Source organism: Vibrio hepatarius, assembly GCF_001274785.1.
In the GTDB taxonomy this organism is placed as follows: domain Bacteria; phylum Pseudomonadota; class Gammaproteobacteria; order Enterobacterales; family Vibrionaceae; genus Vibrio; species Vibrio hepatarius.
This window is the reverse complement of record NZ_LHPI01000001.1, coordinates 922,744-980,414: the sequence shown is the minus strand read 5'-3', so window position 1 is coordinate 980,414 and position 57,671 is coordinate 922,744. Positions and strand designations below refer to the sequence as shown.

The 57,671-nt window shown below is 46.0% G+C and carries 47 protein-coding genes and 1 tRNA gene (2 of these 48 only partly in view); 22 read left to right on the top strand and 26 right to left on the bottom strand.

Features of this window, described 5'->3' with window-relative positions; all coding sequences use genetic code 11:
- From AKJ31_RS04410 to arsB, 5 genes are all read left to right on the top strand, one after another.
- Nucleotides 1-89: the final stretch of a glutathione S-transferase family protein gene (locus tag AKJ31_RS04410; protein ID WP_053407863.1), read on the top strand. Its footprint begins 559 nt before the window's first position; the window shows 89 of its 648 coding nt (coding positions 560-648); its start codon lies beyond the left edge, outside the window; the stop codon is at nt 87-89.
- A gap of 78 nt (nt 90-167) precedes the next feature.
- The gene (locus AKJ31_RS04405; RefSeq protein WP_053407862.1) at nt 168-590 is read left to right on the top strand and encodes a GNAT family N-acetyltransferase; all 423 of its coding nucleotides are present in this window, start codon (nt 168-170) and stop codon (nt 588-590) included.
- Between the two features lie 38 nt (nt 591-628).
- The gene (locus tag AKJ31_RS04400; RefSeq protein ID WP_053407861.1) at nt 629-1,291 is read left to right on the top strand and encodes a DUF3047 domain-containing protein; all 663 of its coding nucleotides are present in this window, start codon (nt 629-631) and stop codon (nt 1,289-1,291) included.
- A gap of 131 nt (nt 1,292-1,422) precedes the next feature.
- Nucleotides 1,423-1,755: a metalloregulator ArsR/SmtB family transcription factor gene (locus tag AKJ31_RS04395; RefSeq protein ID WP_053407860.1), complete on the top strand. Its 333-nt coding sequence runs from the start codon at nt 1,423-1,425 to the stop codon at nt 1,753-1,755.
- Nucleotides 1,756-1,768: 13 nt separating this feature from the next.
- Nucleotides 1,769-2,836, top strand: coding sequence for an ACR3 family arsenite efflux transporter (arsB, locus tag AKJ31_RS04390; RefSeq protein ID WP_053407859.1), 1,068 nt, complete (start codon nt 1,769-1,771; stop codon nt 2,834-2,836).
- Nucleotides 2,837-2,939: 103 nt separating this feature from the next.
- On the opposite strand, the gene AKJ31_RS04385 is transcribed toward arsB, so the two are convergent.
- Nucleotides 2,940-3,647 carry a GntR family transcriptional regulator gene (locus AKJ31_RS04385; protein WP_053407858.1) on the bottom strand — a complete coding sequence of 236 codons (708 nt, stop codon included), beginning with the start codon at nt 3,645-3,647 and terminating at the stop codon, nt 2,940-2,942.
- A gap of 183 nt (nt 3,648-3,830) precedes the next feature.
- Here AKJ31_RS04385 and AKJ31_RS04380 point away from each other — a divergent pair, with 183 nt between their 5' ends.
- Both AKJ31_RS04380 and AKJ31_RS04375 read left to right on the top strand, forming a co-directional pair.
- Nucleotides 3,831-5,159: a 6-phospho-alpha-glucosidase gene (locus AKJ31_RS04380; RefSeq protein WP_053407857.1), complete on the top strand. Its 1,329-nt coding sequence runs from the start codon at nt 3,831-3,833 to the stop codon at nt 5,157-5,159.
- Between the two features lie 55 nt (nt 5,160-5,214).
- Nucleotides 5,215-6,765 (top strand): alpha-glucoside-specific PTS transporter subunit IIBC, encoded by a 1,551-nt coding sequence (locus AKJ31_RS04375; protein ID WP_053407856.1) that lies wholly within the window; start codon nt 5,215-5,217, stop codon nt 6,763-6,765.
- Between the two features lie 101 nt (nt 6,766-6,866).
- Here AKJ31_RS04375 and AKJ31_RS04370 read toward each other — a convergent pair whose 3' ends face one another.
- From AKJ31_RS04370 to AKJ31_RS04355, 4 genes are all read right to left on the bottom strand, one after another.
- A complete protein-coding gene (locus tag AKJ31_RS04370) occupies nt 6,867-7,376 on the bottom strand; it encodes a glycine zipper 2TM domain-containing protein (RefSeq protein WP_053407855.1) in 510 nt (169 codons plus the stop codon).
- A 117-nt stretch (nt 7,377-7,493) separates the two neighbouring features.
- A complete protein-coding gene (locus AKJ31_RS04365; RefSeq protein ID WP_053407854.1) occupies nt 7,494-7,814 on the bottom strand; it encodes a c-type cytochrome in 321 nt (106 codons plus the stop codon).
- Between the two features lie 94 nt (nt 7,815-7,908).
- Nucleotides 7,909-8,913, bottom strand: coding sequence for a low-specificity L-threonine aldolase (gene ltaE / locus AKJ31_RS04360; protein ID WP_053407853.1), 1,005 nt, complete (start codon nt 8,911-8,913; stop codon nt 7,909-7,911).
- A gap of 12 nt (nt 8,914-8,925) precedes the next feature.
- The gene (locus AKJ31_RS04355) at nt 8,926-9,456 is read right to left on the bottom strand and encodes an NUDIX hydrolase (protein ID WP_053407852.1); all 531 of its coding nucleotides are present in this window, start codon (nt 9,454-9,456) and stop codon (nt 8,926-8,928) included.
- A 291-nt stretch (nt 9,457-9,747) separates the two neighbouring features.
- On the opposite strand from AKJ31_RS04355, the gene AKJ31_RS04350 reads away from it, so the two are divergent.
- Nucleotides 9,748-11,412, top strand: a complete 1,665-nt coding sequence (locus tag AKJ31_RS04350; RefSeq protein WP_053407851.1) for an ATPase RavA domain-containing protein — start codon at nt 9,748-9,750, stop codon at nt 11,410-11,412.
- A gap of 10 nt (nt 11,413-11,422) precedes the next feature.
- Complete coding sequence (gene viaA, locus AKJ31_RS04345; protein WP_053407850.1) at nt 11,423-12,868, top strand: ATPase RavA stimulator ViaA; 1,446 nt, start codon at nt 11,423-11,425, stop codon at nt 12,866-12,868.
- A 57-nt stretch (nt 12,869-12,925) separates the two neighbouring features.
- Here viaA and AKJ31_RS04340 read toward each other — a convergent pair whose 3' ends face one another.
- The 3 genes from AKJ31_RS04340 to AKJ31_RS22450 all read right to left on the bottom strand — a co-directional run bounded on the left by AKJ31_RS04340 (nt 12,926) and on the right by AKJ31_RS22450 (nt 15,964).
- The gene (locus AKJ31_RS04340) at nt 12,926-13,972 is read right to left on the bottom strand and encodes a DUF4382 domain-containing protein (protein WP_053407849.1); all 1,047 of its coding nucleotides are present in this window, start codon (nt 13,970-13,972) and stop codon (nt 12,926-12,928) included.
- A gap of 265 nt (nt 13,973-14,237) precedes the next feature.
- Nucleotides 14,238-15,443 (bottom strand): multidrug efflux MFS transporter EmrD, encoded by a 1,206-nt coding sequence (emrD, locus tag AKJ31_RS04335; protein WP_053407848.1) that lies wholly within the window; start codon nt 15,441-15,443, stop codon nt 14,238-14,240.
- Between the two features lie 212 nt (nt 15,444-15,655).
- A complete protein-coding gene (locus tag AKJ31_RS22450; protein WP_072161213.1) occupies nt 15,656-15,964 on the bottom strand; it encodes a DUF1289 domain-containing protein in 309 nt (102 codons plus the stop codon).
- A gap of 150 nt (nt 15,965-16,114) precedes the next feature.
- Here AKJ31_RS22450 and AKJ31_RS04330 point away from each other — a divergent pair, with 150 nt between their 5' ends.
- Complete coding sequence (locus tag AKJ31_RS04330; protein WP_053407847.1) at nt 16,115-16,390, top strand: hypothetical protein; 276 nt, start codon at nt 16,115-16,117, stop codon at nt 16,388-16,390.
- Here the strand turns inward: AKJ31_RS04330 and AKJ31_RS04325 are convergent.
- Nucleotides 16,369-17,292: a DMT family transporter gene (locus AKJ31_RS04325; protein ID WP_211263030.1), complete on the bottom strand. Its 924-nt coding sequence runs from the start codon at nt 17,290-17,292 to the stop codon at nt 16,369-16,371. The genes AKJ31_RS04330 and AKJ31_RS04325 overlap by 22 nt on opposite strands.
- 147 nt (nt 17,293-17,439) lie before the next feature.
- Here AKJ31_RS04325 and AKJ31_RS04320 point away from each other — a divergent pair, with 147 nt between their 5' ends.
- The gene (locus AKJ31_RS04320) at nt 17,440-17,895 is read left to right on the top strand and encodes an Lrp/AsnC family transcriptional regulator (protein WP_053407845.1); all 456 of its coding nucleotides are present in this window, start codon (nt 17,440-17,442) and stop codon (nt 17,893-17,895) included.
- A 72-nt stretch (nt 17,896-17,967) separates the two neighbouring features.
- Here AKJ31_RS04320 and AKJ31_RS04315 read toward each other — a convergent pair whose 3' ends face one another.
- Nucleotides 17,968-18,447, bottom strand: a complete 480-nt coding sequence (locus AKJ31_RS04315) for a MarR family winged helix-turn-helix transcriptional regulator (RefSeq protein ID WP_053407844.1) — start codon at nt 18,445-18,447, stop codon at nt 17,968-17,970.
- A gap of 390 nt (nt 18,448-18,837) precedes the next feature.
- Between AKJ31_RS04315 and AKJ31_RS04310 the strand changes: the two genes are divergently transcribed.
- Entirely contained in the window at nt 18,838-20,415 is a 1,578-nt protein-coding gene (locus tag AKJ31_RS04310) for a BCCT family transporter (RefSeq protein WP_053407843.1), read from the top strand.
- 95 nt (nt 20,416-20,510) lie between these two features.
- Here AKJ31_RS04310 and AKJ31_RS04305 read toward each other — a convergent pair whose 3' ends face one another.
- From AKJ31_RS04305 to AKJ31_RS04285, 5 genes are all read right to left on the bottom strand, one after another.
- Complete coding sequence (locus tag AKJ31_RS04305; RefSeq protein ID WP_053407842.1) at nt 20,511-21,230, bottom strand: 3'-5' exonuclease; 720 nt, start codon at nt 21,228-21,230, stop codon at nt 20,511-20,513.
- A 7-nt stretch (nt 21,231-21,237) separates the two neighbouring features.
- On the bottom strand, nt 21,238-23,127 hold the full coding sequence (locus AKJ31_RS04300; protein ID WP_053407841.1) for a DUF294 nucleotidyltransferase-like domain-containing protein: 1,890 nt from the start codon (nt 23,125-23,127) through the stop codon (nt 21,238-21,240).
- 144 nt (nt 23,128-23,271) lie between these two features.
- The gene (locus AKJ31_RS04295; protein ID WP_053407840.1) at nt 23,272-25,020 is read right to left on the bottom strand and encodes a formate--tetrahydrofolate ligase; all 1,749 of its coding nucleotides are present in this window, start codon (nt 25,018-25,020) and stop codon (nt 23,272-23,274) included.
- Nucleotides 25,021-25,257: 237 nt separating this feature from the next.
- Nucleotides 25,258-26,718, bottom strand: coding sequence for a pyruvate kinase (gene pyk, locus AKJ31_RS04290; protein WP_053407839.1), 1,461 nt, complete (start codon nt 26,716-26,718; stop codon nt 25,258-25,260).
- Between the two features lie 167 nt (nt 26,719-26,885).
- A complete protein-coding gene (locus AKJ31_RS04285; protein WP_053407838.1) occupies nt 26,886-28,262 on the bottom strand; it encodes an MFS transporter in 1,377 nt (458 codons plus the stop codon).
- A gap of 287 nt (nt 28,263-28,549) precedes the next feature.
- Between AKJ31_RS04285 and AKJ31_RS04280 the strand changes: the two genes are divergently transcribed.
- From AKJ31_RS04280 to AKJ31_RS04270, 3 genes are read left to right on the top strand one after another with little or no spacing between them, the layout of a single operon-like run.
- A complete protein-coding gene (locus AKJ31_RS04280; protein ID WP_053407837.1) occupies nt 28,550-29,845 on the top strand; it encodes an ABC transporter substrate-binding protein in 1,296 nt (431 codons plus the stop codon).
- Entirely contained in the window at nt 29,842-32,202 is a 2,361-nt protein-coding gene (locus AKJ31_RS04275) for an ATP-binding protein (RefSeq protein WP_053407836.1), read from the top strand. The genes AKJ31_RS04280 and AKJ31_RS04275 overlap by 4 nt, the downstream gene beginning before the upstream one ends.
- On the top strand, nt 32,189-33,454 hold the full coding sequence (locus AKJ31_RS04270; protein ID WP_053407835.1) for a sigma-54-dependent transcriptional regulator: 1,266 nt from the start codon (nt 32,189-32,191) through the stop codon (nt 33,452-33,454). The genes AKJ31_RS04275 and AKJ31_RS04270 overlap by 14 nt, the downstream gene beginning before the upstream one ends.
- Before the next feature lie 33 nt (nt 33,455-33,487).
- Here the strand turns inward: AKJ31_RS04270 and AKJ31_RS04265 are convergent, their stop codons facing one another.
- The 4 genes from AKJ31_RS04265 to AKJ31_RS04250 form a co-directional block, all read right to left on the bottom strand.
- Nucleotides 33,488-33,676, bottom strand: a complete 189-nt coding sequence (locus AKJ31_RS04265) for a hypothetical protein (RefSeq protein ID WP_053407834.1) — start codon at nt 33,674-33,676, stop codon at nt 33,488-33,490.
- Nucleotides 33,677-33,714: 38 nt separating this feature from the next.
- The gene (locus tag AKJ31_RS04260) at nt 33,715-36,072 is read right to left on the bottom strand and encodes a fatty acid cis/trans isomerase (protein WP_053407833.1); all 2,358 of its coding nucleotides are present in this window, start codon (nt 36,070-36,072) and stop codon (nt 33,715-33,717) included.
- 103 nt (nt 36,073-36,175) lie between these two features.
- On the bottom strand, nt 36,176-37,786 hold the full coding sequence (locus tag AKJ31_RS04255; RefSeq protein WP_053407832.1) for a VRR-NUC domain-containing protein: 1,611 nt from the start codon (nt 37,784-37,786) through the stop codon (nt 36,176-36,178).
- Nucleotides 37,787-37,848: 62 nt separating this feature from the next.
- Nucleotides 37,849-39,081, bottom strand: coding sequence for an L-lactate MFS transporter (locus AKJ31_RS04250; protein WP_053407831.1), 1,233 nt, complete (start codon nt 39,079-39,081; stop codon nt 37,849-37,851).
- Between the two features lie 573 nt (nt 39,082-39,654).
- Between AKJ31_RS04250 and AKJ31_RS04245 the strand changes: the two genes are divergently transcribed.
- Complete coding sequence (locus tag AKJ31_RS04245) at nt 39,655-41,253, top strand: diguanylate cyclase domain-containing protein (RefSeq protein ID WP_053407830.1); 1,599 nt, start codon at nt 39,655-39,657, stop codon at nt 41,251-41,253.
- 26 nt (nt 41,254-41,279) lie between these two features.
- Here the strand turns inward: AKJ31_RS04245 and AKJ31_RS04240 are convergent, their stop codons facing one another.
- Nucleotides 41,280-42,944, bottom strand: coding sequence for an electron transfer flavoprotein-ubiquinone oxidoreductase (locus AKJ31_RS04240; protein ID WP_053407829.1), 1,665 nt, complete (start codon nt 42,942-42,944; stop codon nt 41,280-41,282).
- 119 nt (nt 42,945-43,063) lie between these two features.
- Between AKJ31_RS04240 and AKJ31_RS04235 the strand changes: the two genes are divergently transcribed.
- Nucleotides 43,064-43,816 (top strand): electron transfer flavoprotein subunit beta/FixA family protein, encoded by a 753-nt coding sequence (locus AKJ31_RS04235; protein WP_053407828.1) that lies wholly within the window; start codon nt 43,064-43,066, stop codon nt 43,814-43,816.
- Nucleotides 43,817-43,828: 12 nt separating this feature from the next.
- Nucleotides 43,829-44,791, top strand: a complete 963-nt coding sequence (locus AKJ31_RS04230) for an electron transfer flavoprotein subunit alpha/FixB family protein (RefSeq protein WP_053407827.1) — start codon at nt 43,829-43,831, stop codon at nt 44,789-44,791.
- Between the two features lie 82 nt (nt 44,792-44,873).
- On the opposite strand, the gene AKJ31_RS04225 is transcribed toward AKJ31_RS04230, so the two are convergent.
- The 5 genes from AKJ31_RS04225 to AKJ31_RS04205 all read right to left on the bottom strand — a co-directional run bounded on the left by AKJ31_RS04225 (nt 44,874) and on the right by AKJ31_RS04205 (nt 53,184).
- Nucleotides 44,874-47,732, bottom strand: a complete 2,859-nt coding sequence (locus AKJ31_RS04225) for an HD domain-containing phosphohydrolase (RefSeq protein ID WP_053407826.1) — start codon at nt 47,730-47,732, stop codon at nt 44,874-44,876.
- A 267-nt stretch (nt 47,733-47,999) separates the two neighbouring features.
- Nucleotides 48,000-49,151: a dihydrolipoamide acetyltransferase family protein gene (locus AKJ31_RS04220; RefSeq protein WP_053407825.1), complete on the bottom strand. Its 1,152-nt coding sequence runs from the start codon at nt 49,149-49,151 to the stop codon at nt 48,000-48,002.
- On the bottom strand, nt 49,148-50,131 hold the full coding sequence (locus AKJ31_RS04215; protein ID WP_053407824.1) for an alpha-ketoacid dehydrogenase subunit beta: 984 nt from the start codon (nt 50,129-50,131) through the stop codon (nt 49,148-49,150). Before AKJ31_RS04215 ends, AKJ31_RS04220 begins: the two co-directional genes overlap by 4 nt.
- Nucleotides 50,124-51,215: a pyruvate dehydrogenase (acetyl-transferring) E1 component subunit alpha gene (gene pdhA, locus AKJ31_RS04210; protein WP_053407823.1), complete on the bottom strand. Its 1,092-nt coding sequence runs from the start codon at nt 51,213-51,215 to the stop codon at nt 50,124-50,126. Before pdhA ends, AKJ31_RS04215 begins: the two co-directional genes overlap by 8 nt.
- Nucleotides 51,216-51,624: 409 nt before the next feature.
- Nucleotides 51,625-53,184: an alanine/glycine:cation symporter family protein gene (locus tag AKJ31_RS04205; protein WP_053407822.1), complete on the bottom strand. Its 1,560-nt coding sequence runs from the start codon at nt 53,182-53,184 to the stop codon at nt 51,625-51,627.
- 569 nt (nt 53,185-53,753) lie between these two features.
- Here AKJ31_RS04205 and AKJ31_RS04200 point away from each other — a divergent pair.
- The gene (locus AKJ31_RS04200) at nt 53,754-54,293 is read left to right on the top strand and encodes a DUF3332 domain-containing protein (protein ID WP_053407821.1); all 540 of its coding nucleotides are present in this window, start codon (nt 53,754-53,756) and stop codon (nt 54,291-54,293) included.
- A 207-nt stretch (nt 54,294-54,500) separates the two neighbouring features.
- A tRNA-Gly gene (locus tag AKJ31_RS04195) sits at nt 54,501-54,575 on the top strand.
- A gap of 257 nt (nt 54,576-54,832) precedes the next feature.
- On the opposite strand, the gene AKJ31_RS04190 is transcribed toward AKJ31_RS04195, so the two are convergent.
- Nucleotides 54,833-56,173 carry an aminotransferase-like domain-containing protein gene (locus AKJ31_RS04190; protein WP_053407820.1) on the bottom strand — a complete coding sequence of 447 codons (1,341 nt, stop codon included), beginning with the start codon at nt 56,171-56,173 and terminating at the stop codon, nt 54,833-54,835.
- Between the two features lie 165 nt (nt 56,174-56,338).
- On the opposite strand from AKJ31_RS04190, the gene AKJ31_RS04185 reads away from it, so the two are divergent.
- Nucleotides 56,339-57,355, top strand: a complete 1,017-nt coding sequence (locus AKJ31_RS04185; protein WP_053407819.1) for a TauD/TfdA family dioxygenase — start codon at nt 56,339-56,341, stop codon at nt 57,353-57,355.
- Between the two features lie 10 nt (nt 57,356-57,365).
- Nucleotides 57,366-57,671: the start of an NAD(P)-dependent oxidoreductase gene (locus tag AKJ31_RS04180; RefSeq protein ID WP_053407818.1), read on the top strand. Its footprint extends 564 nt past the window's final position; only the first 306 of its 870 coding nucleotides appear in the window; it begins with the start codon at nt 57,366-57,368; the stop codon falls past the right edge of the window.

Genomic DNA, 57,671 nt, shown 5'->3' with positions numbered 1-57,671 from the left:
ACTTAACGCGCCTAGCCGAACATCCAGTCGTTAAAGAGGTGTGTGAGTTCGAATGCATCGACCTGACGCCTTTTAAACGCAAGATTTAAAACAGAATTTAGATTCATTGCCGGCGACATTACTATCTTCGCCCAACGCTATAACCTCATCAAGGAAGTAGATTTATCGTGATTTCATTTCAAGCTACGACAGATTTGTCAAAATCTGCAGAAATTACTTACGCCAATATGCGGTCTTACTATCAGCACTACTCCGTGGATTGGCAGCAAAGCAATATAGCGCAGCAAATCTCTGAATTGGATAACTGGGATATTCTGTTTGACGGCGAGGTAGTCGGCGCAATTCGTTTGCAGTTTGATGAATCTGGATGTTATCTAAGAGATCTGCAGATAAGCCAAGCGTTTCAAAACCAAGGTATCGGTGCCAAAGCACTTGGTGAAGCAACACGAGTTGCACGTCAATCAGGAGCAAAACAGATCCGTTTGAGGGTATTCAAAATCAGTCCTGCTTATGGGCTGTACAAACGGCTTGGTTTTGAGGTGATTGATGAAGATGACCGCTTCTACAATATGACTAAAGATATTGCTTAAGAACAGCTAACACAAAAAAACACGCTTATGGTGATTGAATGAAACGTTACGCACTGTTGTTACTCGCACTCAGCAGCTCTTACTCTAGCGCTCAAGATAATCTGACTGCATTTGGTACAGATAAAATCGAGCAATGGGAAAAAGAAGTATTTTCAGGCGAGACAGTTTATGAGCAAGTATCTCTAGAAGGAGAACCTGTTCTTAGAGCACTGAGCAATAAGAGTGCGTCTGGACTGGTACTGAAAAAGCGTATCGATTTACAACAAACGCCTTTTATTCAATGGCGTTGGCGGATTTCTAAGCAACTACCCAATCTCAAAGAACAAACCAAAGCCGGTGATGATTATGCGGCGCGGATTTATCTTGTTATCGAAGACGGTTTTATGGGGCTAAAGACAAAAGCCCTCAACTATGTTTGGTCTAGTTCTCAGGTGCAGGGGAGTGTCTGGAACAATGCTTACGTGGGTGAAAACGTAAAGATGCTGGCTATTCAGGGACAAAGCGCGAGTACTCATCAATGGTATAGCGAACAGCGTAATGTTTACCAAGATATGATTCGCTACTTTGGTGATAAAGGATCGTCTGAGGCCAACTTGGAAGCGTATCGATACATTGATGCGGTGGCGATTATGACCGACACCGATAACAGTGGCTTAGCAGCAGAGTCATACTACGGCGATATCGTTTTTAGTGCCGAGTAAGTGCGCAGCCCTGCTTTTAGCTATCTCCTCAATCAAATTCTCTAAACAATTCTAAAGACATCAAAAGTTAACATATATGATTTTCCATATGTGTTATGCTCACTTCAATCATTTGTTATTGAACGATCGCGATGGCTGTATCACTCCTGTTTTACAAAGCACTGGCGGAAGAAACACGCCTAAAATCTCTACTCTTGTTAGAAAGCCAAGGTGAGCTGTGCGTGTGCGACCTAATGAACGCGTTGGCTTTGAGTCAGCCTAAAGTTTCACGCCATCTCGCTGAGTTAAGAAAACAAGCGCTTGTTGTTGGTGAACGTCGTGGAAAATGGATGTATTACCGAATCAATCCAGACTTGCCTAGTTGGATGAAACAAGTGTTGAGCATCACTTTGGAAAGCAATCGAGAACTGATTGCGCCATTGCTGGTCGCGATTGGTGCTGAGTCATCTTCTTGCCGAACATAATTTTGAGGTTTGTATGAGCAATATTGAGAGCTGTGCTGAAACAACAGCGTCGCAAAGAATGAGTTTTCTAGACCGTTACCTAACAGTTTGGATTTTCCTCGCGATGGCGATCGGCGTGGGCATTGGCGTGATGTTTCCCCAAGTCGCACAATGGAACGAGTCTATGTCGGTTGGCTCGACCAATATTCCACTGGCAATTGGCTTGATTTTGATGATGTATCCGCCACTCGCGAAGGTCAATTACAGCCTGCTTGGAGAGGTGACGCGAGACAGAAGGGCAATCACGCTTTCATTGATCATGAACTGGGTGATTGGTCCCATCTTGATGTTTGCGCTCGCCATCATCTTCTTACGCGATCACCCCGGTTACATGGTCGGCCTGATTCTGATTGGTCTGGCGCGCTGTATCGCTATGGTGCTTGTCTGGAATGACATCAGTGGCGGCAATAAAGAGTACGGCGCAACCTTGGTGGCGCTGAATAGTGCGTTTCAGATTGTCACATACAGCTTTATGGCGTGGCTATTCATCACCGTTCTACCGCCTTACTTCGGCTTAGAGAGTTTCGTTGTTGATATCACCATTTTAGATATCGCAGAAAGCGTGCTGATCTACTTAGGTATTCCATTTCTAGCTGGGTTCTTGAGCCGTAAATGGCTAGTGGCTGCGAAAGGCGAGCAATGGTACAACCAAGTGTTTATATCTGCAATTTCGCCAATCACACTCATTGCGTTGTTAGCGACTATCGTGCTTATGTTTAGCCTGAAAGGTGAGATGATCATTGAGTTGCCAATGGACGTGTTGCGCGTGGCCATTCCGTTGGTGATCTATTTCATGGTGATGTTTTTTGCCAGCTTTTACATCGGCAAACGCATGGGGTTACCTTACGATCAAAACGCTTCCATTGCGTTTACGTCATCTGGCAATAACTTCGAGCTAGCGATTGCGGTATCTATCGCGGTATTTGGTCTCAATTCAGATCAAGCGTTCGCAGGTGTTATCGGGCCGCTTGTCGAAGTCCCTGTCTTAATCGCATTGGTTAACGTGGCTTTAAGAATGAAGCGCAAATATTACGCACAGTAATTGCGCGCTAGTTTAGATAATCTGTTCTGCTAAAAAGCGAGCTAACTTAGCTCGCTTTTTGTTTTTTTGGGGGGATATAACCAAACGTTTACGGGCGCGCTTTTTAACTTCGCGTAGAAATAAACTCAAAGCTGTATTGATGAAGTCGAAAATAATTCACGGTGTATTCAAATGCTGTTCCACAGATCAAAAAACCAGTGGACTCAACTTTTAAAATTGCCTGTGCTTCGGGTTCGTCCAAGTGAGAGGCCATGTCAGCATCCAGTATATATGGTTTGACCGATTGACTACTTTTGGCGATTTTTAGGCCCTTATCTTCTTCAATGTAATCATATTTAGACCCGTTCATCACAGAGATACTGAGATCAGGAAATAAACTCGCAGGCATATGTGTTATCTCGTAGATTTCTGGTTCCCCGTTAATACAACGAAGTCTATGTATCTCATAAGTATCATCGTCGGTACTTAGCGCCAACTTATCCGCGACCATACGAGTTGGCTTCTTTAGTTCGAACTTAAGTACGCGCGAGCTGGGTGTCTTACCTTGCCGACTGACTTCTTCTATGAAACCGAGTAGGTGCAGGGCATCATGCTGAGCTTTCGGGTCGTTGATATATGTGCCACTCCCACGAGTACGATTAATTAATCCTTTATCTACAAGGATTTGTAAGCTTTTCCTTATCGTCACACGGCTTACGCCAAATTCAGCTTGCAGGACACTTTCTGCAGGTAACATCGTTCCTGGTGTAAGTAATCCGTCTTTTATCTGGCTTTCAAACGAATCGGCAATCTCAATGTACTTAGGTTTCATAACGCCTCTCTAAAAACTGTTTATATCATAACAACAATGTGATCTAAGAAGTAGTTATTACCGCTTTTCGGCTTTTTTGTGTGAGTGGAAGCACAATGTAATACAAGCACTCTATAAATGTATTATAAAAGTATTAATACTTAAATCATACATTGGGTGCTAAGTCAGAGAGAGGTGAACAGAATGAAACGTCAAAAGTTAACTATTGTCGGTGCGGGCAGTACCTATACGTTAGGTATGATGAATAGCCTGATTGCTGAGAAAGATAACTTTCCATTGGAAAGTGTCGTTTTCTACGACATTGATGAAAAGCGCCAAGAGTCCAATGCGCTTGCTACTGAAATTCTATTGCGCGAGCAATACCCAGAAGTAAAAGAGTTTGTTTATACCACCGATAAAGAGGTTGCCTTTGCTGATTCGGATTTTTATTTTATTCAGATCCGAACCGGTGGTTTGGCGATGCGAGAGCGCGATGAGCAGATCCCATTGTCAAACTCATGTGTAGGACAAGAAACTTGTGGTGCAGGTGGTATGGCATATGGCATGCGTTCGATTGGAGATATGATAGAGCTGGTGCAAGATATTAGAAAAACTTGCCCAGATGCTTGGATCCTTAACTACACAAACCCTGCTGCAATTGTTGCTGAAGCTCTTAACCGAGAGTTTCCGGAAGATAAGAAGATTCTGAACATTTGTGATATGCCTGCCGCGATTATGGTTAGTTATGCCCAACTGCTTGGTTGTGAAATCTGGGACTTTGTACCTGAGTACTTTGGTCTGAATCACTATGGATGGTTTACTAAAATTCGCAACAAACAAGGCGAAGACCTGACATCTAAGATTAAAGACATCATTCTTAAAGAAGGAATCAGCGCGGTTGACGCAGAGATTGCGGACGATCCTTCTTGGCAAGCTACATTTAAAAATATGCAGACTATGCTAGAAGATAATCCGGAGTTTCTACCTAACACCTATCTACAATACTACCTATATCCAGAGAAAATGGTGGCTAAAGAGGATATTAATAATACGCGAGCTAGGCAGGTTATTAACGGTCGTGAGAAACGAGTATTCGAGTTGAATGCGCGTATCATCGAGGCCGGGACCACAAAACATGAGACATTACATGCCGATATTCATGGCCGTTACATGGTTCGCGTTGCTGCCTCGTTGGCATACAACCGCAGCGAGACTTATCTTGTGATCGTGCCAAACAATGGTGCCATTTCTAATCTTCAAGATGATGCCATGGTTGAAGTTCCTGCGGCATTAACCAATGACGGCCCTAAACCGTTTGCGGTTGGCAAAATTCCAACGTTCCAGAAAGCAATGATAGAAAGTCAACTTGGTTACGAGAAACTTGTTGTTGATGCATGGTATGAAGGCGATAAGCAAAAGTTGGTCAACGCCCTGACATTAAACCGAACGGTTGTGAATGTACCTAAAGCGAAAGCGATTACAGAACAAATATTAGAAGAAAATAAACAGTACCTTCCTCAATTTTTCAAATAACGGATTAGCTTAGTGAGCCTGATATCAGGCTCCTAATTAGAATTTAGAGGTTTTTATGAAAGACGTGATTCAACGATTTGGGGCTGCGATGTTTGTCCCTGTCTTATTATTTCCCGCTGCTGGTATGCTGTTGGGGTTCTCGGTAGTTCTGCTTAATCAGGATATCTTTCCTTGGGCAACAGAGGGGAGTGCTTGGGTTAAAGTTTCAACTATCCTTTTGCAAGCATCTCTAGCTGTGTTTAAGAATATGGCGCTTATCTTCGCCGCTGGCCTTCCCATCGCTTTAGCAAAAAGAGCATCGGGTCGAGCTGTTTTGGCGACGTTAGTCTCTTACATCACATTTAACTATGTGATTGGCGGTATTCTCCAGTTTTGGGGACCTGAGTTGGGTGTGAACTATGCTGAAGGAGAGCGTGGCCTGACCGAAGTGGGCGGAATTCTGACGCTCGATACTAACTTGTTGGGCGCGATTATCATTGCCAGTATTTCAGTATGGGTCCATAACCGATACTTCGACAAAAAGCTTCCAGACTGGGCTGCGGTTTTTGGTGGCACACCTCTAGTGGTGATAGTCAGCTTCCCACTCATGGTCATTATGGCGGTCATTACATGCTTTACTTGGCCTAGTATTCAGCATGGAATTAATAACCTTCAGGCTTTTCTAGTCGATGCCGGTTCACTTGGTGTCTGGTTGTTTACCTTCTTAGAACGCATCATGATTCCAACTGGATTACACCACTTCGTATATGGACCAGTATTCTACGGCCCAGTTGCTGTTGATGGTGGTACGGTGGCCTACTGGATTCAAAACATGCAAACTTTTGCTCAGAGTCCAGAAAGCTTAACAACCCAGTTCCCGCAAGGTGGCTTGATGCTCACAGGGATGGGGAAAGTGTTCGGTTGTACGGGAATTGCGCTCGCACTTTACTCTGTCGCTAAGAAAGAGAATAAAAAAATGGTGATGGGTTTAGTTCTTGGTGCGGCTATCACTGCTATTTTAACCGGGATTACAGAACCGATTGAGTTCACCTTTTTGTTCATTGCTCCGGCTCTCTTTGCCTTGCACGCGGTGTTGTCTGCAACGATGGCAACGATTGCGTTCGCTTTTGGTGTCTCAGGAAATTTCCAAACTGGGTTGATTGACTTCGTTTTTCAGAATTGGCTGCCACTGGCGGGTAACCACGCAGGAGTCTATGTCATCCAGATCCTTATCGGCTTAGCATTTACTGGGATTTATTTTATTACATTCCGAACGTTAATTCTTAAGTTCAACATCTTAACTCCAGGGCGTGAAGGTGCGGATACCAAGCTTTATTCAAAAGAAGATTTTAAAGAAGCTCAGAAAGGCACAAATGGTAGTGAGCAGTCCACACAAGCACATGCTTTTATCGAAGGGTTAGGTGGCAAGGAAAACATCGAGCTACTAACGAACTGCGCGACACGTTTACGTATCAAAGTAAAAGATGCTGCGTTGGTCAAAGATAACGCTTTCTTTACTCAGAATGGGGCAGTCAATGTTGTTAGAAACCAAGAGAGCTTACAAATAATCGTTGGTTTAACGGTTCCTCAAGTAAGAGAAGATATGAGCCAACTTATCAAAGCTTAGTCTTCGTATCTTTGTTGCTCTCTAATTAGAAAAAAAAGTCCCTCCAAATTTGGAGGGACTTTTGTTTATGACGTTGTTAGTTTTAATTATTTTGCTGGTCGTTATTCTGGTAGAACAACTTTGCCATCTTGGATTGGGAAGGTTTTGCCTGCCGGCTTCTTATCCAAGCGAACCGTGGTTGGAACCCCTTTGATTTCGTAGGTCACGTCGTAACCGATCACTGTGGTTGAGGTTTTGTATTCAGTGTGACACTGCTTTTCTGTTGTGCTCACAACATTGTTGTCTTGGATGTTGCCTTGAATCTCTCGGCCTGCCAACGCACCTGCAATTGTGCCAGCTGCGGTCGCGATCACTTTACCCGAACCACCACCAATCTGGTTGCCTAGTGCTGCACCTGCTGCTGCGCCACCGACAGTACCGAGAATACGGTTTTCATCTGTTGGTGCCGCTTTCTTAGTGACAACCACATTCAAACATTCTTGATAAGGTGTTTTCACCGTTTTAGTGACAGATTCCACCATGGTGATGTTTGCTACTTTTGGCGCTTCTTCTTTACAAGCAGATAGAGCAGTCGTTGCTACCATAGCCAAAACCAAAGCACGGATTTTCATCGTTCAATTCCTAAACTAGTACTTCAATGGCATTAGCGTAGATTATTGTTCATGCTCGGATATCAGCGTAGGTAAATGGTTCTGTCAGTATTACGTCATTTACGTTAACAAGCGCATTTACTCTTGGCTTGAGTAATAAGCGGCGATATCGCGTAGGTCTTGGTCGTTCAACTTAGACAACTGCGCTTGCATCATTTCAGCGAGTGCGCCAGTGCGGTTTCCTTGTTGGTAGTCTTTCATAGACTGATAGAGGTACTGGGCGTTCTGATTTTTTAGATTGGGGTAGCTAGGGTTTACCGCTTCGCCAGTTGCGCCATGACAGAATACACAGCTTGGCGCTTTCACTTTGCCGAGTTCTGCGTTACCAAACTCAGTAGCATGACTGCTTAATGAAAAAAGAGCAGAGAAAATGGTCAAGGCGATGGATAGCTTTTTCATATTGGAACTCAGTTAGTTACTATGCAGATAGCATAAAGCTTCCCCTAAGGGGAAGCTCAATGTACTGAGATCAATAATTGGTCGAAATTGCGAGCTAGAGAAGTGTTTTTAGCTTTTCAGTGAACGTAAGGATATCTTGTTCAGAGATGTCTTTATGAGTAACAAAACGTACCGGATTACCCGCTGAAATGGTAATGCCATGCTGCTGTAGCTTTTCAGCGATTGCATGAATGTCGACCGAAGCATCAAGTTTAGCAAACACAATATTGGTTTGAACAAACTCTGGGTTAACGCTAAATCCCGGTAACTCGGCAAGTTGGTTTGCCAGTAACTTCGCATTGCTATGGTCTAGTTTGAGCTGTTCGACCTGTTCAGTTAGTGCTAGTTTACCCGCCGCCGCCAAGATACCAGCTTGACGCATACCGCCACCGACCATTTTTCGTATGCGGCGCGCTTTAGCGATGAACTCACGATTACCAAGCAAGAGAGACCCAATAGGGGCTGCCAGTCCTTTAGATAGGCAGATCGTCATCGAATCAAAATATTGTGCGATTTCTTTAACGTCGATATTGAGTGCGACGGCCGCATTGTAAACGCGCGCACCGTCTAAATGCAGAGATAGAGCGTTAGCGTCAACAAACTCGCGTGCCTGTGCAAGGTAGCTAAGCGGTAGGACTTTCCCGTTAATGGTGTTTTCAAGGCTAAGCAATTTAGTGCGAGCAAAATGACAGTCGTCGGGCTTAATCGCTGCTTTGAGCTTGGCAAAATCGATCGTGCCATCAGGGTTATTTTCAATTGGTTGAGGTTGGATAGATCCCAAAACCGCCGCGCCACCGGCTTCAAATTTGTAGTTATGCGCTTGCTGGCCACAAAGATACTCGTCACCTCGTTCACAGTGAGCCATCAGGCCAAGTAAGTTTGCTTGCGTACCAGAGGTCGTAAACAGCGCAGCTTCAAAGCCGTGTCTTTCCGCTGCCCACTGTTCTAAATCATTGACTGTTGGGTCATCACCGTAAACATCATCACCGACAATGGCTTCTGCCATCGCTTTTCGCATTGCTTCTGTCGGTTTGGTTACCGTGTCTGATCGAAAATCCATTTCTATTAACTCCTAAATGTAGCCACATAACTTTGCTTTGCTTAGACAAGCGATTGTCTTTGCATCGGTAATTTCACCACTGATCATCTTTTGTTCGAGTTCTTGAAGTGAAAGTGAGACGACTTCGATGACCTCGTCGTCATCGCATTGGTAGCGACAGGTTTTCTTCAGCCCTTTCGCTACATACAAATACTGAATTTCATCACAAAAGCCCGCAAGGGGAGTGACTTGCCCCAATGAGAAAAATTGCTCAGCACTGTAGCCGGTTTCTTCCTCTAATTCGCGTTTTGCGCACTCTTCAATGGCTTCTGCATCTTCAAGTGTCCCTGCAGGCAGTTCTAACAACCATTTATTTAACGAGGGGCGAAATTGATTCACCATAATGATGTTGCCATCGGTATCGATCGGCAAAATGACTGAGGCGCCTGGGTGCACGATGGTGGTATGCATGATCTCTTTGCCGTTGGGTAAAGTCACAGGCTCTTCGACCAAAGAGATGTTTTTCCACGTGTGGATGGTTTTTCTAGAGGAGGATAATGTCATATTTTTATTACTGTACAACTAACGCTGCGTTTACCTTATCCGCTAATCTACGGCAAGGAAAGAATAAATCCCACTTGTTCACTATTGTCTCATCTATATATAGAAAGTAACTCGTGCTGCACAAAGTGATGTGAATCGCAATTATGCAATCATTGATTTCATTAAGTTTCGCTCATTACCATTTGGTATAACCGTCAGTCTATTCTAAAAAAATGCACTTGTAACAAAGTGATAACAAATGTATAAAATTATACATACACACATTCTGATGGTTATCAGAGGAGCGCGAAAATGATAAACCCTACTCAGGTCGGTCACGCCCAAAAAGCGTTACTCTCTGAACGCATTAATAAATTAGCGCACGCTCTTTCTGATGGCGTTTATGAACGTGAAGATACGATTAAACTTTGCTTACTCGCTGCTCTAGCGGGTGAGAGTGTTTTCTTGCTCGGTCCTCCGGGTATCGCGAAAAGCTTGATTGCAAAACGATTGATTCAGGCGTTTGATAACTCTTCATACTTTGAATACTTGATGACGCGCTTTTCGACGCCAGAAGAGGTGTTTGGTCCGCTCAGCATCCAAGAGTTAAAAGACAACGGTCGTTACTTACGTTTGACCGAAGGTTACTTACCAACCGCACAAGTCGTGTTCCTTGATGAGATCTGGAAAGCTGGTCCTGCGATTTTGAACACGCTACTGACGGTGGTAAACGAAAAGACGTTTAAAAACGGGAGCGACATTGAACGTGTTCCGATGCGTCTGTTGGTTTCAGCTTCCAACGAATTACCCGATGAAGACAGCGGCTTAGAAGCGTTGTACGACCGTATGCTCGTACGTGTATTCGTCAATCGCATTCAGAACAAACAAAACTTCAAGTCGATGCTGACTGTAGGTACTCCGCAAGAGGCAAAAATTCCAGAAGGTTTAGCGATCACCGACGCTGAATATCACCAATGGCAAGCAGAACTCGACAAACTCGAGCTGTCAGATGCGGTATTTGAAAAACTGTTTGAGCTAAAAAGCATGTTGGAGAATGCGGCCAAAGAGACCACAGGTGTGGATATAGCTGACACCGATATGTATGTCTCTGACCGTCGTTGGAAGAAGGCAGTGAAACTGCTAAAAGCCAGCGCATTCTTTAATGGTCGCAGCTCGATTAACCCGTTGGATTTATTACTGCTTCAAGACTGCTTGTGGAACAGCCCTGAATCACGTGAGGTGGTGCTGAAAGTAGTGAAAGAATTCGCGTTGCAACACGCGTTCGACCAACAAGAAGTGGACCAACAGATTGCCTCTTGCCGCGAAGCGTTGGGCGATATTCAAGAAGAGCTCGAAGACAAGTTCGGCATTCTTCTCTCGACCGAATCGACCACTGGTATCCTTAAGAAACAGGTAAACAGCTACGATATTTCGGATGCGAAAAGTTACAAAGTGGGCAATGCGTTTGATTTGGTTAAGCTGGTATTGCTGCAGAGCAACATGTCGGTGTCTGAATCTGAAAAAGGCGACAGTCGCTGGGTCTACGTGCCTAAGAGTGACCTTGAACGCGTGATCAAAGAAGGCAGTGGCGATGTGTACGGTTATGTAAACCAAAATGCCAACATGTGTCGTTTGCGCTTTGATGTTGACGCGGCTAATCACCTTGTGATCAAAGATATTGCCAATCGCGCTGTGATGGTTGCGATTGTCACCAACAAGGGGCTGGAAGAGTCACTCTACCAAGAGTGGTTGAGCAAGTCTGAACAGGCGATGGCGCAGCTTAACGAAGCAGAGCATCATTTGCGTCGAGTTCGTTCCAACTTCCACGGCGCGTTACCGCATAACTTTGTTGACCCTGAACTGCCTCGCACCATGGAAGCGAGCCTGCAAAACATCCAGCAAGTGTTAGAGTCAACGAAGGCCGAGTGTGAACGCACGGTTTTTCGCTTTAAGAACCTCAATCAGTTCTTCTCGTAAGGAGTCGTGAATGTTAGGAGCAGACGGATTAAACCTCGCACTGATGGTCGCTGACTCGGGAATCATTGACTCGGCGGTGAATGACTTGCTTGCGCGCTCTCAAGTGATGGCGATGACGGAAAATCGCGGTGTCAAAACGTCGGTTAAGAATCATCTATTGAAATGGCGTGGCAGCGTGAAAAAGCGTATTACCAAGGTATGCGAGACAGAACGCTTCCAACAAGAATTGGCGCTTTACCAAGAAGTGATTCATTGGGATGAGGAGCAGTTCTTTGCTGAGATCCCCAATATTGTCAGAAAGCTTGAGTGGCACTCCGCGTTTTATCTACAAGCGCGTCGCTTGCTGGAGAAGAACAAAGGACTACACAACCCGATGTTCCCGCATTACTTCTGTGACCAGTGGTATCAAAGCTTATCTGATGCAATCAAACAGGCGCAGCTAACAGAGCTAGAAGCAAACAAAGAGAAAGTGCTTAAAGACCTTTACCAACGCATGGAAACCATGAAAAACATGGACAAAGTCACGGAAGAGGGCGACGAGGGCAGTGTGGGGCGTTTGTGGGATATGGCGTCGGCAAAACTGAGCAAATCTGATTTAACGGTCATGAAACGTCACGCTGAGTTTTTAAAGAAAAATAAAGGCCTGCAAGAGATCGCCGAAAAGCTTGGTCGTATGGCGGGTCAAGTCGATGACCCAGAGCTGAATCGCGCACCTGCAGAAGACCTGCAAATGGTAGAAGAAAAATCGGATGAAGCGACAGACGATATCGTAGGTATTCACGAAAGCGACGACTTAAACAAGCTGTTGCCGAATGAGACCATGTTCCTTGCTTACCCAGAGCTGGAAGTGGTGTTCTACAAACACTTAGTTGACAAACGTTTGATGAACTACAAAATGCAAGGTAAGTCACGTACGCTGCGTAAAGTGAGAGCGCAAAAGCCGGATAACAAATCGGTCGATGTCGAGAAAGGGCCGTTTATTGTTTGTGTTGACGCTTCAGGCTCTATGAGCGGATTCCCAGAGCAGTGCGCGAAAGCGATGGCGTACGCGTTGATGCAAATTGCCTTAGCGGAAGACCGCGACTGTTATGTGATTCTGTTCTCCACAGAACAGATTACCTATGAACTGACCAGACAAGATGGCTTGCGTGAAGCGAGTGACTTCCTGACTTATAGCTTCCATGGTGGCACCGATTTGGAACCCGTGCTAATGAAGTCCATCGACTTGATGACAGGCGATAAGTACAGAAATGCAGACATGGTTGTGATTTCCGACTTTATCGCCCCCAAGCAATCGGAAGAAATGGCCAAACGTGTCGATCAATTGAAATTGCACAAGAACCGTTTCCATGCAATCAGCTTGTCCAAATATGGTAACCCTGAGTTGATGACAATGTTTGATCATTGCTGGTCTTATCATCCGAACCTAGTCGGTCGGATCATGAAAAAATGGTAAACAGGTGACAGAAAAAAGGAGCTCTTAGAGCTCCTTTTTGGTTATAACGTTAAGTGATCACAGTTCGTTAAAGTTAGCGGTGGTTTCGCCGCCAGCGGTCACGGTTAAGCCTGAGTTCGCTTTATAGATTTTGAACTCGCCGTCAACAACAATGCCATCAACAGAGTCGTCATTTGCGGTGCAGGTATAGCCGATAGAGTAAGTTCCCGGCTCCAAGAATCCAAATTCGTACTCGTATGTCAAACCGTTGTCTTCAGTATTCACATTTGCTGCAGCAAATGGAACTTGAAGATCTGGTAAGCCTGCAAATGGGCCCATAGCATCTTGCGCGACATTACCTTGATATAGGTACACTGCGTGAACATGTTCATTTGTCGAAGTTGAGTCCGTTTCGCAGCTTCCACGGAACGCAGTCGTCACATCGCCTTCAATCTCACCTGTCGTTACGGTATTGACCAGTGACACTGACGTTCGTTGCAGTGAGTAACTGTTTTCTCCGGTCACTTCTTTTAAGCCGCGGCGTAGATCAAACTCTACAACGTAGTCGTTGTTGTCTGAGTTCACCGTGAAGGCGTTATTGAAGAATAGAACGCCAGTGTTGTCTTCTTTGCCGACACCTTGTGGGCAAGCACCGTCGCCTTTTACTGTCAGCGGAAGTTTATTACCGTTCGCTCGGTCGACTACGTACGATGGGTACGTCGGGTGGTCGCCGTCGTTGGCGAAGACACACAGCTTGTACTCTCCAGTAGGAATGACTTGATCTTCAACCAACTCAAGTGCATCGCCACCTTGGAAGTCCAACAGGTTGACACTCAGTGGTAGTGGATCTTCACCTTCAGCTAAAGGTGCGCCATTCTCGTCAACGTAGTTACCATTGCCGTCAGTTTTATATACGTCGAAGACTTGCGGCTCGCCGTCTCCAAGTGGTAGGAAAGCGACTTTGCTGTATGTCACGACCGCTTCGGTAAGATCATCAACAGGCGCGTCAGAGACAGACAATGTAACAGGAGTCGTTGAACTAGAAGAAGAGTCACTATCTGAACCGCAGCCGACAAGAGCAAGCGCCACTGCTGCACCGATTAAACTAAATTTAAGAGTTTTCATTTCGCGTTCCCTTATTGTGTTTAGGTTAAACTTTAACGGAGTGCGTACGGTAGTTCATGATGATTCTGTCAGTAACTGTTACTGAAATGTCAAAATTTGGCTCGATATCGAGGTTTTTTTAAATGTGTTGTGAATTAATTCAAAGCTTAATATTCAATAGAATGAATAGGTTAGTTGAGCTGAAACACCGGTAGAGCGCAAATATGATTGGTCGCCCCACATGTACGCGTTGTACATGTGGGGATTTGTCGTGTGATTCTCAAGATCAGATTGCGAGCGGCATTTCCTGAGAAGGATCTTGTTTTCGGTAAACTCGGATTAAGCCGATTAATGCCAGTAGCGACATCAGCAGCATCAACGCGCCAAGCGGCATCTGATTGGTGGTTGGGATCGCAGATGCGCCCAAAGTAGCGAGACCTGCCCCTAGGTTTTGCATGCCGCCAAGTACCGCACCACCAGTACCCGCGTGGTAAGGCAGTGGTGACAACGCGCCAGTTGTCGCAGCAGGGAATAGGATACCCGCACCTAGGAAGTAAATCGTTGCACCGCCAATCAGAGTTAGCGCTGTGGTCTTGTCAAACAGGCCCGGAATCAGTACCACCAATGAACCAAACATAATCGAAATCAGACCAAACTTCAGCGCGCTCTTTTCGCTGCGTTTAGACGCGATGATGCTCGATAGCGCCGCACCAAACAAATAGCCCGGAATTGGCAATACAAACAGCAAGCTTACCGTAGTCGCTGGCAGAGCCAACACGCCACCTAACAATACACCTGCAGCCGCTTCAAATATCGCAACGCCTGAGAAAGTCGCAACCAGACAGATCAAGTAGCCTTGAAAGCGGCGATCTGACAGTACGTAACGGTAGCTATCGGCCACGCGCTCATAACGGCGCTTCTCTACTGGCAGTGTCTCGTCAAAGCTGGTCATCATAGTGATGACTACGGCAATACCAAATAGCGCTAGGAACATATAGCTAGAGCGCCAGCCAAACGACTCTGTTAGGTACCCGCCTAGAACCGGAGCAAGCAACGGTGAAAAAATCACGCACATGCTGATTAGGCTGTTCACTTTATGCAGTTCAGCACCCGAGAAGACGTCGCGAGTGAGCGTTCGTGACATCGCACCGCCACACCCGATACCAAGCCCTTGGATAAAGCTACCAGCCAAGAACCACTCATAGTCGTGAGCAAACAGCGCAATAATGGCACCAACAATGTAGATCAGTAGACCAGCGATAATGATTGGTTTACGACCAAGGCGATCCGATAACGGACCGTACACGAACTGCGATAATCCATAAGGGATCAGATAGCACGCCATTACAGCTTGTAGAGCTGCTGGTGTAACCAAAAAATCACTCGCCATATGTCCCATTGAAGGCACGTACATGGTTTGAGTCATTTGACCTACAGCGGTCAAAATAGCGATTAAGAATGTCAATTTAATAACTTGATGTGAAGCAGACATTTTCAACTACACCTAAATCCAAAGCGTAAGAAACCGTAACTTTGCCGTAGCAAAGCTAATAAATAAATTTGAAAAGGGGTACTTTCAGGCGCGAGATATTAGAGTGACTTGCACACGGTGGCAATCAAAAAGTGTGAAGTTGAGCAAGATAAAAATCTATGATTTGAATTAGAAAAACTAATCCAAATTTTAATGATGTCTACGTTGGATATTTATGCGCATGGAAGCGCGCTTAAACACTTACGACATAGGCAGCTACTGTGTGTCTCAAGTGAGGAAGTATCGCGTTTTTCTACTGAAAAGCACCAGCAAGTCTCTTTACCTAAGCTAATATCGCATACTGCTGGTTTATTGCATGAAGGGCACTGATGAGTGGATTCAATACCAGATAACGCATTCATTACAGCATCACGATCAGAACTGCTCATTTCGCGCCATTTGATAATTTCGTCCATGGTACGGTGACAACCGCCACAAATGCCATCGTTGTTTTTGCATGCGGCTACGCAGGGAGTTTTCAAAATGGAAGTGTCTCTTTTGGTTCTTTAGCCGCGACTATAATACGAAACGTAACGTGGCACTATCTTTCGTTAAACGAGGTGCGTTTCTTTGTTTGCATTTGAGAGTGATTCTCATTAATATTTGATGAGAATAATTATTAATTGCAATTTATGATGTTGATGATCCCTTTACTTGCTGCCGAACTTTTTGCCGTGGTGTTAGCTAAGAAAATGCATTTTATGAATCAAGAGATTCTGGCTTGGTTCGGTTATATCCTTATCGCCGAGTTCAGCGTTACTGGTAGCGCGCTAAAAATATTGATTGCGCTGTTTTGCCTTGCGCCTTTTGTTGTCCGTATGCGAACAAGGCCCGTCGCGCAAAATATCATGCGTGCGGGCTTTGTTGTTCCGGTTTTGCTTCAGGCTTACTTGAACTTTGGCGGCTGATAGAGCAGGGAAGTATCTTGCTTCATAAAGATGTTACTTGCTACTAAGCTACCGATACAGACTAAGCTCAGTGCAACCCAACCAAGCAGCGAAGGTTCTTCGTTGAACACTGGAATGGCGAGTAATGTCGCAATCGCTGGGGTTGCTGCGCCAAACGCGGCAGTTCTCTCTGCACCTAAGATTGAAATGGCTCTTAGGTAAGTGAACGACGCAATCACACCCGCTCCAATGCCTTGCAGCACAATATGCCCGAGTAGCTCTTGCCAAGGCCAATAAGACGGCGGCGTGCTGGCCAAATAGCTCGGCAGCGTGCCGGTTGCAATCAAGGTAAATAACACAATACTCGAGAGCAATGAGATAAATCCTGCTACAACCAGTGGGTTCAAGTTCGATACCCGAGCGCAGATCGTGAATATCGCCCACATAAAGCTACCGATTAAAAATAGCGTATGCCCTTGAAGGAGATGGCTATCGAGATGGGTCAAGCTTTGGTAGAGAAACGCGACGATACCAGTAATAACTATGACCAAGCCAGCAATTCGATGTTGACTGAGTGGCTGCTTAAAAAGAATCACCGCAATGCCTGAGACAAATAACGGTAACGTCCCAGGTACCAGCGCACTACCATCTGAAACCGGCGCGTATTGCATCCCAGTACCCGCAACCAGTAAGTAGGGGAGTCCACAGCCAATAAACATTCCAAGCCAGTAACGTTTCGGTACAACGATGATTTTTTCTGATGAGCGAAGGACCAGAGGCAGCAGAATCATACAAGGGATCAAAAAACGGGTAATTGCGATGTCTGCGGTTGTAAGGTCGGAATGCGCTCCGCTACGCAAGGAAAGGAAGAATCCAGACCAAAGCAGCAGCGTGGTAAACATTGCCAAGTATCCTGAGATCATAATGATGTTATAAGTTTGTTGTATTTGATAGTTATTATGAGTCGTATAAAGCGGTGAAATATGGCAAAGTGAATCAATAAATACGGATTTTTTGCACTATTTCATCAACAAACAACTAATCTAAGCTAGAAAAGGCTAACAATCTCTATGGACAGAATCGACCGTCATATTCTTTCGCTATTACAAAAAGACGCACGTCAATCAACGGCTGATATCGCGGATAAAGTTGGTTTATCACCGTCTCCTTGCGCACGCCGGATCAAGAAGCTGGAAGATGATGGTGTGATCGCAGGTTATCAAGCCAAGCTAAACAAAAAGAAAGTAGGGGTCGGGATGACGGTGTTTGTTGAAGTCAGCTTGAATAATCACCAGGCCAGTTCTATTGAAGCATTTGAGTTGTCAATCCAAGAGATGGAAGAAGTCACCAGTTGTCATGTTGTCTCTGGTGCTTATGATTACTTATTAGAGGTTGTCAGCCATGACTTGACGGGGTACGAATCGTTTACGCGTAAGTTACAGCGTCACGATAACGTGAAAGATATCCATACTCATCTGGCGATTCGTCAGGTGAAAGAGTTTAGTGAACTGCCTGTATTTACTTAACAGCCTAGAGTTGGTTGCTAGCTATTTTCACTTAGCCCACATGCTGCGGGCTAAGTAGAGACGACAAACAGATTATTCTGGATGGTAAGTAATGCTGCCAAGTTCTAGTACCGGAGCAACATCAATATCTTCTGCATTCATCATCGCTGAGATGCGCTGAACGGAAGAAAGTAGCAAAGATTGCTCCCACTCTTCTAACTGCTGAAACTTATTAATGAAGTTTTGTTGCAGCGGCATCGGTGCTTGGCTAAGTTTTTCCAAGCCTTTTTCAGTTAAGTGCGCGTGTACTTTGCGCTTATCTTTCTCGCTACGAACGCGCTTTACTAACTCATGTTTTTCTAGGCGATCAAGAATCGTCGTCGCTGTTGCCTGACTCATATTGGTATGTTTCGACAATTCACGAATTGTCACTTCACCGAGCTCCCTAATTGAACGCATAAGAATCAGTTGAGGGCCGGTTAAACCAGTCTCTTTGCTTAGGCGTTTAGAGTGCAAATCGATAGCGCGAATGATTTGGCGGATCGAAATTAAAACTTCTTCGTGCTTTTCCAATGTTCATCCTTAGTCAACAGAGAGTTAAGGGCGTGAAAATACCTTAAAATGCCGTCTAATTGAAGAGTCAAAAACGATAAGGATCGTGATTATTAACTATAATATTAGTCTGCAGATCGTTTAATCATCAAAAATATCTAGTTAAAATGTTTAGTATTCGAAGTGTGTTCAACTATTGATGTAACCCTCTGTAGAGCAAAAAATCTACTAATGTATTAATTTTTGATTAAAAAGTGTCCATTTAAGAGCGATTTAGTGGCATGAATTGTCGGAGTGCGTACAATAATAGGTAGTCAATCAAGTCTTTATATAGAGAAAATTATTTTCATCACTAATGATTTTTCTATCTTAAGGGTTGATTAAGGATTGAATTTCATCAAGAGAGGAAAGATGACGAAAGGTATAGATAAGTACAGTATCGACAGTACCGATTATACGATCGGTCAAGATAATGTGCAGAAATGGGGCTTTGATGTACATAATCCTGTATTCGGATGGAGTGCTGGTTTGATTGCTCTTTTCTTGGTTGCTGCGCTGGTTATGGACGCAGAAACAGCCAAGTCGGCACTTGACGGGTTAAAGTGGCAGATCATTGGCAGCTTTGACTGGTTGTTCATTTGGTCGGGTAACATCTTCGTTATTTTCTGCTTAGCGTTAATTGTTTCTCCACTGGGTAAAATCCGCCTAGGTGGTCACGACGCAACGGCGGACTACTCGTTTATTTCATGGCTATCGATGCTGTTTGCCGCAGGTATGGGTATCGGCCTGATGTTCTGGAGTGTGGCTGAGCCAGTTGCTTACTTCACTGGTTGGTATGAAACACCACTTGGTGTAGAAGCAAACACACCAGAAGCGGCGAAATTAGCACTAGGCGCGACCATGTTCCACTGGGGTCTACACCCATGGGCTATCTACGGTGTCGTAGCGCTGTCATTAGCATTCTTTGCGTACAACAAGGGTCTACCACTTTCGATTCGTTCGATCTTCTACCCGTTGTTGGGTGACCGCGCTTGGGGTTGGGCTGGTCACGTTGTAGATATCCTAGCGGTATTGGCGACGTTGTTTGGTCTGGCAACCTCATTAGGTCTAGGTGCACAGCAAGCAGCAAGTGGTATTCACCACGTATTCGGTATTGAAGCTGGTCTTGGTCTACAAATTGTTGTGATCACAGTCGTGACTCTACTTGCGGTAGTTTCAGTTATTCGTGGTATCGATGGCGGTGTAAAAGTTATCAGTAACATCAACATGATCGTGGCATTCTTGCTACTGATTCTTGTTGCGTTGATTGGTTACGCAATTACATTCGGCAACATCGGCACTACGCTAATGGCGTACGTTGAGAACATCATCCCTCTAAGTAACCCACACGGTCGTGATGACGTAGCGTGGTTCCAAGGTTGGACTGTGTTCTACTGGGCTTGGTGGATTTCTTGGTCACCATTCGTAGGTATGTTTATCGCGCGCGTTTCTAAAGGTCGTACAGTACGTGAATTCATTACTGCAGTACTTCTAGTACCAACGGCAGTCACACTGATTTGGATGTCGGTATTCGGTGGTATGGCTATCGACCAGGTAGTTAACAACGTTGGTCAGCTTGGTGCGAAAGGCCTGACGGATGTATCACTAGCGATGTTTGAAATGTTTGACGTACTGCCAATGGGTACAGTGCTGTCGTTCATCGCTGTTGTGTTGGTATTGGTGTTCTTTATCACCTCTTCGGACTCGGGTTCATTGGTTATCGATAGCATCACGGCTGGTGGTAAAGTGGATGCGCCAGTTCTACAACGTATCTTCTGGGCATTAATGGAAGGTGCGATTGCAGTTGCGCTACTTTGGATCGGTGGTACTGAAGCGATTCAAGCACTGCAAGCCGGCGCAATTTCTACAGCGTTGCCGTTCACGATTGTTCTTCTGCTGATGTGTGTCAGCCTGATCATGGGTATGCGCACAGAAGACTACAAACGATAAGTTATCGTAAATATCAAAAAGGGAGCGAATTATCGCTCCCTTTCTTCGTTTAAGTAACCTGCGCCGTTTAAGCCAGTTATTTACAATCTAACTACTTATAGCCAAAGCTGGCTAATTGGTTGCTGGCGATTGTAGTGATAAGCAATCTGCGCCTGCAGTAACTCAGCCGTCGCAACGGCATCGGTTAACGCGTGGTGCGGTGTGTACTGCGGCAGGCCATAACGCGTCCGGCTTGCGCCCAGTCTGACTGACTCAGGCTTCTTACCACGGATTTTGTTGATAATGCCGCCGCTAAGCCTTTGCTGGATGTGGGTTTCAATGTGCATGGTATCCACTACCGGAAACTCAATCCCTTCCTCAATGCGAGTGAGTAGGGCGCGGTTAAAGAACTCGCGTTCAATACGCTCATAATGCACCACCATGATTTTTCCAGCCATCTGCTCAAGGACTTGATCAAATACCTCTTCTAGGTCTGGTGCGTCTAACACGTCTGAGTGAGTGATCCCGTGGATCACCACTGACTCTTCTGCCAGTTGCTTTTGTGGCCTCACTGTCCAGTGTCGCGCCTGATTAACGAAGATGCGATTGAGCGTAAAAGGCACTGTGCCAATGGTAATGATATCGTCTTGATCAGAGTCTAGCCCGGTAGTTTCGAAGTCCATCGCCAAAAACACTACTTCTTCTAAAGGCGTATTGGGATCTGGTAGGGCACACTCGTAGTAATGCTTGAGGCGTTCATCGCGTACCGCTTCCAGTTTACGTTTAAACTTGGTCGGCCAGTCGATGCTCGGTGGGCTGATCAGTTTTTTTATCATACGTGCCTCACTTGAACTTTTGGCTGGCTTGATAGCGGAACTTGAGGAAGTTCTGCCCGTTGCTGAGGATTTGGAACGCATCTTTAAGATTGCGGCGTTCAAAGTCCGACAAGCTTTCTGGCTCGATATTGTTATCCGGCTCAATCTCATTCTCTACATCGAACGCTTGGTGACGAATACGCACCATAGAGATAAATTCGAGCGCATCGCGCAGGTCACGTGCTTTACCTTTCGGCAAAATACCTGCTTCGTGGATATCGTCTAGGCGCTCAAACGAGTTCTTAGAACGCGAACCAACCGCGAGAGCGTGAACACGGATTAAGTCTGCTAACGGCGCAGTACCGCGGCGTTTGAGGTTGATGGAGTTCTTGTGTTGACCATCTTTCTCCATCACGAAGTCTTTAAAGAAGCCCAATGGCGGTGTGCGGTTCATTGCGTTGCGAGCAAGACACGCTAAGAAACGGTTGTTCTTACGGGCACGACGGACAATGAAGCCATTAAGCTGCTCTGCCCATTTCAATCGGCCATACACGCCATCCAAATCAAAGAAGATGGACGCATTGAGTAGCGCTTTCGGGTTTGGATCGTCAATCCAGTCGGCAAAACACTCTTCCCATTCGCTGCGCGTCATACGCCACATTGGATTGGTCGCCATAATGTCGCCGGTACAGTAGCGGTAGCCACACTTGTCCAGGCCGTCACAAACGCGCTTGGCCAACTCGGCAAAGTAAGCGTCGTGTTCTTCTTTCACAAACGTATTATCGAGAATGATCGCGTTGTCTTGGTCAGTAACCAGCAACTGCTCGTCACGCCCCATTGAACCGAGAGCGAGGAAACAATAAGGAACCGGCGGCTCGCCAAGCTCTTCTTCTGCTAACTCAATAATACGCTGTTTAAAGCTTCGGCCAATCACCGACATCGCGCTGCCGACCATGTGTGAGTTAGCGTCTTCGTTGACCATGCGCACAAAGCTGCTCTTCACTTGCTCTGATACTGCCGCGAGGTCATCGATAGATTGTTGCTGGAAGATGCTGCTTACTAACAACAGTGAGTTCTGCGATTCGTAACGGACAATGTCGGTGGCTTCAATAATACCAATCGGTTTATTGTCTTTAAGCACCGGTAAGTGATGAACATTGTAGCGCAGCATGGTTAGCATCACTTCGTGAACGTAGGCATTGTGATCGAGTGAAATCAGCTCGGTGGTCATCACGCTAGACACGTCTTCGTTCGGATCGAGACCTTGCGCAACAACGCGGGTGCATAAATCCCTATCGGTGATAATGCCCACTAACGGAGATATATCATCTTCGTTGTCTTCGAGGATATTTGGGTCGATGACGAGTAACGCAGACACCGCTTCGTCCGCCATCTTAATCGCGGCATTTTGGATGGTTTCGTTGTGGTAAACGAATGGTGCATCGCGAGTAAGTAGTGTGCTGACTTTTGACGAAGTAAGGTCATTTTGGTCCTGAGTACTAGAGACAGCTTGACGCAGACGCGCGTTATCTTGCACTTCGACAAAATCAGCGAATGACTCGTGGTTATCGTAGAGCTCCTGGAACACTGATTCTGGAATGCAGTAGAGTAGGGTGTCTTTAGTCGCTTTAGCAGGGAAACGTACCTTGTTGTTGGTGAGCAGGCCCATCTGGCCAAACAAAGCGCCTTCGTCTAAGCGGTTGTAGAGCTCGCCTTTACGACGGTAAATCTCAACTTCACCGCTTCTGACCATGTAAAGGTCGTGGATTTCGTCCCCAAAGTGGATGACGGGTGTGTCTTCACGGAAATAGGATATCTCTACGTGCTGAGTGATAAAGTTCAGCACATCGTCTTCTAGCTCGTCGAATGGTGGGTGTTGGGCGAGGAAATTTTTGATTTCCAGTAGTTCTGCTTCCATGAAGAGTTCCATTGTTAGCTGAGTGTCTTTCAATGGTACATGATCTTAGCTGCAATTTCGTGGTTCGTAGGTGTCTTAAGCTTAAAAAATAAAGGCTTAGATTACGATCTAAGCCTTTATCATCAGAATTGAAGTGCTTATTGGTTAACTTAGGCCAACGATATCGCCATTCTCGTCCAAGTCGAGGTTCATAAAGGCAGGCTTGTCCGGTAAGCCCGGCATGGTCATCACGTTGCCACACAAAGCGTAAATAAAACCTGCGCCCGCACAGAGTTTGAGTTCGCGGACGGGTACATCAAAATGGCTTGGCGCACCTTTGACTGAACCTATGGTCGAGATAGATAACGGCGTTTTCGCTAAACACACCGCTAAATTATCGTAGCCATGGGTTTTAAACTCTTCTAGTTGCGCTTTGGCCTTGTCGCTTAAAGTGATGCTAGATGCGCCGTAACCGAGCTCTGCAACTGCCATCAGTTTTTCTTCGGTCGGTTGATCAAATTTATAAAGCGGGGTGAACTCAACGTGCTTCTCAGTTTGTTGCACGACTTTTTGCGCTAGTTCGACGGTACCTTCGCCGCCTTTGGCAAATCCTTCACTGATCGCCACTTCAACGTCATGCGGTAGGGCTTCGATCATCGCTTTGAGCGCCAATAGTTCTTGCTCTGAATCTTGCGGGAAGCGGTTAATCGCTACAACGGCTGGAACGCCATATTTGTTGACGTTGTTGATGTGCCATTTGAGGTTTTCAAACCCGGCTTCGAGTGCGTTTTGGTCGCATTCAAATAAGGATTCTGGAATCGGTTGACCTGGTTTGAGATCGTAAAGCCCAGAGTTGGCTTTGAGACCACGTAACGTCGCGACAATCACCGCGCAGTCTGGTGCTTTGCCTGACATTTGCGCTTTGATGTTACACGCCTTTTCAAACCCCATGTCTGAGCCAAAGCCACCTTCTGTTACTGTGTACTCGCTGAGTTTGGTTGCAATATTATCTGCGATGATTGAAGAATTACCGTGGGCGATATTGGCAAAAGGACCTGCATGGATAAGGGTTGGAACGCCTTCCAAGGTTTGCATTAGCGTCGGTTCGATGGCTTCTTTCATGCTAACGGCCATTGCACCTGCAACTTGCAGATCTTCGGTTGTGACCGGATTGCCATTAAGGTCGTAAGCGACGACAATTTTGCCAATTCTAGCTCTGAGGTCTTTTAAGTCCGTTGCCAGCGCTAAGATAGCCATTAGTTCCGATGCTGCTGAGATATCGAAGCCGTCTTCACGTTCAAAGCCGTTAATGGTTTTGTCGGCTTCATTTCGACCGATGGTCACCATACGAAGTGCGCGGTCGTTGTGGTCCATTACACGTTTCCAGACCACACGTTTGCTGTCGATACGCAGCGCTTTGAGTCCGCTACGCTGTTCGAAATCTTGATAACCATTACGCTGCTCGTGGTAGATACGCGCATCAATGGCTGCCGCTGCTAGATTGTGTGCTGCGGTGACGGCGTGAATATCGCCAGTTAGGTGCAGGTTTAGCTCTTCCATAGGCGCGACTTGCGAATAGCCGCCACCCGCTGCGCCACCTTTCACGCCAAATACCGGACCCATAGACGGCTGTCGAATACATGCCATTACAGAGTGGTTAAGTTTAGCCAGACCTTGAGCCAATCCGATAGTAGTAACGGTTTTTCCCTCACCGAGAGGCGTTGGAGTAATCGCGGTAACGAGCACGAGTTTGCCAGTCGGCTTTGGTGCTAATCGTTTCAAGCTCTTAAGCGAGACTTTGGCTTTATGCAGCCCTTGGCTGTGGAACTCAGAATCCAGTAAGCCTGCTCGTTGAGCAACCTCGGCAATTGGTAGCAATTTCGACACGCGACAAATTTCAATATCGGACAGCATAAAATCCTCAAAATAGACACACAAATAGTGGGGCAATCGTTTGCGCTGGAATAATAGCGTTTAAAAGTCCTTTGTAAAGAGCTAATTCTAGCTTGCTGTCGACTTTAACTTAAAACGGATAGTGTTGAAACGAGAAAAGAGTAAAAAAAGGACCTACCCGAAGGTAGGCCAAAATCCCTAAAGTTTCCTTGTGGAGCAAGGGTGTGGGGGAGGGTGATTAACGTTTGGGAGAACACACTAAGCGGCGACACATTCCTTCTTCTTGAGCTGCACAAGACGGCTGATGTTAATGTCGCCAACGCCTTCTACCGATTCAAAACGTGAAATCAGTAGCGAAGAAATGTTTCGTTTTTCCAACTCGCTGTTGATTAGCGGCAAAACTGTAGTAGTCACTTCTGAGTTGTTTGGTACTGGCTGCGCGTATACTGGCTCGACACCACGTAAGATAGACAGTTTCGCCAGTAGCTTTTCGTCGCTGCTTAATGCCCAGATGGTCGCGCGACTGTGGCAACGAGACATCAACAGCGGTGTTTCACCACTTTCGGTAAATACCGCTACGCCTAAGCTATCTTCAGAGCGAGTGGCTGAAATCATCGAAGAGACCGCAAAGCTCTTGCTGCTGTCGCTGCATAGCTGCTGGATCTGTTCCCAGCAGGTGCCGGAGCAAGACGTATCCGCTTCCACGCCTTCGGCAATACGCGCCATTGCTTTCACCGCTTCAACTGGGTAAGCGCCCATTGCGGATTCGGCAGATAACATGACTGCGTCGGTACCATCGATAATAGCGTTGGCTACGTCCATCACTTCTGCACGCGTTGGCAGTGGGTTTTCAATCATTGATTCCATCATCTGCGTTGCAGTGATAACCGGTTTGCCTAGGTGTTTAGAACGTGAAATCAACGCTTTTTGTACGACGGGTAGGCGGGCATCACCGATTTCAACGCCTAAGTCGCCACGTGCAACCATGATAACGTCAGACGCTTCGATAACTTTGTCCATCGATGCCTCATCAGTCACGATCTCAGCGCGCTCGACTTTAGCCACGATTTGAGCGCTACAACCCGCTTGGCGAGCAATGGAGCGTGCGTAATGAAGATCGTCTGCGTTACGTGGGAAAGAAACAGCAAGGAAATCTGCGTCAATGACGGCTGCGGTTGCGATGTCTTGCTTGTCTTTGTCTGTTAGCGCTGGCGCAGAAAGACCTCCCCCTAGTAGGTTGATGCCTTTACGGTTTGATAGTTTGCCACCGTTCATCGCACGTGTTTTAACCAGTTGGTTCGCTTTGTCGACTTCGAGAGTTTCAAGTTGAATTCGGCCGTCATCCAGGAGCAGGATATGGCCAACTTCTAGGTCGTTGATCAGCTCTGGGTAGTCAAGGCCAACCGATTCTTGATTGCCTGCTTGTGGGTCTAATGTGCCGTCTAGGTAGAAAATGTCATCTTGTTTAAGAGTGATCACGTCTGACTCGAAGCCAGAGATACGAATTTTTGGACCTTGTAGGTCAACGAGAATACCAACGTGTTTGCCGAGTTGCTTCGCGATAGAACGGACTTTTAGCGCTGTTGCAACATGGTCTTCCTGTTTACCGTGTGAAAAGTTCAGGCGGACGACATTCACGCCAGCGAGAATCATTTGTGAAAGAGTTTCTACATCTTGGCTCGCCGGGCCTAAAGTTGCGACGATTTTAGTTTTATTCATAACTTACCTGTAACTACACGATTAAAATGAGTAAATAAAAAGTGGGGTGGCTGGTTATGCCGTTATTTATAGTTGTTGCCACTTGTGAGCCATCGTGCAAGTGACTGTGTCACTACAAACACTAGGCTTTCACCAGCCTAAGGGGGCCGAGGCCCCCTTGTATTTCGTTAGTTAGCAGTGCTTTCTTTTAGCTCAGCTTGTGGTTCGTCGATATCAACGACTTTCTTCGCGTTCCATACTGTTAGAGCAAGAAGTAGAGATACCACACCCGCCGCTAGCCAGAAGTACTGTGCTTGAGAGAAGTCGTACTTAGTTACGCCATCAACTTCAGTGATCTTGATAAGCGATGCTGAAACAACTTCCTGAGCAGATGCCGCCATGTAAGAGAACAGACCGATGAAGCCTTTCACCGCACCTACCGCGTTCTTAGGCATTAGGTCACAAGCCGTTAGACCCGCTAGGAATACAACTAGACCACCAATTGCGAAACCGATTAGACCTAGAGCAACAGCGTCAATTACACGGTTGTCTGGACCGAAGAACATCAGACACATACCAGCGATGTTTGCGATACCGTAAAGCAGTGTTGGGATGTGACGGTTAGCGTTAAACACTTTGTCAGAGATGATGCCTGATAGAATCGCACCCGCTAGACCCGCGATTGGGTAAGTAGACATTGCAAAACCAGCGTCAATCAGTGAGTAACCTTTAGACTCTTGTAGGTAAAGTACCGCCCAAGAAGACATCGCGTAGCGAGATACGTACATCGCAGCACATGCAGCAGCAATTAGCCAAACTGTAGGTTGCTTAAGGATGAACATTTGCGCACGGCGCGTTTCTTTTGGATCGTTCTTTTTCTTGATTTCAGGTTCTTCGTCAAATGCCGTTGCTGCATCTGGTAGACCGTAAGTTTGTGGACGGTCTTTAAGGATGAAGAACATACATAGTGCTGCGATAACTGCCGCAATACCTGCACCGATGAAACCTGCTTGCCAACCTAGGTAGCTCACTAGAGTCGCAGTTAGGATCCAAGTGATACCTTCACCGATGTTACGAGAACCACCCCAGATAGAGTAACGGCTACCACGTTGTTTTGGTGAGAACCACTGGAATAGAGATACACAAGAAGGCGCAGAACCAACAGATTGGAACCAACCGTTCAGACCCCAAAGAAGGATGAAGAAGAACGCTGTTGTGTTAAGACCCATGAAAATCGCTGTTGCACCCGAAAGTAGCAGCGAGAACGACATAAAGCGGCCGATGTTGGCATAGTCAGAAAGGAAGCCGTTTGAGAATTTACCAATTGCGTAAGTGAAGAAGAACGCAGAACCCATGATACCAAGTTCTTCGAGGCTTACGATGCCAGCATCTAGCATTGGTTTTTTAACAACACCTAAGCTCATACGAACGACGTAGAACACGGCATAACCAAAAACAAGACCTAAGAATACTTGCCATTGGTAGCTTTTGAATCGGGCTTGCATCGCCCCTTTGTTGCTGTCGGACAGAGGTAAGTCCGGACGCGTTTTGAAGAAATTAAACATAATTGTTTCACTCCGTGGATTGTGACGGTAAATGAGTTGTCGGGAGCATCATGCAAACGGAGCGGGAGAACTTCAAAAATGGGGTTTTGAGACAAAACTGACTCAAACAAGTAAAAAGCATGAGTTAAAATTGCCACGTTTCACCATCCAAAGTGGGGTGAAATTGATAAAATTATGTCTAACGAATTGACGATTTGCGTCAGCAATGACACAAACCTGACAGACACATATTTTGTGTCTGATTATGAGATTTTGAATTGACGCACATTTTTAAGGGATTTTGTGATTTGAATACTAAGAGCACCGGGACAAAGTTAGCTGCATTTGCTGTCTGTTTAGCGAGCATTGCCACGCCAGTAAAGGCGGATAAAGATGGCTTAGTAATCCTAACCACCTTTTCTGGTGAACCTTTGGCCGAGCTAATTTCAGAATATAAAACACAATACCCAACAGTAGATACCTCTCTGATTTACCGCCGTACTCAGTCTGCCAGCCACTTGCTGAATAAAAGCTATATACAAGACATCGACCTTGTATTGAGTTCTTCTCCTTTTGTGATGAAAGACCTCGATCAGCACGAACTGCTTTCTACCGCATCGTTTGGTGCAGAGATGCCAGATTGGCTAACTCCGTTTGTGCTGCCTAATCAAGATAAAGTGGTCAGTGTCGGCTACTCCGGCGCAGGCCTGGTGTGGAATAGTGACTACCTCAAAGCCAACGGTCTTGAGAAGCCTGAGAAATTTATCGATTTAACTTCACCAGCGTATTTTGGTCATATCACCATGAGCACCCCGAGCCGCTCTGGTACGACTCAAATGATGGTTGAGAGCATCCTCGCGCGATACGGTTGGGACCAAGGCTGGTCGATTCTCTTAAACGTTGGGGCCAACTTAGGAACCATTTCGTCGCGCAGTTTTGGCGTGAGTGACTACGTAGCGAAAGGGCAGTTTGGTATCGGCCCAACAATTGATAGCTACGCGTTGGTGTTGCCGAAGCGATACCAATATGTCGGCTTTGGCTATGACCATGACTTCACACTAATGCCAACCTATGTCGCGATCCTTAATAAACCGGGTGTCAACGAAATCGCTCATCAGTTCATTAAGTTGCTACTGTCAGACAAAATTCAAAGCGAAATGCTGGAGTCAAACTTCGCTAAGCACTCGATTTCAGATAACTCTCTGCACAGTGACCAAGTTCCAGCGTTGGACTTAGATAAGCTGATGAAGCGTGAGAAGTTGGTTAACCTGATCTTTGATGAAGCAATTACCAAGCGTTTACCGGAGCTACAAGATGTTTGGTTGAGCTTGTCCCGCTTCAAAGTCAAGTATCAAGATAAGCCGGAACAGTTAAAACGAATCGATGCACTAATCAGTAAACTGTTTGCGATTCCATTTAGTGAGGAGCAGGTCGAGCAGTTAGGTGTTAGTGTTGCACAAGCGATTGAAGGCAGCGCGGACGCCGAAGGGTTAGAAGTTGCGATGCTGGCGGAGTTTAGCTACCGATTCGGTGTGGAGTTTGATACCAACCTGCAAGAAGTCGAAATTGAGTTCCGCAAATTACAAAAAGAGCTAGGTAAATGAAAAAGTGGAGTACCATCGGTGCAAAGCTGATCCTAGCGTTTACAGGCACAACCGCGCTGCTCACCGTGGTGAGTGCGGTGGCGTGGTTGACTTGGAGCCGGTTGGACGGCCAAGTTAGCGAACTGCTTGAAAACAGCGTACCTAAATATAACACCAGCTATCTTCTTGAAAGCCGAAGTAGTGAAATACGTCACCGCGTGCAGTTACTGCCGACACTCACGAACCGCGTTGAGATCGACAGTCTAGTGGTAGAGCTCTCAGAACAGCTTGCCGCCGTCAAAGCCGCGTTAACCGATGTACAAACCAACCCGCTGGATGACGAAGAAGCCGCGATATTGTCGGAGTTGTACCTAGAGCTAGAACAAACGCTATCAAACTACAGCCATTTGGTGCAGCAACGCGTTGAGCAAACACGCCAAATCAACAAACTCAAAGAGCAAATCAACTGGCTACATCAGGATATACGCTCTGAACTTACGCCGATTCGCCAAGAACTGCACTGGCTGATTAGTCGTGGGGAAGACGGCGAAGAGCGTACGATTGCGTTAGAGCAACTGCGCACCATTCAGCACGTATTGGATGTGGAGTCGGACGTGTTCTCCATGACCAGCGATGTGATGGAAGCCGAGCAACTGGCGCAAGTACATAACGCCACCAAGGTAATCCAATACAAATTGGATGAGCTGATCAAAAGCAGCCAACCGATTCTCACGTTGCGCTCATCGATCTCCTATCAGCAACTGATTCAAGAACTGGAAGTATTACTACTGCCACAAGGCGTGTTTTATCTTCAGGCGTTAGATAAAGTCGCACTGAATCATCGAATTGCCAGCTTACAGGAACAGATTGATACCCAACTTGGTGAAATACATAAACAGATAGCTCAAGTGGTGAAGCGCGCTGACAAAACGTTTGTTGATGTGAAGAAGCAGACCGCGACGTTAGTGTCTTATGGCAACCACATCCTGATTGTGTGTTTCAGCGTTTCGATTTTGATGTCGCTGTTTTTGACGTACTACTTTATCAACCGCCGTATCGTGGCGCGCTTGACCGCAATCAGTAATAGCATTGATGCGATCACCAAAGGCGATTTAAGCCACCCGATATTGGTCGATGGTGATGACGAGATCGGCCGCTTAAGTGAAAAGCTGATTGAGTACGGTGAAAGCGTCAAAGAGATGCAGAGAACCAACGCAGTCAGCCTGATAAACAATACTTCAGCAAGCTTGCTGACCTGTGATTTAGCTGGTTACGTAGAGTCTGCCAACCTAAGTGCGCGTCGATTATTGACGATGCAAGGGGAAGTTGAGCAGAAGCTGATTTGGCAATCGTTTGAAGGTAATAATCAGCGCATTCTTGCTCGGGTGTTTAAACGCAGTGGCACTTTGTTCAAAGAAGGTCGTGATGAAATCACGCTTTGTGTTGTGGGTTTGACTCAATGTTACCTGCATTTCGACTTCCATCTGTTTTCTCACGGTCAGTTGAACAAAGTGATCGTGACGATTACCGACATCACTGAGCAAGCTTTGACTGCGAAAGAACTAGAGCGTCGCGTCGCGGAGAAAACCCGCGATTTAGTCGAAAAGAACGAGATGCTTTGTGAAGAGATCAACGAGCGTGAGCGCGCTGAAATGCATTTGAAGAAAACTCAGGGCGAGTTGATTCAAGCAGCGAAAATGGCGGTGGTTGGGCAAACCATGACCAGCCTTGCGCACGAACTCAATCAGCCGCTTAACGCGATGTCGACTTACCTATATAGCGCTAAACTTTCATGTGAGAGTGGCAATGTTGCAGCGGTGAATAAGTCGATTGACCAAGTTGAAAGCTTGTCACACCGAATGAGCAAAATCATCAGCAGTTTGCGCAGTTTTGCGAAAAAACCCGATGCAGAGCAACCTGCGCGTCAGTTGATGTTGAAGGATGTGGTTGAGCAAGCCATCACGATTGTGAATACCAAAGCCAAACGAAAAATGATTGAAATCGACAATCAAATTGACGACAGCATGGATGTGTTTGGTAACGAACTGGCGATTGAACAAGTGCTGATCAACTTGCTGGTGAACAGTTGCGACGCGATTAGCGAACTCAACGCGAGCAAGCGCAAGATTACTATTTCTGCGTTGTATTCCAGTGATACGCACCATGTGGTGGCGATTGAAGACAGCGGAACCGGGTTTGATACTCATATTGTAGAAAAGTTGTTTACTCCATTCACAACAACGAAAGAGGTAGGGTTAGGGCTGGGTTTGACCATTAGCCAATCATTAATGGAGAAGTACGCTGGACATATTTACCTTGCGTCCAGTCTGGAAAAAGGTGCTTTAGTTATTTTGGAATTGCCATATGCAAAATCATAAATTTTCCGTGCTCTTGGTGGATGATGACCAAGACGTGTTGGACTCGTATAAACACTTAATGGACATTGCGGGTTTAACAGCGAAAGCCATTTCTGACCCTACTCAGGCATGTCAGCATTTATCGACCGATTGGCCGGGCGTGGTGCTGCTTGATATGTACATGCCTCAAATCCATGGCTTGCAGCTTTTGGAAAAGATCAAACAGATTGATGAGCGTATTCCGGTGATTGTAATTACCGGCCACGGCGATATTCCGATGGCAGTGGATGCGGTGAAAAAGGGCGCGTGTGAGTTTGTTGAAAAACCGATCAATCCAGCGCAGCTGCTTGAGATGGTCAAATCGCACTTAGATATCCGTTCTGCATTTGTCGAGCAAAAACGTGCGATGGTCTCGACGATAGATAAAGCGCTAGTCGGCAGTTCCGCGCAACTCGATCAGATCCGCCATTGCGTATCTCAGTTTGCGCTGTTGAAAAACCACGTGGTGGTGTGGGGTGAGTCTGGCAGTGGTCGTCACCTAGTGGCACATCTTATCCATGATATGTCGGAAGAAGGCGAGACCGCGCAGTGTGAGTTGCTGAGCTCTGAGCCGGATACGACACTAGAACAGCTCGCGGCTGAACTGGATAACTTAGCCGTGGGTACGTTAATCCTCGATAACGTTGAGCGTTTAAGTGAACCATGCCAACGTTTGTTAGCACAATGGTTGATCGAACAAGAGCGCAATAATCACCCCGTCCGCGTGATTGCCGTTTTCAACCATGAACCGGAACAATTGATCGCTCAAGCTAATCTCACGCCTGAGCTGTATTACATCCTCAACCAAGGGGTGATTGAAGTTCCAGGATTGCGTCAGCGCCCAGATGATGTCGCCGTTTTATTTCACCATTTTTTGAAATTGAGTTGTAAGAAACTGGGTAAAACCGTGCCAAAAGTAGAGTCGAGTTACTTGTCGGTGCTGCGTGCTCATCACTGGCCAGGCAACGTGCGTGAACTGCGTAATGTCGCGGAGCTGTACGCGGTAGGTATTGTGAAACTTACTGGCAAAGAGAAGCTGTACACTCAAGCGGAGCTGCAACTTCCTTTAGATGAACTGGTTGATGATTATGAAAAAGGCGTGATTGAAGACGCGTTATTCCTGCATTCAGGTCGAGTGACCGACGCTGCAACTTATCTTCAAGTGCCGCGTAAGAAACTCTATTTGAGAATGCGTAAGCACGGTATCGATAAAGACTCGTTCAAAAGCCGATAAAAAAACACCCCACAATCTAGTGGGGTGTTTTCTTTAGTACCAATCGTCTTCCGGGAAGAGTTTTCCTTCAGGAGCATACGGTTCTTCATCGAACGGATACTCTGCTTTGGTTCTTAATCTATCTAGCTGATGCTCAAGCATTTTAACGGTGTCATAATCACCTTCTGAGCACGCCACATAGATTTGCTGCTCCAGTGTACGGATGTTGTCTTGAATTGCCATGATTACCTCCCTGCACGAGCAAAAGCGGTTGAAAGGTTTTACCTGTTTTCAAAACGATTATAGTCTAGCAATCCAAATTCAATAGGCTGAGACTGCTTGTACCAGTTATGAACTCGGTCGCTGAATGGCCAAAACTTATCAGAACTACGACGAATTGCGAAAGTATCCAACAACTTAACGTAGTCTTGTTCGGTTTGAACATTTTTTAGCATCTCAACCAATTGAGGGATTTGCGCCTCTTTCAATGATAGGTACGCAGATGGGTAGCTACCGATCACTCCACGTACTAAGGTCAAATCATCATTGGCTGGATCGCGGTTACTTTCTTCATCAAACAAACTCGAAATATTGGTGTGTGCATTGTTGTGCAAAAGCGTGAACAGTTGTTCTTCACCCGACTCAGATTCGATCATCATCATCATGATTTGAGGTAGGTGAATCAGCCCTTTGCCTTTGATCTTATCAACCGAGCGCAGCAATTCTTCGTTTTTCGCACTAAACCCTGTCTGCTCAATCGCATAGCGGTGACTGAGCACAGGCTCGAGTTGGGTTTTCAGAATGTCTAGCAGTTCGGCTTTCGGGTTATCTGTTTGATAAGGAACCTGAGTTGGCTGGTCGAACGGCTTGACGTTGCCTTGTAGGAAGTCACTAAACTGCGTGCTCTGATTCAAGTACCAGCTTGATTGCTCTTTATGGCGAATGTCGCGTGGAAGTAGGGCAATGAAGTTACTTTCCCCTTCGAGACGTAAGAAGTCCATAAACATACGCGTAATGAGCTGGTGGCCAAAGTTACCATAAACATCGAAGCCAGCAACAAGTAGGTAGTGGATACGCTCAATCAATGCATAGTCCATGATCCACGCTGTTTTTGGTTGCTCACCGACTAAACCTTGAACTACGGATGCACTGTCAAAATGACGGAAAACCGTAAGTGCGGCATTCGGGTTAGTTCCGTCACCGGTCCAAATTACGTCGGTGGTCAGGTAACGACCTTCTTTAAACCAACCATTAATGAACTCAGATTTCGCCTCTAGGTAGCGACCTTGCTGCGCTGCGTACGCAACCCAGTTAGTAATCGGCAATGTGTTGCTTTCTTGTTCCGCGGGTAACTTTAGGTTTTCTGCTTGTGAGCGGTAGAACTCGTTGATTTCTGGAATGTCTGCTTTGTCAGGATCGATAAAGAACACCCAGAAACGGTCGTTAATGACGTTTAGTGCAAGTTGACCACGGCACACAGGACCTTTTATAAAGGCGTTGATTGTGTTTTGTGCGTTGTCGAGCATGAACTTAAATCGCGCCTTAACCGGCATAGAGATAAACGCCGTCATCGGGTTCGCTGCCACTTTGGGTTCATAGCCTGGTAGTTCAGATACGGTGTAATCGGCGTCAATGAACCACTCTTTCCAGTTCGACAAACGCTGGTGGTTGAGTGCGAACGGCATGTGAGTCTTATCGACAATCGTGCCTTGCTCTGGAATGAAGCGGTAATAAACGCGCTCTACACCCGGATCATCGTATGGTCGGCGGGTTGCGATACGCTGAACAGGTTGTCCCGGCGGGGTAGAAGAACGCACCAGCGAGAAGAAGCGAGGTTGTTGCTCGTTTAAGTCAGAAAAGTACAAGTGCGATAAGAACAGATGCTCGTAGATGTAACGCGCGGCAAGCTGAACTTTACGTGAGCTCTTGTTAAGTACCAGCTCGTATTCATCAACCAGCGCTTGCTGTTCAAGAGTCAAAGGTAGGGGCGCGTTCATGATCGAGCCATCACGCAACCAATCAATCAGAGTGGTGTACTCGCCTGACTCTAAATTTGGCATACCGTAAGGCATCCCCCAAGTCGGGTAGTCTTTCTGGTATTGTTCGTATTCTTCTATCGTTGGACAGACTTGTGTACGGTCGATAGCAAAATCAAACCCTTCCAGTTGATCTTGCTTGGGTAGCGGGTGAGACTCTTTTTGCATAAGCATGCGCGCTACAAGACCTGCTTCCATATTCGCGGTCGGGTTTTGCATGCGCTCATTCAGCACTGGATGAAAGCCTAAATCGCGCCATTGCTGAGTGGTTTGCGCGTCTTCAAACAGACGTGTTGGTTTCGCAGCGGTCAGTCGCGTCCCTTCATAAACCAACTCTTTGCTGCCACCGCGCTCAATGCCTTCGACAGAGGACATTTTTAACTGACAAGGCGCGTCATAACATGCGTGGCATACTACGCAGCGTTTATCAATGATCGGTTTGACTTCAGAGAGGAAAAACTCACCTTCACGGCTAAGAGTATCTACACGACGTTCTCGGACTTGTTGCTCGCCAAACAACTGGTCGTAATTTAATCCTGCGTATGTCGCACAACCAGCAAACAGTGTGGCTATAGCAAGCATAAAAAAAGTACGTAATTTCATCTGGATATTTGTTTTGCTTATGAATGTGTATGATTGCAGCAAAAGAATAAGGGTTTGGCAAATCAAACACCATTCAAAATCGAGATTAGATTCAGATTTGTCGCTATTGGTTTACGTAACAGACGGAAAAAGGTTGATTCAAGCGTTCAAACTCGCGAATCCATCGCCATTGATTGTCTTGCAACTTATCTCCCGGTCCTTTGACTTCAATCCAGCGATATTGATCCTCTTTGAAAGCGATTAAGTCAGGCATACCGTTGCGATAAATTGCTAAACCGCTCAGTTGTACTTTGAATAGCTCGCTCAAAGTCGGTACAGGAATCGTTTCCAAAGCAGCTTCGAGTAAATCAAACTCAAACCCTGCCCAGTGGACAAATGGATTGCTGGTGTTGAATTTTTCACGGTAACGGGTTTTAAGGTGCGCTAATCCTTCGTTTTCCATCTGTGCAAAGACGAAGTTAATCACGTCTTGTCGCTTTTCTTGAAAATCTGAATGGTATAAATCGAGCGGTTTGTATTGGTATGCGTTAAGGAAGGCACCCTCAACTGGGGCAAAGATGACATCCCAAAAGGCTAAGCCAAACAATCCATTGAGGAAACTATTCTCGGCGTAAAATACCTGCCAGCCTTGCTGTTCAAAATAGTCCTTGGCGGCTAATTCTACCCGCTGTGTGGAGAGGTCGAGGTCGAGTCGATATTCATGGCACTTCGGCTTGGTTATGCGTGCAACCTTTTCTCCTCGCTTTCGTCTTACTCGCTGTTCTAGCTTTGTGGCGACTTCGTATTCCGCTAAATCGACCGGATGAGTCAACATTTCCGTGACAATGTCACTAAACGCTTCATCATGATCTAACTTGTCTAAGATACGAGCTTGGCGTTCACGCGTTGGAGGCAAATGCGTGGTTTTAAACAGTTCCAGCGCACGATCGTACTCGCCGATTCGTTCGAAGTTGCGGGCAATGTCGTTAATCAGGTGCTGACGTTTACGCTCGATATAGTTGTGTTCGATGGCTGCTGGAATCAGCTGATAACACTGCTCTAACGCCGCCATTTGCTTTCGGTCGGCGTCACTGTACAGCTGCGTAATCTGGCTCAATTGAAGCAGTTGTTCGATTTGCTCACGGCAGTCGAAAAAGCGTCGCTCTTTGCTCAGTTGATACTTTTCAAATTGATGCAAGCCAAGGTCATCCAGAACGAACTGACTCAAATCCTGGTGGGTATTGGCGAAGAATAGCGTGAGCAAAAGCTCAATCATATGCGCGGATTCAAGTTGAATCACATCAAAGTTGAGCAACGTTGGCTTTACGATTTCTTCGGCGGGTATCGATGCAATTAACTGCTCTTTCTTCAACGCCTTTGCCAAGCTCGGGTAGAGCGACAAAATTTCAGGTTTGGTGAGTAGGTGAGTCGCCAATTGCTGACCAGATAAAGGGGGATTGAGTAAGATAAAGCCACACTTCGCCAACCTTTTCAGGCATTGGTCAATATTCGGAATCTCGTTATAACTCAGCTTATCGCGACGGAACCACTCACCGCGTCGGCTATAAAAGCGAACGAGCAAACATTGGCTTTGTTTATCTAGCTGAGCAAACTTCGCCAGCCATTGATGCTCCGAGGGAGTGAGTAAATCGGCGTACCAAGTTTGTGCGTGTTCAATCAACTTAAAGAAGTTGTCGAGATAGTAGTCAGGGGCGAGTGTAATCGGGTTATCCATAAACGTCAGAAACAAAAAAGGCCTACCAATAAGGTAAGCCTTTTAATCAGTAATTCAACTAATTACGCCGCTTTCAACTGAGCGATTTTCGCTTCAGATACTGGCTTAGTGATGATAGCTAGCGCGATACATACTGCCATCATTACTGCAGATACCGTGTACGCTAGTGTGTAGCCGCTGCCGTTTGTCATTGAGAAACCAACAACTGCTGCACCGATTGCACCGCCGATACCCCAAGCCGTGTATAGCACGCCGTAGTTTGTGCCGTAGTTCTTAAGACCGTAGAACTCTGCTGTTAGAGTCGGGAATACAGCTAGAAGTGTACCGTAACCAATCGCTGCAATTGCAGTACCGATGATTAGCGTAAACTCTGTGTCGAACGTTGCGAAAAGCACCATGTTTGCGCCTTGCAGTACAAATGCAAGAAGCAGAGTGCGCACGCCGCCGATCTTGTCAGCTAGCATACCCGCTGCAACACGACCGCCAGAGTTGAATACCGCTAGGATAGACGCTAAGTATACTGCGTTTGGTAGGTTCGCTTGTACACTTGCGATTGTCGTGATGTTACCGATGATCATGAGACCAACCGACGCCGCCAGTGCGTACATGATCCATAGTGAGTAAAACTGAGGCGTTTTAAGCATCGCTTTCCAGCTTAGATCTTCAGAAGTCTTGACTGCTTTAGGCGCTTGACCTGCTTTCACTTTAGGTTCTGCTGGTGTATAGCCCGCTGGTGGGTTGCTGATGGTTGCTGCCAGAGGCACTGCGATGGCAAGAATACCAACACCAAGAACCATAAAGCTGGTCTGGATACCCATGCTATCGATTAGCGCAGAAGTCACTGGCGCTAGGTAAATAGCGGCAAGACCAAAGCCTGCTGCGATTAGACCGTTAACCATACCTTTCTTCGAAGGGTGGAACCATTTCATCGCTGATGGAGAAAGACATGCGTAACCAAAACCGATACCTGCACCAGTGATCACACCAAACGTGATGTTTAGCATTAGTGGAGTATCAACAAAGCCAGATGCGATCATGCCTAGGCCTGTTAGTACAGTACCTAGAATTAGGATCATACGTGGACCCATACGGTCTTGTAGGATACCTGCAACAAGAAGACAGATTGAGAATGTGATAGTTGCAGTCGCGTAAGGCGCTGATGCTTCAGCTGCGCTCCAGCCAGATTCAGTTACTAGTGCTTTGTTAAACACGCTCCAAGCATACAGGATGCCAAGACAAAGGTTGATACAGAATCCTGCTAGAAGGATGCGCATCGCTTTATCAATCTTGCTCATTTTTGTTCCCAGTTACCCTCTAATATGAGGGTTGGTTAATAGTCAATACATTCAAATTAAGTTTGCGTTTATCAACATAAATCGCAATGGGCGCGAATTATAACCAATCTAAATGTGATTGGAATCTCTTTTTCAATAACTGCCGAAATTTATTTACGTTTGTTAATGGAGTGTTTACAACGACTGGAAAAACATGGGGTTTAAACTCAATCGAGTGCATATGATAGGTGTAATTTAAGCGAATGACGTATTGCACTTTGGTCGTGTTTGGAGCCGAAAATGGACTCAAGTTGACACTCTTTGATGTCATCTACAGCGTGCAGAAGCAATTAGTTGATAAATGTGTCGAAAGGATTGGTATTTTTGTAAACTCACATCACAGAACAAATTTATGTTTCGTGAATACTGGCGAGAGGTTGTAATAAAACTAACCTTAGTATTAGTACCTCATAAATCTACGTCACTCTGGCTAAGAGTGCTTTGTCGGGATAACTGACGAGCGTATAGGAAATCGTGCTCAGCGTTTAGTGTCTAATGTGCTGAACCTTCATTGGAATAGAAAGAGTTGTAGATATGAAGCTTAGACATCTGTTTGTTATCACATGTTGTTTATTAACCGTGATCCCTTTGGCTCTTTTCTGGGCTTGGCCTTATTCCAAAGCATTAGAATCTGAGGTGAGGGATGTTCGGCAGCGACACTTAGTTATCGCGCAAAATCTCTCAGCTACGTTTGAGCGTTATTACCAAGACGTGACGGGCATTTTTACCATCATAGATTCAGAGTCTGAGAGCCAGTTGAATTCGAAGAACTTCAAGCAGCTTTTAGCTAGCTACGACTTTAGCATGGTGGCCAAATTTAACAATGATGGCAAGCTAACCGGTTGTTTGTTTTATAAGCAGAAGTCCTGCCCGCAGCAGCTTGATAGCGATATTTTTCGCTTGATGGTGGATACATCTAATAGCGATAACGTCACACTCTCTACCGTGACCGTAGATAAAAGTTATTCCAACACGCCAATCCTACTCGTGGTGCAAAAGTATTCCGACCATTACTTACTAGGCTACTTATCTACGCAGTACATCGTCGATATGGGGAGAAGGGTTTCATTTGGAGAAAAAGGTCATGCCGCGATCGTCGATCAAGCGGGTAATGTTCTCGCGCACCCTCTAAGCTCTTGGATAGAAGCGCGCAAAAACATATCGGCAGTGAGTACGGTGCAAAAAATGCTTGCCGGAAAAACAGGTGTCGAAGAGTTTTATTCACCGGCATTAAAAGGTGACATGATTGCTGGTTACACATTTGTTCCGAATGCTGGTTGGGGCGTAATGGTGCCACAGCCGCTAGAGGAGCTAAGAGTTAAAGCCGAGCACATTGATGAAACCGCAATTATGGTGATGTTTTTAGGTGTAGCGTTGGCACTGCTCATAACGATTCCGATTTCATTTAGCTTAATTAAACCGCTGGAAAGCCTGTTGGCAACAATTAGGCGTATTGAAAACGGCAAACAAGCGGTGGACGTAGACTTTAAAACGTCGCGTGTGATGCCAAAAGAAATTCGCGAAATCAAAAACTCGTTCTCCTCAATGATGGAAAAGATCGAGAGCAATAAGAGCGAGATCTCTAAGCTAGCGTATTTCGATGTGGTGACTGAGCTACCCAACAGGCGTTATTTCCAACTACTTTCAGAACAATGGTTAGGCAAGGCTGAAGAGTCGGATCTTACTGGGGCATTGGTGTTTATTGACCTCGATGACTTTAAGTTGGTCAACGACACTTATGGGCACAAAATCGGTGATGAGTTGTTGTCTCAGTTTGCGGTTCACTTGAGCCGTCACTTTGACATCGAAAGCAAAGAGGTATGCTTGCTCGAATATTACGATGAGCTGCCTGATATTATCCCGGCTAGGTTAGGTGGTGATGAATTTGCCATATTGTTTAAAAACATTCGCAGCAAAGAAGACGTCTACAGACAAGTTCAACTGCTCTTTGATGAGGTATTTACGACATACAGTTTACCGGGCGGCGCTGAGGTCGATCTTACGGGTAGTGCAGGTATTGCGTTCATTCCGGAGCATGGTTTGGAGTACGACGAGATCATTAAACACGCCGACGTCGCGATGTACAAAGCGAAACTCGATGGTAAGAATAGCATCTGTGCCCATGCAGTTTAATTGTGACTTACACCGATAAATCGCGATTACATATTACGATAGTTAGGCCCGCCGCCACCTTCAGGCGGAACCCAAGTGATGTTGAGAGACGGGTCTTTAATATCGCACGTTTTACAGTGTAAGCAGTTGGCAGAATTGATCTGTAGACGATGTCCGCCTTCGCATTCCAGTATTTCATACACACCTGCGGGGCAAAACCTCTGGCTTGGTCCGTCAAACATTGGAATATGGTTGTTGAGCGCGATTCTTAGGCTCGAAATCAGCAAGTGATTTGGTTGGTTTTCTTCGTGTTTTGTGCCTGATAAATACACAGAAGACGGTTTATCGAAGCTCAAGATCTTATCTGGTTTCGGGTACTCGATTTTTGTGCAGCCGCTTTTCTCTTTCATACATAAGTAGTCGGCTTGAGGATCGACAATATTCCATGGCACAGGTTTTTTGCTCAAGTATGGCCAAATATTGTATTCCAAGGTCGCGATAGCTCCTCCGAGCAAGCTGCCGTAATTGTGGATAGCACCTGTAAAGTTGCGCGCTTGGTTTAACTCGTCATACAGCCAAGACGATTCAAATCGAGACTGATAATCTGGCTCATCAGCCGGTGAGTGAGAGGTCAGTTCTGCAAATACCGCCTCTGCCGCTAACAAGCCGGATTTCATCGCGGTATGACTACCTTTGATCTTGGCGCTATTCAGTGTCCCAGCGTCACAACCAATCAGTAAGCCTCCGGGAAACTGCTGTTTAGGCAGAGCAAATAAGCCGCCTTTGGTTAACGCGCGAGCACCAAAGCAAACACGCTCTGCGCCTAGTAGGTATTTTGATATCGCTGGGTGATGCTTCAGGCGCTGAAATTCTTCGAAAGGATTCAGATAAGGATTGGCGTAGTTGAGGTCGACAATTAAACCTACAGCCACTTGATGATTGTCGAGATGGTAAAGAAAACTGCCGCCGTTGCTCTCCGAGTCGCTTAACGGCCAACCAAAACCGTGGATCACTAAGCCAGGTTGATAGCGTTTATCGCCTTCTGGCAGTTGCCATAACTCCTTAAGTCCAATGGCGTAATGTTGTGCCGCTTTGCCTTTACTGAGCTTGAAGAGTTTGAACAACTCTCGCCCAAGGTGACCGCGCGCGCCCTCAGCAAATACGGTGTATTTGGCTCTAAGCTCAATGCCTGCTTGGAAGTTGCTTTTCGGCTGGCCATCTTTATCTAACCCCATGTCTGAGGTTACGACGCCAGCGATTTTGCCTTGTTCATCGCTAATGAGGCTTCTCGCGGCAAAGCCGGGAAACACTTCAACGCCTAACTGGCTAGCTTGCTCGGCTAACCACATACATAAGTTGCCTAAACTGAGAACGTATTGCTCGTGTCCGACGCGTAGACTTTTAGGCACGAATGCTTGAGGTATACGGACGTGATTGGATTGGGTAGAAAGCAGCAACATCTCGTCTTTGTTAACAGGCGTCATCTGCGGAGGATTTTCTCGCCATTGAGGAAACAGCTCATCAAGCGCAATTGGGTCAAACACCGCGCCGGATAGAATATGAGCACCGACTTGCTCGCCTTTTTCAACCACACAAATACTGAGATCTCGTTTGTTTTGTTGGCTCAGTTGGGCAAGTTTGCAGGCCGTTGAGAGTCCCGCTGGCCCTGCGCCAACGACGACAACATCAAACTCCATTGATTCTCTTTCCATACTCCAACCCAACCTGATTTCCAGTTCGTGCTCGTTGTACTTAGTTAAATATAGTCCAGTTGACGTAAACGTAAACTTTACTAAGCTCAAAATAACTTGGCACATCGGCAGGAGGTTACGTGAAAGTTCTAGTAGCGATTAAGCGTGTTATCGACCCATACAGCAAAGTTCGAGTCAAAACAGATGGCACTGGCGTAGAAACAGCAAACGTCAAAATGACCATTAACCCGTTTTGCGAAATAGCCGTAGAAGAAGCAATACGACTCAAAGAATCAGGGCTAGCAGAAGAGGTGATCGTCGTTTCGATGGGCGAATCTTCTTGCCAAGAGCAACTAAGATCGGCGTTAGCGCTTGGCGCTGATAGAGCGATTCATATTGAGACGGATACTGAATGCCAGCCGCTGAGCGTTGCTAAGTTGCTTAAAGCGATAGTCGAAAAAGAGCAACCGAGGTTGGTTTTACTCGGCAAACAATCAATCGACAGCGATAACAATCAGGTGGCTCAAATGCTCGCTGCTATTACAGGATTGCCGCAGGCGACATTTGCTTCTGAAATCCATATTGAGGGTAACAAGATAGAGGTCGAACGAGAGATCGATGGTGGCCTTGAGCGGCTTAGATTGTCGTTACCAGCAGTGATTAGTGTTGATTTGCGCTTGAATGAGCCAAGATACGCATCATTGCCCAATATCATGAAAGCCAAAAGCAAACCGATGGAGCAACTCACGCCAGAGCAGTTAGGGGTCGAGCTGTCGTCGTCACAAGTCACGCTAGAAGTGATGCCGCCAAAAGCTCGCCAAGCAGGACAAATAGTGACAAGTGTTGCCGAATTGGTGGACAAACTGCGTAACGAAGCAAAAGTGATTGAGTAAAGGGAGGTGTACATGAGTGAATCTAGCGCAAAAATTTTGGTAGTTGCTCAGCACAATGGCTCTCAACTTAGCTCGGGAACGTTGGCAACGCTCACAGCCGCTGAGCAATTAGCAGAATTGAATCAGGATTGCTCGATTGATCTCTTGATCATCGGTGAAAACTGTCAGGGCGTTTCGAAGCAAGCGAATGAATATGGAATGGTGGATCAAATACTCGTCGCAGAACACAGCAATTATGCCAACGTGTTGAGCGAAGCGATTGCTCCTGAGATCGTCAACCTTGCCAGTGGCTATTCACACGTGTTGGCGGTTGCGAGCACCTTTGGTAAAGACTTAATGCCAAGAGTGGCGGCGCTGCTCGATGTAGGGCAATTGTCCGATGTGATTGAGTTTGTCTCCGCTGATACGGTCATCAGACCAATCTATGCCGGTAACGCATTGGCAAAAGTACAATCCCATGACGCAATAAAAGTCATCACTGTGCGCGAATCGGCGTTTGATAAAGCCCAACCAAATGGCAATCGAGATGTGCCGATTATCGAAGTGCCTGCGGAAGTTCACGCGTCGAATACCGAGTTTATGGAGCGTAAAGTTACGGTCTCTGAAAGACCAGAACTTGCCGCGGCTCGTGTTGTGGTATCGGGCGGACGCGGGCTAGGCAGCAAAGAACAGTTTCAATTAGTGGAACAACTCGCTGACAAGTTAGGTGGCGCGATTGGTGCTTCGCGGGCAGCGGTCGATGCGGGTTATGTATCAAACGATCTGCAAGTCGGACAAACGGGTAAAGTGGTTGCGCCTGACCTGTATATCGCGGTTGGGATTTCAGGCGCCATTCAGCACATTGCCGGGATGAAAGAGTCTAAAGTGATCGTCGCCATAAACAGTGACCCAGATGCCCCAATCTTTGAAGTTGCGGATTACGGTCTGGTTGGTGATTTGTTTGAGATCTTGCCTGAGCTAATCGACTCTGTCTGACTCGTGACTGAATGAAAACAGCCCCGCTTAACACTGCTGTGTATTGAGCGGGGCTGTTTTCTACTTAACCAACATTTTCTCGTTAAGCGACATACGAAGAGACGTCGACCTCATCCAACTGCTCAGGCAGCATGTAGCTTTCGGCGAATCGTTGGTAAACACCTGAGGTTAAGAACAGCTCGAATACATCTTGATCAAGGTGGCCTTCTTTGGCCATGAAGCTCATGATTTTGATTGCTTCCTTGAGTGTCTTAGCTTTCTTGTAAGGGCGGTCTGTACTGGTCAAGGCTTCAAATACATCCGCAACCGCGATGATTTTGGCGGTGAGCGGCATATCTTCTCCCTTGAGTCCCATAGGGTAGCCAGTACCATCGATTTTCTCGTGGTGTCCGCCGGCAATTCGTGCCACATCTTTCAAATGTTGTGGGAAAGGTAACGACTCTAAGATTCTAATCGTCTGAATAATATGGTCATTAATGATGAATCTGTCTTCATCGGTTAACGTACCGCGACGAATCGATAGATTGTAGAGCTCACCTAAGTTGGCTTGATATTGCGGTGGTTTCATCGAAAAGCGTTCGTCTATAGGCGGATTGGTTTCCCACGGCACGATGTGTTCCGGCAAATCAGCGAGCAAGCTTTCCTCTTGAGGTGTGATTTCCTCACCAGAGAAACGTTGTTGTTCTACCCAGGCTGTTCCTGAGCGTTTGGACAGAGTTCTCGTCCAGTTGCTTTTAGCGATAGTATTTAAACGCTCAAGGTCGTCGTCACTGACAAACTCGCCACCGACGTTAAGTTCTGCAATAAACTGAAAATCCTCGTCTATTTGCGTTAGAACGTGCGAAAGCTTTTGTTCTGCTTCATTTGGCAGTTCACCAAAGGCTTCAGCGTAAGACTCTAAACGTTTATCGCGTTTGAGCACTTCAAAACGCATGCGAATTTCGTGGATACGGTTGTAAATGCACTCCAGTTTTGTCGCTTTATCGACGATGTGTTCTGGTGTAGTTATTTTACCGCAGTCATGCAACCAGCTTGCGATTCGTAACTCTTCCCACTCTTTAGTGTTTAATGAAAAGTCGTTGAACGGAGCAAGTTTTGATTCATCTGCCGCTTGGGTTAACCACTCGGTAATCACGGGTACTCGTTGGCAGTGGTGACCCGTGTACGGAGACTTCTTATCCAAAGATCCTGCAAACACTTGGATAAAGGACTCAAGCAACGCTTTTTGCGCGTCGTACATATTGAGTGTTTCAATCGTCACCGACGTAAAGCCCAATAGCGTTTTCAAATAGTGTGCATACTTGTCGTGCAGCTTCTGTACATCGCCTTGATGGTACATCACGGCAAATGAACCAATTACGTCACCAGTTCGGTCAATCAGTGGATAACAGATAAACTGAGCGTCTTGATTGGCCACTTGAGTGGAAGCAAAGAAGGCAATGTCGCTAAGTTTAAATATGTGCGCTTCTTTCTGTACGAAGACGCGCTGTACAAACGGAGATTGACTGGTCAATGGAATCGGCTGTTGGAAGATTTCATTTGAGCTGTCGTCATTCTCTTCTTCCCACCAAAGACATTTAGGGATCGCGCAATTTGTTTCCTCATCGAGTAAGTACAAAAACGCCCCTTGAGCGTTGACCGCCTTCGCGATGTCTTGGCAAACCAGACTCAAAATGTCATCGACATTCTCTTTGCGCGCTATGTTGTTGGTTAGCGAAATAAACTGCTTAATCGTTAGTTGCGTGCTCGCTTGAGCTTCGGTTAGCTCTTGAATCTCTTTAATGTAGCTTGGTTTCTGTGGCTCAAATGAGAAGCGGAAGCGCTCGATGTCTTGCGCTTTTTGAGTCGCTCGTCTGATTGGCTGAGCAACGTAACGCGACACGCCATAGATAAATGGCAGTGTTATCAGTAAAACGAGCAGCGAGCCGTAAAGCGTTTGTTGTTTGATCACCACGCCAGAATCAAACAAGTCTGCCGCTTTAGTTGCCATCAGTAGGTTAATGGGTTCGTTGTTATGCGGCGCAAGCGGAACGACTTTTCCAAACCACTGTTCGCCGTTGAAGTTGAACGTTTCAATCGTATTGATACGCTGATGCTGGCCGATTGCATATGACAAAACGGATTGAGACAAATCCGCCACTTTCATTGCGCGGCCATTGGTCTCGGTGTCGAGTAAATCACGGTCACTGGCGGCGTAGATACTACCAGAGTCGGTGTACAGGGCTCGAATCGAAGATGGCGCCGTTAAGGTACTGGCAAGCGTCTTTTCCAAATCTTTGAGAGAGACATTAATCGAGATGATCGTACCAAATGAATTCTTTCTATAAGCGGTCAACCCTAGCTCTTTTAAAGCCGGAAGTACAAACGGCACAGAGATAATATTGGCGTCCAGTTTTGCATCGGCAAAGTCATCGTGATGCTGTACTAATAACTTTTTATCCAGCTCAAATTCGTCGACTTTATTGAGTGACGAATCCAGTCCAGTGATGGTGGTGATTTCGTTGATCTCGTGGGTTTCGATATAACGCGTGCGTTCATCAATGCCAAAAAACTGCCTGACTTTATCGCTCTTAACTTGCATTACAGAGTAGAAATCGCCGTTGGGATAATAGAATGAAAACGACGATACATGCGGATGTTCGTCAAGCAGATGAACAATCCCAGCCAACGCTAACTCTCTTTCTTGTGCAACGTTGGAGTGAGCGACTTGGCTTTTCGCAAATGTCCCTAACGCCAGAAAAGCAGAGTGATAGTAAGAATCCAACTTATAGCGCGTTTCTGACGCGACACGGCTAAATAGTTTGTCGTTAGCATCTTTGATTAGTGTGTTTAAGCCGTTGTTGGAGAGATAAATCTGCACGCCAGAGACAATAACGACGACCAAAATGATAACGGTGGATAGATGTATGTGAATAGGCAAAGCTTTATAGCGACGTTCCATCGAGTCTTGTTCTCTATTTTTATCGGTGGGTTGGATGTGCCAACAGTTGTTTATCAATAATAGAGCTTTCTCAGATGTTTGAAGTGCGATCAGTTGGATATTTATAAATCACTGTGATGAATAAATAAAAGTATTAATTATGAGATGGCTAATGTGTTGAGGTTTGTTTGAGTTCGGGCTAAATAACGGCTTGAACACCGATAGCAGGCAGATCAAACCCATAGCGTATTCTGATGGTGCGTTATGGGCTTGATCGAGTGCTTTGATCTAGTCTTGGTAGCGGCTTTCTAAATGCCACACCAGTTTTTTGGTAAAGCGCGCTGCTTCGCCACCGGTACAGGCTCTGTGGTCAAACGTAATCGACAGTGGCATCGCTTTGATCGCAACGGGCTGTCCATCGCGCATGACGACTTTTTCGATGATTCGACCCGCGCCGACAATCGCGACTTGGGGTGGGGAAACAACAGGTGTTGCGTAGATCCCCGCGATGGCACCAAAGTTGGTCAGTGTAATGGTCGCGTGTTGTAGCTGCTCGCGGGCGATTTTACGTTCGCGAATGCCTTTGACTGTTTCATCCAACCAGCGACGAACCCCTTCTGCTGAGAAGTTGTCCGCGTCACGCAGCACTGGGACATACAGTCCATGAGAGCTATCAACGGCGATACCTATGTTGACCTTGCTGTGCACACAGCGCGTCATGGTGTCTGCGTCAAACCAAGCATTGAGAGCAGGTTCTTTCTTGCACGCGTAGACCACCGCTTTGATAAGCCTTGCGGAAATATCTTCGTTAGCAGACCAACTTTCTAAGCTCGCTTCTTCAGTAATCGTCACATCCGCCACATTGCGGTGTGATTCTGCCATTGCACCCGCCATGGTTCGTCTGGCGCCTTTTAGTACCTCAGTACCTGGTTGTTGTCGACTTGCTTCGTGGTAGATATCGCTATCGGTAATCAGGCCATTTGGACCCGTTCCTTCCACTTTCTCGATGCTGACACCAAGCTTTTTGGCCAACAAACGAGCCGAAGGCATTGCGGTCACAGGGCGCTGATCAACATGTGAATTATCGCCTCCGATCCAGAAGTCATCGACATTCACGTGATGAGCGTGTTGAGATACGTTACCTACGACAGTTGCGGCATCGGATTTTTGAGCTTCTTTCGGCTTGGCTTTACTCGATCCATCGACCAACTCTTCAATCTCTAACAGCAAGGCTCCGATGTTGACGATGTCGCCTTCTTCTCCGTGTCTGTTGACGACTTTACCGCTGCAAGGTGAGGGCACTTCCACCACGGCTTTTGCAGTTTCAACCGTCAGTACCACTTGGTCGGTTTCGACCGTATCACCAACATTGACGTGCCATTCGACAATTTCAGATTCGGCTAAGCCTTCACCTAAATCTGGTAATAGGAAGTTTTTCATTTCCAACCCTCCACTAGTTCACGAGCGGCTTGAATAATGTCTTGCTCTTGGATCATGAAGTAATCCTCATTGCGGTAATACGGCATTACCGTGTCCATTCCGGTGACGCGTTTAGGCGGCGCTTTCAACATACACATTGCGCTTTCTGCAACACGAGCAAGGATCTCAGCACCCACACCACAGGTACGGCTGGCTTCGTGAACCACCAATAATCGTCCGGTTTTCTCGAGTGATTTGATGATGGTGTTCATATCTATCGGCTTGATAGAAGCTAAATCCACCACTTCGACTGAAATGCCTTGCGCAGATAAGGTTTCCGCAGCCTGCAAAGATTCAACCACACAAGCACCCCAGGTGACCAAAGTAATGTCGCGTCCTTTTCTCAGTGTGAAACAGGTATCGAGAGGTAGCGCTTCGCCGTTATCGACCACGTTGGATTTCACCGTGCGGTAGATGCGTTTAGGTTCAAAAAACATCACTGGATCGTTACTGCGGATCGCCGCCAGCAATAAACCATAAGCGCGTTGAGGTGAGGAAGGAACCACAACTTTAAAGCCGGGGATATGTGCAAATAAGGCTTCGACGCTTTCAGAGTGGTGCTCAGGCGCGTGAATACCACCGCCAAACGGTGCGCGAAATACGGCAGGACAGGTGAGTCGTCCTCGCGTGCGGTTTCGCATTCTGGCTGCATGGCACACTAAATGCTCCATCGCCGGGAAGACAAACCCTTGGAATTGAAACTCAGCGACAGGGCGCAGCCCTTGGGTTGCCATGCCGACCGCAACGCCGCCAATCAAGGCTTCCGCTAACGGTGAATCAATCACTCTGCGCAGACCAAACTTCTCTTTTAACCCAACGGTTGCACGGAACACACCGCCGTTGTCACCGACGTCTTCTCCGAGTACCACTACATTCTCATCGTGAGCCATTTCATGGTGGAGCGCGAGGTTAACCGCTTCAACAAGTGTTATTTCAGCCACGGTGACCTCCCTGCATACGCATTGCTTTTTGGATCAGTTCGTCGCGTTGAGCATTAAGCTCTGCTGGTGAAGATTCATAGAGGTAATCGAAGGCAGATTCTGGTGCTTGTGGCGCAAGAGACACATAGTTATCGACCGCTTGCTCAACGTGCTGCTTACACTCTGCTAGCCAGTCTGAATCTTGTTGACTCGACCAGAGACCTCTATCCGTTAAATAGTTTTTTAAGCGTTTAACGGGTTCATATTCCCAAGCTTGCTGCAACTCGTCTTCACTGCGATAGCGACTGGCATCGTCAGCGGTAGTGTGGTCACTTAAGCGATAGCTGACCGCTTCGATTAGTGTCGGGCCTTTGCCTTTGCGCGCTCTGTCTAGTGCCGACAAAACGCAGTCATGCACCGCAACCACATCATTGCCATCCACGGTAGTGCCGTGAATTCCTGCTCCTTTGGCTTTCTCGGATAGAAAATCGGCGGCACATTGCAGTGCGCGCGGAACAGAAATTGCCCACTGGTTGTTGTTGATGACGAATACCAAAGGCAAGTTCCATGCACCTGCACAGTTGATCGATTCAAGAAAGTCGCCTTTTGAGGTTGCACCGTCACCACAAGTGACTAGTGCGACCTGATGGTTGCCCTCGATTTTGAGTGCGGTAGCAACACCAACAGCATGTGTGCATTGGGTGGCGATCGGTACGCAGAAAGGTAAATCGCGTGATGCGATACCATCAGTTGGTGCGAAATCGCTGCCGCGCTCGTCGCCGCCCCAATATTGCAGGTTCTTTTCCATTGGAATACCGCGAACCCACATCGCTGGCATATCGCGATAGTAGGGGATAAACACATCTTTTGGATGCATAGCGTGCCCGACGGCAACACCAAACGCTTCCGCGCCTAAATGGGAAGGGTACGTACCAAGCTTACCGGTACGTTGCAGGGCGACCGCTTTGTTATCGTAAGTACGGCTGAGCACCATATCACGATAAAACTTTACTAACGTGTTGTCGTCTGCCCAAGCAGGGAGTTGCTCAACTGCTGCGCCAGTATGGTCGATATAGCGAAGCATCGGCAAAGATTGAACATTCATTGGAATCTCCTCCATGGTCTCTGGCTGGTGGATCGCACCATTAAGAGACTGAATCCTGACTCAGCGACCATGTTTCGGTTTGAGTCGGGGTAGATGCCAAATTTCTCGCCTCAAGAAAACGTCGAATGATATAAGCGACTTTTATTCCCCAATTAGGCGTTCTTTTTTACTGCAAATAGACCAAGATTTAGTGATGAATCTCAGCATCTACTGTTTTCCATAAGTGTAATCAAAATGTTAAATATTGCTTAATTTCTTTAGTACGCAGGAAGTAAAACAGAGTTTACAACTATGAGTGGATAGAGAGTGGTGTCTGATAAGGGGAGATTGTCTATATTTGGATGATTCAACAAACAAAAAAACAGCAGGGGAGGCCTGCTGTTTTTTGAGTTACATCATGTTTGAGCGATTAGTCAGCTTGTGAGTCGTACGCTGGCTTCTGTGATTGCTGTTGCTGAACTTTGTAGACTTTACCTGCGTTGAAACGCTCTAGGTAATCTGCAAGGTCACGCTTCACTTCAGGAACCATAATGTATAGACCAACAATGTTAACTAGCGCCATTGCGAAGATCATTGCATCAGAGAAGTCGATAACTGGACCTAGGTTCATCGCGGCACCGATAACGACGAAGATACAGAACTTCACTTTGTAGATGATTTCAGCTGTTTTGCTCTCGCCGAATAGGTAAGTCCAAGCTTTCAGACCGTAGTAAGACCAAGAGATCATGGTTGAGAAAGCGAACAGTACAACGGCCACTGCAAGTACGTATGGGAACCAGCTAATAGCACTACCAAATGCCGCAGAGGTTAGCTCAACACCTGCTAGACCAGTATCGGTATCTAGGTAACCAGTGATGATGATAACAAGCGCTGTCATGGTACAGATAACTACTGTGTCGATGAACGGTTCTAGTAGAGAGACGAAACCTTCAGACATTGGCTCTTTGGTTTTTACTGCTGCGTGTGCGATTGCCGCCGAACCTACACCTGCTTCGTTCGAGAACGCCGCACGTTTGAAGCCTTGGATTAGCACACCAATAACACCACCTGTGATACCTTCGCCAGTAAACGCGCCGTTGAAGATTGCACTGAATGCATCATCGATACGGTCGAAGTTAATTAGCAAGATAACGATCGCAGCGCCTACATAGATAGTTGCCATGAAAGGAACCACTTTCTCGGTGACTTTCGCAATCGACTTGATACCACCGATAATTACGATACCAACGATAACCGCGAGGATGATACCGAATAACCAGCCTTTATCCGCGAAGAATGAAGCTTCACCACCTGTTACACCAACGATCTGTTTGAACGCTTGGTTTGCCTGGAACATGTTACCGCCACCAAGTGAACCACCGATTGCAAACACTGAGAACAGTACTGCAAGCGTACGACCAAACGCCGCATTGCCACGCTGAGCCAGGCCTTTGCTTAGGTAGTACATTGGACCACCGGATACTGAACCATCAGGGTTAGTGTTACGGTATTTAACACCCAGCGCACACTCTACAAACTTGCTCGACATACCCAGTAAGCCAGCAAGAATCATCCAGAATGTTGCACCAGCGCCACCAATTGAAACAGCGACTGCCACACCTGCAATGTTACCTAAACCTACCGTACCAGAAAGAGCGGTAGTTAGTGCTTGGAAGTGAGATACCTCACCATCTTCTTTCGCTTTAGGATCAGAGAACTTGCCCGATACCAGTTGAACAGCGTGTTTAAAACCGCGGATGTTGATAAAACCAAGATAGAAAGTGAAGAACGTTGCTGCGACTACCAACCAAAGAACGATCCATGGAACCTGTACGTCAGTAAAAGGGAACGGAATAGTCGAAAAGATCATTCCTACAAAAGGGTTGACGATAGGGGCGACCACTTCATTGATCGTATCATCCAAGTTGGATGCCACAGCACTACCTGTGAAAATGCTTGCAAAAAGGGCAAGCGAGATACGCTTTGTCATGCTTTTCCTGCCTGTGAAATAAAGTTTATATGAATAATATTTATTAGAAGTTGTGTTTTGTTACATTTGTGTAACACAGGCTATTGTTCACTTTATTGATATGGTCGCAACATTTATGTTGGAAAGTTTGAAGTAGAGAACAGTTCTGATAATTGCTGTATTTGGGTGATTGATTTGGACTTTCTATCTAATGGTTGATTAAAAATTGGAGTTAAACTCCATTGATGCGCAGTTAAATTGAAACATTATTTTTAACATTTACTCAGTTAATGAAACTGCTTGGTTATAATTTGTGCAGATTTAAGCAACGAATTTCAACAAAAGGACAGGATTTAGCAAGCTTTGAAACTTGTTGCCCATTGAATGTTGTCCTAATCTTTGAATTAACCTCACTGTTTGGGAGTAAAAACACTGTCCAAATAGCAAAAAGAGGAACTTCTGTAGGATTTATCTTATGAAAAACAGTGGCTTAACAAAGTAAGCATTATGTCAATTATTTGATGGGTCTGGTTGATTTATAAGGTGGCAGGAGTAGAATAAGCATCTTCTTACATAGGTGGTGGAAAATCATGAAAAAAAACGCACTAAAACTTGCAGTTGTCGCTGGCTTAGGTCTAACGTCTCTAACTGGCTGTATGGGTCAAATGGCTACAACAGGTCTAGTTACTAAATTCAACCTTGAAGTAGTAGATAACCGTTACGCTCGTGAAGGTATGTTCCTTCTTCTTTCACCTGTTTACGGTATCGCGAGTGTAGCTGACCTATTTATTTTCAACGCGATTGAGTTCTGGACTGGTAAAAACCCAATCTCTGGCAAATCTCCAGCGGTTGTTGATACTCCAACTAAGAACTACATCAAAGTGAACGACTCTCTAGATAGCTCACTAAAAGAAGTTCCTCTATCAAACAACTCAAACATCGACCATGCTACAATGCAGCAAATCGATGAAAACACTATGCAGATGGACATCTCTTACATCGACGGTACGACTAAAACTCTACGTGGTGAGAAGTCAGAAGACAGCGTTGCTTTCTACCTAGACGACCACTACGTAACAACAGTATCTAACGATGAGCTAAACAACTACGTTTCAGCTGCAAACATCTAATACATCTTGCTTGTATTCGAAGCCTCCGTATTTGCGGGGGCTTTTTTATTGGCTCGTATCAATCGAGCTGCTGATCGCGTAAATTAGAGTGTATATGTACTAAGAGTACGCAAATTGATGATAAACCAACCGGTTGAGCGCTTAGGGGCGAAAAAAGGCTTTTCTTTTCAGTTAGATCTGGCATATTAAATCTTGTCGACACGATGTGCGTGCATCGTATAATGGCTATTACCTCAGCCTTCCAAGCTGATGATGCGGGTTCGATTCCCGCTGCACGCTCCAATTCTTCTCGCTTTTCAGCAAGCTTCACTGGCAAATCTAAATTTAATTGTTACCTCAGTAAAAACATCGCGTTAAGCACATTAGAAAACCGCATTTACTTGCCGCACTCGTATTTACTCCCAAAAAAACGGTTGTACCCGTCAAGATAGCTCTCATTTTCCGGATTTCACTAGCACAGCGTTTCGATTTCAAACTGCTTGTGGATGAAGTCTGTAAACTGAGATGAGTTTCTTTTACGGGTAGTGGCTTTTTGCATGTTAGAAAGGCAAAAATGAACTTGGATTTGAGTTTAAAAGAGTCTCAATCTGCTTGAGTCCATCAATAAGCTTGCTCTCTCTACTAATTGAAGTCAGTGACAGTCTTATGTGTTGGGTATTAGACCCATCGGCACTAAAGTAGCTGCCACTCGTAACAATTAGGCCTCTATTTTTTGCTTCCATCGTGAATCTGTCTTGTTGCCAATGTTGCGGCAGTGACAGCCAGATGTGAAACCCAGATGCATTCGCGTTGATAGACGGAAAGATTTGTCGAGCAAGCTCTTGTCTATGTACGGCCATTTCTCTTTGATTTTCAGCTAGCTGAAATGCTTCACCTGATTCAATCAACAACGTGGCGGCGATAAAGTTAATCGGAGAAGACAGCCATATGTTTGCGCGAATGTGAGCGTTTAAAGCCGCAACCTGACTTTCGGGGGCTTTTACAAACCCACACCTCATTGCAGGGCTTATTGCTTTAGATAATCCGGATATATGAAAGGTATAATTCGGCGCAAAGTTTGCGATTGGAGGAACTGGCGGAGCATCCAAAAAGCAATAGATATCATCTTCCACCAACCACACTTGATTTTCATTGATGACCTTAGCGATTTCTTTTTTACGCGCCTCTGGCATCGATACTCCAGTTGGGTTCTGATGGCAAGGAATCAAAATAACCAGCGATGGAGAATGCGCCTTTATCGCAGTATCAAGCGCGTCAGGACGGACACCTTGCTCGTCTAACTCAACACCAATCACGTTCCTGTTTGATAGGTTCGTTATCGCTAATATTCCTGGGTAGGTGAGAGATTCAACTAAGATGGTGTCTCCTGGCTTTGTCAGTGTTTCGACGAGCAAAGACAGTGCATGTTGAGCGCCATTTGTGAGAACGGTATTGCGAGTGTTTCCGCCTTCAAGGCCGTATTCTTGTGCCCACCTAACCGCTGCTTCCCTGTGCTTTTTATGTCCAGAGTTTTCGCAATATCCGATCAGTGAATCTGTTAGTTGATCGGCTGACTGTTGATAGGCTTTTTTTATTGCTGGCACATTTTTGTACAAACACGGCTGTAGCAGAGAAAAGTTGAAATCAGATTCATCCTCTGGAGCTTGGATAGCTTCATTTAAGTCCGAACGAGCTGCAACAAATGTCCCTTTACCAACAAAAGACTCTAAGCGCCCTTTATCACTCAGTAATTTATAGGCTTTGGATACTGTAGCCGGAGTGGTTTCGAACTCATCCGCTAATTCGCGATGAGTCGGAAGTTTTGCATTGGGTTGGTATTCGCCGCTATCGATTCGTTCTTCGATGACGTCAGCGATAAAGATGAATTTGCTGTTACTCAATCTGCTTCTCCTCAGTTCGAATAACTCATTATAAAACATTACTTATGTCTTTTCGCTATTAAAGTTATTAAACAAAAGTAACAAACTCACATTGACATATGTCAATGCATTGAATTAGTCTAAGTCAAAACTATTACTAACAACGTTACTTAAGGCTCAAGAACAATGCTAAACAAGGAAGTACAGGAACAAGGCAAACAAAGCGTACAGGAGTTATACATCTCATATGATTCAGCTAGAAAACTAAAGAGCGCTTTTAATAGTTTAAGGTTAGGTGATGACCAAACTTGGTTGGATGCTAAGGACTGGCTGGGCAACACGGTGAAGCACAGTCTCCCGTTTGAGCAAATATCTACGATAGAGTCATTCGCTCAAAACGATGAACAAAGTGCTTTGATCATCCGAGGTTTACCTATAGACCATGATTTGTGTGCAACACCATACAAAGGATATCTATCACCTTCCAAAACACCTTTAGTTAGTGGAATTCATATTGGCATATATCAATTGGCAGGAATTGAACCAATTTCTTATCAAAATGAAAACAATGGTCTTCTATTTCGGCACGTTGTTCCCGCTCAGAATGCACTTAACGAGAAGTCTTCACATGGTTCAATTCACACTTTTGGTCATCATGTAGACAATCCAGATCTTCCTTTGGTGTGCGAACCAATAACAGAACAGAGTGGGTGTCCTGAGTTTTTGTCTTTAATGGCATTGAGAACTGACTTAAGGGTGAATTCCAACTTCATTCTGTTGGATGAGCTGATCTCATGTCTTAGTTCGGGCGTGATTGGAGAGTTATCGAAACCAAATTATCTAATCAATCGACCTGATTCGTTTGGTCAAGCAAAAGGCAGTCGATTACCAATCTTAATTGCAGGCCAAAATGGTGTTGTGTATTGCCGTTACGACAAAGAAAACACGACTCCTCTAACAGAAAGCGCGGCTGCGGCTTTAGTCATGCTAGAGGCTCAATTACAAAATACCAACCTAAAACGTCATTTAGTTTACCAACCGGGAGACTTACTCATTATTAAAAATCAGCGAGTGGTTCATAGCCGAGAAGGGTTTCATCCAAGAGATGACGGCTCGGATAGATGGCTAATCCGGCTCTTTGGAATGAGCTCACTGGATCGAATCATCCCCCACAAAAACTCAAAGCATATTGGAAAGGATTAAGGATAGCGTTATGAAAAACTCGAACGTCGCATTTATAGGCTTAGGTGTAATGGGGTACCCAATGGCGGGGCATTTATCTAATGCTGGCTATTCTGTCAAAGTTTACAACCGTACATTGAAGAAAGCACACGACTGGACTCAAGCATATATCGGGGAATCGTGTTTAACGCCGGGGTCGGCGGCGCAAGACAGTGATTATGTGTTTGTGTGTGTTGGCAATGATGATGACGTAAGAAGTGTCGTTTATGGTTCAGATGGGATTTTGGCAAACATGAAACCAGGGAGCATGCTAGTTGACCACACCACGACGTCTGCG

Excerpts from the sequence above, each read along its gene's own strand:
- viaA (WP_053407850.1), top strand. The coding sequence starts at position 11,423 with ATGTTAGGAGCAGACGGATTAAACCTCGCACTGATGGTCGCTGACTCG.
- AKJ31_RS04245 (WP_053407830.1), top strand. The coding sequence starts at position 39,655 with ATGAAGCTTAGACATCTGTTTGTTATCACATGTTGTTTATTAACCGTG.
- AKJ31_RS04365 (WP_053407854.1), bottom strand. The coding sequence starts at position 7,814 with ATGAAAAAGCTATCCATCGCCTTGACCATTTTCTCTGCTCTTTTTTCA.
- AKJ31_RS04255 (WP_053407832.1), bottom strand. The coding sequence starts at position 37,786 with ATGGATAACCCGATTACACTCGCCCCTGACTACTATCTCGACAACTTC.
- AKJ31_RS04330 (WP_053407847.1), top strand. The coding sequence starts at position 16,115 with ATGATGTTGATGATCCCTTTACTTGCTGCCGAACTTTTTGCCGTGGTG.
- AKJ31_RS04200 (WP_053407821.1), top strand. The coding sequence starts at position 53,754 with ATGAAAAAAAACGCACTAAAACTTGCAGTTGTCGCTGGCTTAGGTCTA.
- AKJ31_RS04285 (WP_053407838.1), bottom strand. The coding sequence starts at position 28,262 with ATGTTTAATTTCTTCAAAACGCGTCCGGACTTACCTCTGTCCGACAGC.
- AKJ31_RS04305 (WP_053407842.1), bottom strand. The coding sequence starts at position 21,230 with ATGATAAAAAAACTGATCAGCCCACCGAGCATCGACTGGCCGACCAAG.
- arsB (WP_053407859.1), top strand. The coding sequence starts at position 1,769 with ATGAGCAATATTGAGAGCTGTGCTGAAACAACAGCGTCGCAAAGAATG.
- AKJ31_RS04300 (WP_053407841.1), bottom strand. The coding sequence starts at position 23,127 with ATGGAAGCAGAACTACTGGAAATCAAAAATTTCCTCGCCCAACACCCA.
- AKJ31_RS04295 (WP_053407840.1), bottom strand. The coding sequence starts at position 25,020 with ATGCTGTCCGATATTGAAATTTGTCGCGTGTCGAAATTGCTACCAATT.
- emrD (WP_053407848.1), bottom strand. The coding sequence starts at position 15,443 with ATGTCTGCTTCACATCAAGTTATTAAATTGACATTCTTAATCGCTATT.
- AKJ31_RS04270 (WP_053407835.1), top strand. The coding sequence starts at position 32,189 with ATGCAAAATCATAAATTTTCCGTGCTCTTGGTGGATGATGACCAAGAC.
- pdhA (WP_053407823.1), bottom strand. The coding sequence starts at position 51,215 with ATGAATGTTCAATCTTTGCCGATGCTTCGCTATATCGACCATACTGGC.
- AKJ31_RS04370 (WP_053407855.1), bottom strand. The coding sequence starts at position 7,376 with ATGAAAATCCGTGCTTTGGTTTTGGCTATGGTAGCAACGACTGCTCTA.
- AKJ31_RS04375 (WP_053407856.1), top strand. The coding sequence starts at position 5,215 with ATGAAAGACGTGATTCAACGATTTGGGGCTGCGATGTTTGTCCCTGTC.
- AKJ31_RS04325 (WP_211263030.1), bottom strand. The coding sequence starts at position 17,292 with ATGATCTCAGGATACTTGGCAATGTTTACCACGCTGCTGCTTTGGTCT.
- AKJ31_RS04355 (WP_053407852.1), bottom strand. The coding sequence starts at position 9,456 with ATGACATTATCCTCCTCTAGAAAAACCATCCACACGTGGAAAAACATC.
- AKJ31_RS04185 (WP_053407819.1), top strand. The coding sequence starts at position 56,339 with ATGCTAAACAAGGAAGTACAGGAACAAGGCAAACAAAGCGTACAGGAG.
- AKJ31_RS04350 (WP_053407851.1), top strand. The coding sequence starts at position 9,748 with ATGATAAACCCTACTCAGGTCGGTCACGCCCAAAAAGCGTTACTCTCT.
- AKJ31_RS04220 (WP_053407825.1), bottom strand. The coding sequence starts at position 49,151 with ATGAAAAACTTCCTATTACCAGATTTAGGTGAAGGCTTAGCCGAATCT.
- pyk (WP_053407839.1), bottom strand. The coding sequence starts at position 26,718 with ATGAATAAAACTAAAATCGTCGCAACTTTAGGCCCGGCGAGCCAAGAT.
- ltaE (WP_053407853.1), bottom strand. The coding sequence starts at position 8,913 with ATGGATTTTCGATCAGACACGGTAACCAAACCGACAGAAGCAATGCGA.
- AKJ31_RS04380 (WP_053407857.1), top strand. The coding sequence starts at position 3,831 with ATGAAACGTCAAAAGTTAACTATTGTCGGTGCGGGCAGTACCTATACG.
- AKJ31_RS04205 (WP_053407822.1), bottom strand. The coding sequence starts at position 53,184 with ATGACAAAGCGTATCTCGCTTGCCCTTTTTGCAAGCATTTTCACAGGT.
- AKJ31_RS04275 (WP_053407836.1), top strand. The coding sequence starts at position 29,842 with ATGAAAAAGTGGAGTACCATCGGTGCAAAGCTGATCCTAGCGTTTACA.
- AKJ31_RS04230 (WP_053407827.1), top strand. The coding sequence starts at position 43,829 with ATGAGTGAATCTAGCGCAAAAATTTTGGTAGTTGCTCAGCACAATGGC.
- AKJ31_RS04240 (WP_053407829.1), bottom strand. The coding sequence starts at position 42,944 with ATGGAAAGAGAATCAATGGAGTTTGATGTTGTCGTCGTTGGCGCAGGG.
- AKJ31_RS04320 (WP_053407845.1), top strand. The coding sequence starts at position 17,440 with ATGGACAGAATCGACCGTCATATTCTTTCGCTATTACAAAAAGACGCA.
- AKJ31_RS04400 (WP_053407861.1), top strand. The coding sequence starts at position 629 with ATGAAACGTTACGCACTGTTGTTACTCGCACTCAGCAGCTCTTACTCT.
- AKJ31_RS04250 (WP_053407831.1), bottom strand. The coding sequence starts at position 39,081 with ATGAGCAAGATTGATAAAGCGATGCGCATCCTTCTAGCAGGATTCTGT.
- AKJ31_RS04340 (WP_053407849.1), bottom strand. The coding sequence starts at position 13,972 with ATGAAAACTCTTAAATTTAGTTTAATCGGTGCAGCAGTGGCGCTTGCT.
- AKJ31_RS04260 (WP_053407833.1), bottom strand. The coding sequence starts at position 36,072 with ATGAAATTACGTACTTTTTTTATGCTTGCTATAGCCACACTGTTTGCT.
- AKJ31_RS04385 (WP_053407858.1), bottom strand. The coding sequence starts at position 3,647 with ATGAAACCTAAGTACATTGAGATTGCCGATTCGTTTGAAAGCCAGATA.
- AKJ31_RS04395 (WP_053407860.1), top strand. The coding sequence starts at position 1,423 with ATGGCTGTATCACTCCTGTTTTACAAAGCACTGGCGGAAGAAACACGC.
- AKJ31_RS04225 (WP_053407826.1), bottom strand. The coding sequence starts at position 47,732 with ATGGAACGTCGCTATAAAGCTTTGCCTATTCACATACATCTATCCACC.
- AKJ31_RS04265 (WP_053407834.1), bottom strand. The coding sequence starts at position 33,676 with ATGGCAATTCAAGACAACATCCGTACACTGGAGCAGCAAATCTATGTG.
- AKJ31_RS04310 (WP_053407843.1), top strand. The coding sequence starts at position 18,838 with ATGACGAAAGGTATAGATAAGTACAGTATCGACAGTACCGATTATACG.